Origin of the sequence: Kitasatospora sp. NPDC098663, from assembly GCF_044760075.1 — a bacterium.
GTDB lineage: Bacteria > Actinomycetota > Actinomycetes > Streptomycetales > Streptomycetaceae > Kitasatospora.
Genome location: NZ_JBIWAP010000014.1, coordinates 1 through 56,901, shown reverse-complemented (window position 1 = coordinate 56,901; position 56,901 = coordinate 1). Strand labels below are relative to the sequence as shown.

The 56,901-nt window shown below is 73.2% G+C and carries 50 protein-coding genes and 1 riboswitch; of the genes, 16 read left to right on the top strand and 34 right to left on the bottom strand.

All coding sequences use genetic code 11. From position 1 onward, the window contains the following. Positions 1-135: 135 nt before the first annotated feature. The 4 genes from ACIQVZ_RS17425 to ACIQVZ_RS17410 all read right to left on the bottom strand — a co-directional run bounded on the left by ACIQVZ_RS17425 (position 136) and on the right by ACIQVZ_RS17410 (position 2,883). A complete protein-coding gene (locus ACIQVZ_RS17425) occupies positions 136-597 on the bottom strand; it encodes a GNAT family N-acetyltransferase (RefSeq protein ID WP_402450794.1) in 462 nt (153 codons plus the stop codon). Between the two features lies 1 nt (position 598). Then, positions 599-1,537 carry an RluA family pseudouridine synthase gene (locus tag ACIQVZ_RS17420; protein WP_350884340.1) on the bottom strand — a complete coding sequence of 313 codons (939 nt, stop codon included), beginning with the start codon at positions 1,535-1,537 and terminating at the stop codon, positions 599-601. 60 nt (positions 1,538-1,597) lie between these two features. Continuing rightward, positions 1,598-2,176, bottom strand: coding sequence for a signal peptidase II (gene lspA / locus ACIQVZ_RS17415; RefSeq protein WP_350884342.1), 579 nt, complete (start codon positions 2,174-2,176; stop codon positions 1,598-1,600). Positions 2,177-2,415: 239 nt separating this feature from the next. Beyond that, a complete protein-coding gene (locus ACIQVZ_RS17410) occupies positions 2,416-2,883 on the bottom strand; it encodes a TraR/DksA family transcriptional regulator (protein WP_244293330.1) in 468 nt (155 codons plus the stop codon). A 641-nt stretch (positions 2,884-3,524) separates the two neighbouring features. Here ACIQVZ_RS17410 and ileS point away from each other — a divergent pair. Next, positions 3,525-6,653, top strand: a complete 3,129-nt coding sequence (ileS, locus tag ACIQVZ_RS17405) for an isoleucine--tRNA ligase (RefSeq protein ID WP_402450792.1) — start codon at positions 3,525-3,527, stop codon at positions 6,651-6,653. 168 nt (positions 6,654-6,821) lie between these two features. Here ileS and ACIQVZ_RS17400 read toward each other — a convergent pair whose 3' ends face one another. From ACIQVZ_RS17400 to rsmH, 16 genes are all read right to left on the bottom strand, one after another. Continuing rightward, positions 6,822-8,153 carry a DivIVA domain-containing protein gene (locus ACIQVZ_RS17400; protein WP_402450789.1) on the bottom strand — a complete coding sequence of 444 codons (1,332 nt, stop codon included), beginning with the start codon at positions 8,151-8,153 and terminating at the stop codon, positions 6,822-6,824. A 59-nt stretch (positions 8,154-8,212) separates the two neighbouring features. Then, the gene (locus ACIQVZ_RS17395) at positions 8,213-8,494 is read right to left on the bottom strand and encodes a YggT family protein (protein WP_350884349.1); all 282 of its coding nucleotides are present in this window, start codon (positions 8,492-8,494) and stop codon (positions 8,213-8,215) included. A gap of 99 nt (positions 8,495-8,593) precedes the next feature. After that, on the bottom strand, positions 8,594-9,196 hold the full coding sequence (locus tag ACIQVZ_RS17390) for a cell division protein SepF (RefSeq protein WP_031071810.1): 603 nt from the start codon (positions 9,194-9,196) through the stop codon (positions 8,594-8,596). Positions 9,197-9,499: 303 nt separating this feature from the next. Then, the gene (locus tag ACIQVZ_RS17385; RefSeq protein WP_402450786.1) at positions 9,500-10,306 is read right to left on the bottom strand and encodes a YggS family pyridoxal phosphate-dependent enzyme; all 807 of its coding nucleotides are present in this window, start codon (positions 10,304-10,306) and stop codon (positions 9,500-9,502) included. Continuing rightward, positions 10,306-11,037 (bottom strand): peptidoglycan editing factor PgeF, encoded by a 732-nt coding sequence (gene pgeF, locus ACIQVZ_RS17380; RefSeq protein ID WP_350884351.1) that lies wholly within the window; start codon positions 11,035-11,037, stop codon positions 10,306-10,308. Before pgeF ends, ACIQVZ_RS17385 begins: the two co-directional genes overlap by 1 nt. Then, positions 11,034-12,248: a cell division protein FtsZ gene (gene ftsZ / locus ACIQVZ_RS17375; RefSeq protein WP_350884353.1), complete on the bottom strand. Its 1,215-nt coding sequence runs from the start codon at positions 12,246-12,248 to the stop codon at positions 11,034-11,036. The genes pgeF and ftsZ overlap by 4 nt, the downstream gene beginning before the upstream one ends. A gap of 363 nt (positions 12,249-12,611) precedes the next feature. Then, complete coding sequence (locus ACIQVZ_RS17370; protein WP_350884355.1) at positions 12,612-13,388, bottom strand: FtsQ-type POTRA domain-containing protein; 777 nt, start codon at positions 13,386-13,388, stop codon at positions 12,612-12,614. Continuing rightward, positions 13,381-14,487, bottom strand: coding sequence for an undecaprenyldiphospho-muramoylpentapeptide beta-N-acetylglucosaminyltransferase (gene murG / locus ACIQVZ_RS17365; RefSeq protein WP_350884357.1), 1,107 nt, complete (start codon positions 14,485-14,487; stop codon positions 13,381-13,383). The genes ACIQVZ_RS17370 and murG overlap by 8 nt, the downstream gene beginning before the upstream one ends. A 6-nt stretch (positions 14,488-14,493) precedes the next feature. Further along, on the bottom strand, positions 14,494-15,801 hold the full coding sequence (gene ftsW / locus ACIQVZ_RS17360; protein ID WP_371516659.1) for a putative lipid II flippase FtsW: 1,308 nt from the start codon (positions 15,799-15,801) through the stop codon (positions 14,494-14,496). A 131-nt stretch (positions 15,802-15,932) separates the two neighbouring features. Further along, positions 15,933-17,372 (bottom strand): UDP-N-acetylmuramoyl-L-alanine--D-glutamate ligase, encoded by a 1,440-nt coding sequence (gene murD, locus ACIQVZ_RS17355; RefSeq protein WP_350884359.1) that lies wholly within the window; start codon positions 17,370-17,372, stop codon positions 15,933-15,935. Next, a complete protein-coding gene (gene mraY, locus ACIQVZ_RS17350) occupies positions 17,369-18,430 on the bottom strand; it encodes a phospho-N-acetylmuramoyl-pentapeptide-transferase (RefSeq protein ID WP_350884360.1) in 1,062 nt (353 codons plus the stop codon). The genes murD and mraY overlap by 4 nt, the downstream gene beginning before the upstream one ends. Further along, entirely contained in the window at positions 18,430-19,833 is a 1,404-nt protein-coding gene (gene murF / locus ACIQVZ_RS17345) for a UDP-N-acetylmuramoyl-tripeptide--D-alanyl-D-alanine ligase (RefSeq protein WP_402450780.1), read from the bottom strand. Before murF ends, mraY begins: the two co-directional genes overlap by 1 nt. Next, a complete protein-coding gene (locus ACIQVZ_RS17340; RefSeq protein WP_402450778.1) occupies positions 19,830-21,482 on the bottom strand; it encodes a UDP-N-acetylmuramoyl-L-alanyl-D-glutamate--2,6-diaminopimelate ligase in 1,653 nt (550 codons plus the stop codon). The genes murF and ACIQVZ_RS17340 overlap by 4 nt, the downstream gene beginning before the upstream one ends. Positions 21,483-21,488: 6 nt before the next feature. Further along, positions 21,489-23,696 (bottom strand): penicillin-binding transpeptidase domain-containing protein, encoded by a 2,208-nt coding sequence (locus tag ACIQVZ_RS17335; protein ID WP_402450776.1) that lies wholly within the window; start codon positions 23,694-23,696, stop codon positions 21,489-21,491. Next, complete coding sequence (locus tag ACIQVZ_RS17330; RefSeq protein ID WP_350884369.1) at positions 23,693-24,178, bottom strand: hypothetical protein; 486 nt, start codon at positions 24,176-24,178, stop codon at positions 23,693-23,695. The genes ACIQVZ_RS17335 and ACIQVZ_RS17330 overlap by 4 nt, the downstream gene beginning before the upstream one ends. A gap of 133 nt (positions 24,179-24,311) precedes the next feature. Beyond that, positions 24,312-25,286: a 16S rRNA (cytosine(1402)-N(4))-methyltransferase RsmH gene (gene rsmH / locus ACIQVZ_RS17325; RefSeq protein ID WP_363582932.1), complete on the bottom strand. Its 975-nt coding sequence runs from the start codon at positions 25,284-25,286 to the stop codon at positions 24,312-24,314. A 574-nt stretch (positions 25,287-25,860) separates the two neighbouring features. Between rsmH and ACIQVZ_RS17320 the strand changes: the two genes are divergently transcribed. The 4 genes from ACIQVZ_RS17320 to ACIQVZ_RS17305 all read left to right on the top strand — a co-directional run bounded on the left by ACIQVZ_RS17320 (position 25,861) and on the right by ACIQVZ_RS17305 (position 31,498). Next, positions 25,861-26,403, top strand: coding sequence for a carbonic anhydrase (locus ACIQVZ_RS17320; RefSeq protein ID WP_350884373.1), 543 nt, complete (start codon positions 25,861-25,863; stop codon positions 26,401-26,403). A gap of 271 nt (positions 26,404-26,674) precedes the next feature. Then, complete coding sequence (locus ACIQVZ_RS17315) at positions 26,675-27,721, top strand: AAA family ATPase (RefSeq protein WP_402450773.1); 1,047 nt, start codon at positions 26,675-26,677, stop codon at positions 27,719-27,721. 1 nt (position 27,722) lies between these two features. Beyond that, positions 27,723-29,045, top strand: coding sequence for a DUF58 domain-containing protein (locus tag ACIQVZ_RS17310; RefSeq protein ID WP_350884375.1), 1,323 nt, complete (start codon positions 27,723-27,725; stop codon positions 29,043-29,045). Next, positions 29,042-31,498 carry a transglutaminaseTgpA domain-containing protein gene (locus tag ACIQVZ_RS17305; protein WP_402450770.1) on the top strand — a complete coding sequence of 819 codons (2,457 nt, stop codon included), beginning with the start codon at positions 29,042-29,044 and terminating at the stop codon, positions 31,496-31,498. The genes ACIQVZ_RS17310 and ACIQVZ_RS17305 overlap by 4 nt, the downstream gene beginning before the upstream one ends. Before the next feature lie 99 nt (positions 31,499-31,597). On the opposite strand, the gene ACIQVZ_RS17300 is transcribed toward ACIQVZ_RS17305, so the two are convergent. The 3 genes from ACIQVZ_RS17300 to ACIQVZ_RS17290 all read right to left on the bottom strand — a co-directional run bounded on the left by ACIQVZ_RS17300 (position 31,598) and on the right by ACIQVZ_RS17290 (position 33,762). Next, positions 31,598-31,987: a DUF3040 domain-containing protein gene (locus tag ACIQVZ_RS17300; protein WP_350884379.1), complete on the bottom strand. Its 390-nt coding sequence runs from the start codon at positions 31,985-31,987 to the stop codon at positions 31,598-31,600. A 410-nt stretch (positions 31,988-32,397) separates the two neighbouring features. After that, the gene (locus tag ACIQVZ_RS17295; protein ID WP_350884381.1) at positions 32,398-33,150 is read right to left on the bottom strand and encodes a methyltransferase domain-containing protein; all 753 of its coding nucleotides are present in this window, start codon (positions 33,148-33,150) and stop codon (positions 32,398-32,400) included. 45 nt (positions 33,151-33,195) lie between these two features. Then, positions 33,196-33,762, bottom strand: a complete 567-nt coding sequence (locus ACIQVZ_RS17290) for an SAV_6107 family HEPN domain-containing protein (RefSeq protein WP_402451026.1) — start codon at positions 33,760-33,762, stop codon at positions 33,196-33,198. A 583-nt stretch (positions 33,763-34,345) separates the two neighbouring features. On the opposite strand from ACIQVZ_RS17290, the gene ACIQVZ_RS17285 reads away from it, so the two are divergent. Continuing rightward, on the top strand, positions 34,346-34,987 hold the full coding sequence (locus ACIQVZ_RS17285; RefSeq protein ID WP_350884385.1) for a DUF4126 domain-containing protein: 642 nt from the start codon (positions 34,346-34,348) through the stop codon (positions 34,985-34,987). Positions 34,988-35,049: 62 nt separating this feature from the next. Then, positions 35,050-36,546, top strand: coding sequence for a phytoene desaturase family protein (locus tag ACIQVZ_RS17280; RefSeq protein WP_402450766.1), 1,497 nt, complete (start codon positions 35,050-35,052; stop codon positions 36,544-36,546). A gap of 18 nt (positions 36,547-36,564) precedes the next feature. Here ACIQVZ_RS17280 and ACIQVZ_RS17275 read toward each other — a convergent pair whose 3' ends face one another. After that, positions 36,565-37,467 carry a hypothetical protein gene (locus ACIQVZ_RS17275; RefSeq protein ID WP_402450764.1) on the bottom strand — a complete coding sequence of 301 codons (903 nt, stop codon included), beginning with the start codon at positions 37,465-37,467 and terminating at the stop codon, positions 36,565-36,567. A 206-nt stretch (positions 37,468-37,673) separates the two neighbouring features. After that, a complete protein-coding gene (gene metF / locus ACIQVZ_RS17270; RefSeq protein ID WP_402450763.1) occupies positions 37,674-38,594 on the bottom strand; it encodes a methylenetetrahydrofolate reductase [NAD(P)H] in 921 nt (306 codons plus the stop codon). 232 nt (positions 38,595-38,826) lie between these two features. Here metF and ACIQVZ_RS17265 point away from each other — a divergent pair, with 232 nt between their 5' ends. Next, positions 38,827-39,933 (top strand): polyprenyl synthetase family protein, encoded by a 1,107-nt coding sequence (locus ACIQVZ_RS17265; protein WP_402450761.1) that lies wholly within the window; start codon positions 38,827-38,829, stop codon positions 39,931-39,933. A 56-nt stretch (positions 39,934-39,989) separates the two neighbouring features. Here the strand turns inward: ACIQVZ_RS17265 and thiE are convergent, their stop codons facing one another. From thiE to ACIQVZ_RS17250, 3 genes are read right to left on the bottom strand one after another with little or no spacing between them, the layout of a single operon-like run. Then, positions 39,990-40,640 (bottom strand): thiamine phosphate synthase, encoded by a 651-nt coding sequence (thiE, locus tag ACIQVZ_RS17260; RefSeq protein WP_402450758.1) that lies wholly within the window; start codon positions 40,638-40,640, stop codon positions 39,990-39,992. Further along, entirely contained in the window at positions 40,640-41,005 is a 366-nt protein-coding gene (locus ACIQVZ_RS17255; RefSeq protein WP_350884398.1) for an Rv2175c family DNA-binding protein, read from the bottom strand. The genes thiE and ACIQVZ_RS17255 overlap by 1 nt, the downstream gene beginning before the upstream one ends. Before the next feature lie 42 nt (positions 41,006-41,047). Then, positions 41,048-42,256, bottom strand: coding sequence for an NAD(P)/FAD-dependent oxidoreductase (locus ACIQVZ_RS17250; RefSeq protein WP_402450756.1), 1,209 nt, complete (start codon positions 42,254-42,256; stop codon positions 41,048-41,050). Positions 42,257-42,340: 84 nt separating this feature from the next. After that, a riboswitch (TPP riboswitch) is annotated at positions 42,341-42,453 on the top strand. A gap of 3 nt (positions 42,454-42,456) precedes the next feature. Between ACIQVZ_RS17250 and thiO the strand changes: the two genes are divergently transcribed. The 4 genes from thiO (at position 42,457) to pknB (ending at position 46,607) form a co-directional block, all read left to right on the top strand. Then, a complete protein-coding gene (thiO, locus tag ACIQVZ_RS17245; RefSeq protein WP_402450753.1) occupies positions 42,457-43,632 on the top strand; it encodes a glycine oxidase ThiO in 1,176 nt (391 codons plus the stop codon). After that, a complete protein-coding gene (thiS, locus tag ACIQVZ_RS17240) occupies positions 43,629-43,898 on the top strand; it encodes a sulfur carrier protein ThiS (protein ID WP_402450752.1) in 270 nt (89 codons plus the stop codon). The genes thiO and thiS overlap by 4 nt, the downstream gene beginning before the upstream one ends. Position 43,899: 1 nt before the next feature. Beyond that, entirely contained in the window at positions 43,900-44,697 is a 798-nt protein-coding gene (locus ACIQVZ_RS17235) for a thiazole synthase (RefSeq protein ID WP_350884406.1), read from the top strand. Positions 44,698-44,816: 119 nt separating this feature from the next. Beyond that, positions 44,817-46,607 (top strand): Stk1 family PASTA domain-containing Ser/Thr kinase, encoded by a 1,791-nt coding sequence (pknB, locus tag ACIQVZ_RS17230; RefSeq protein WP_402451024.1) that lies wholly within the window; start codon positions 44,817-44,819, stop codon positions 46,605-46,607. Positions 46,608-46,669: 62 nt separating this feature from the next. Here pknB and ACIQVZ_RS17225 read toward each other — a convergent pair whose 3' ends face one another. Further along, positions 46,670-47,299: a molybdopterin-dependent oxidoreductase gene (locus tag ACIQVZ_RS17225; RefSeq protein WP_402450749.1), complete on the bottom strand. Its 630-nt coding sequence runs from the start codon at positions 47,297-47,299 to the stop codon at positions 46,670-46,672. A 221-nt stretch (positions 47,300-47,520) separates the two neighbouring features. On the opposite strand from ACIQVZ_RS17225, the gene bfr reads away from it, so the two are divergent. Beyond that, positions 47,521-48,000: a bacterioferritin gene (gene bfr / locus ACIQVZ_RS17220; RefSeq protein ID WP_350884410.1), complete on the top strand. Its 480-nt coding sequence runs from the start codon at positions 47,521-47,523 to the stop codon at positions 47,998-48,000. A 4-nt stretch (positions 48,001-48,004) separates the two neighbouring features. Here bfr and ACIQVZ_RS17215 read toward each other — a convergent pair whose 3' ends face one another. Further along, the gene (locus ACIQVZ_RS17215; RefSeq protein WP_402450747.1) at positions 48,005-48,298 is read right to left on the bottom strand and encodes a bacterioferritin-associated ferredoxin; all 294 of its coding nucleotides are present in this window, start codon (positions 48,296-48,298) and stop codon (positions 48,005-48,007) included. A gap of 197 nt (positions 48,299-48,495) precedes the next feature. After that, positions 48,496-49,905, bottom strand: a complete 1,410-nt coding sequence (locus ACIQVZ_RS17210) for a class II 3-deoxy-7-phosphoheptulonate synthase (protein WP_402450745.1) — start codon at positions 49,903-49,905, stop codon at positions 48,496-48,498. Positions 49,906-50,146: 241 nt separating this feature from the next. On the opposite strand from ACIQVZ_RS17210, the gene ACIQVZ_RS17205 reads away from it, so the two are divergent. Next, on the top strand, positions 50,147-52,081 hold the full coding sequence (locus ACIQVZ_RS17205; RefSeq protein WP_402450743.1) for an anthranilate synthase family protein: 1,935 nt from the start codon (positions 50,147-50,149) through the stop codon (positions 52,079-52,081). Positions 52,082-52,161: 80 nt separating this feature from the next. On the opposite strand, the gene ACIQVZ_RS17200 is transcribed toward ACIQVZ_RS17205, so the two are convergent. From ACIQVZ_RS17200 to ACIQVZ_RS17190, 3 genes are read right to left on the bottom strand one after another with little or no spacing between them, the layout of a single operon-like run. Further along, entirely contained in the window at positions 52,162-52,842 is a 681-nt protein-coding gene (locus ACIQVZ_RS17200; RefSeq protein WP_063347264.1) for a response regulator transcription factor, read from the bottom strand. Then, the gene (macS, locus tag ACIQVZ_RS17195; RefSeq protein ID WP_350884418.1) at positions 52,820-54,079 is read right to left on the bottom strand and encodes a MacS family sensor histidine kinase; all 1,260 of its coding nucleotides are present in this window, start codon (positions 54,077-54,079) and stop codon (positions 52,820-52,822) included. Before macS ends, ACIQVZ_RS17200 begins: the two co-directional genes overlap by 23 nt. Before the next feature lie 35 nt (positions 54,080-54,114). After that, positions 54,115-54,963, bottom strand: coding sequence for a lysophospholipid acyltransferase family protein (locus tag ACIQVZ_RS17190; RefSeq protein WP_402451021.1), 849 nt, complete (start codon positions 54,961-54,963; stop codon positions 54,115-54,117). Positions 54,964-55,234: 271 nt separating this feature from the next. Between ACIQVZ_RS17190 and ACIQVZ_RS17185 the strand changes: the two genes are divergently transcribed. Beyond that, positions 55,235-56,029, top strand: coding sequence for an alpha/beta fold hydrolase (locus ACIQVZ_RS17185; protein ID WP_350884420.1), 795 nt, complete (start codon positions 55,235-55,237; stop codon positions 56,027-56,029). Next, the gene (locus tag ACIQVZ_RS17180) at positions 56,022-56,798 is read left to right on the top strand and encodes a hypothetical protein (protein ID WP_402450738.1); all 777 of its coding nucleotides are present in this window, start codon (positions 56,022-56,024) and stop codon (positions 56,796-56,798) included. The genes ACIQVZ_RS17185 and ACIQVZ_RS17180 overlap by 8 nt, the downstream gene beginning before the upstream one ends. Positions 56,799-56,901 lie beyond the last annotated feature (103 nt).

The following is a 56,901-nucleotide window of genomic DNA, read 5'->3' as shown; positions in this document are numbered from 1 at the left end:
CCCGGGTAGGCGTCCGATAAGGCCACCGCCGAAGCCCCCGCTTCCGCCCCGTTCACCCCGTTGCGCCCTGGTACGGCACGGGAGGACGAAGATCCCCGCACCCCACCAGGGGTACGGGGATCCACCGGAGGTGCCCTACAGCACCCGCGTCATCGTCCGATGCGGTATCCCCGCGTCCTCGTACACCGGGCCCTCGGCCGTGTACCCCAGCCGCTCGTAGAACCCCAGCGCCCCCACCTGCGCGTGCAGTTCCACCTCGACGGCCCCGCGGTCGAGCCCGGCCGCCTCGATCGCCCGCACCAGCCGGGCCCCGAGCCCGGTCCCCCGGGCCGCCGACACCACCGCGAGGCGTCCGAGCAGCACCCGGCCGCCGACACCGCCGGTGAGTTTCAGCGCCTGCTCTCCGAAGATCAGCCGTCCGGTCCCGAGCGCGGTCCCGTCCGCCGCCACGGCCAGCAGGTGCACCGAGGTCGCGTCGTACTCGTCGTACTCCAGCTCCTCCGGCACGTTCTGCTCGACGATGAACACCTCGCGCCGCACGTCCCGCACCAGCGCCAGGTCCGCGGCGCCCGCCGCGGTCCGGACGGCCGCCGTCATCTCAGCTCTCCGACGAGATGATGTCGAGCGCCTTGCGCAGGTCGGGCGAGTACTCGCTGGAGAACTCGACCCACTGCCCGTCCGCCGGGTGCTCGAAGCCGAGCGACACGGCGTGCAGCCACTGCCGGGTCAGCCCGAGCCGCTTGGCCAGCGTCGGGTCGGCGCCGTAGGTCAGGTCGCCCACGCAGGGGTGGCGCAGCGCGGACATGTGGACCCGGATCTGGTGGGTGCGCCCGGTCTCCAGCTTGATGTCGAGCAGCGAGGCCGAGCGGTAGGCCTCGATCAGGTCGTAGTGGGTGACGGACGGCTTGCCGTCCTTGGTCACGGCCCACTTCCAGTCCGAGCTGGGGTGCCGCCCGATCGGCGCGTCCACGGTGCCGCTCAGCGGGTCCGGGTGCCCCTGCACGAGGGCGTGGTAGCGCTTCTCGGTGATCCGGTCGTGGAACTGACGCTTGAGGTCGGTGTACGCGCGCTCGGACTTGGCGACGACCATCAGCCCGGAGGTGCCGACGTCCAGCCGGTGCACGACGCCCTGGCGCTCGGCGGCGCCGGAGGTGGAGATCCGGTAGCCGGCCGCGGCGAGCCCGCCGATGACGGTGGTGCCGGTCCAGCCGGGGCTGGGGTGGGCGGCGACGCCGACCGGCTTGTCGACGAGCACGATGTCCTCGTCGTCGTGGATGATCCGCATGCCCTCGACCGGCTCGGCGACGATCCGCACGGGGGCGGCGGGGGCCGGGATCTCGACCTCCAGCCAGGAACCGGCGGTCACCCGGTCCGACTTTCCGGCCACGGCGCCGTCGAGCGTCACCTTGCCGTCGGCGGCCAACTCGGCGGCCTTCGTCCGGGAGAAGCCGAACATCCGGGCGAGGGCGGCGTCGAGGCGCTCGCCCTCCAGGCCGTCGGGTACGGGGAGGCTGCGGATCTGCGCTGCGGTACTCACCCGTACGAGTATGCCGGAACCGCGGCCCTCCGCCGCCCGCCCGACCGCCCGGGGCCCCTGCTACTCGGTCTTGCCGCCCTGCTGGTGGACGGTGCCGTCCGGGTTGCTGCCCCGGAAGGAGAGCAGCACGACGAGGATTCCGCCGCAGACGATCGCCGAGTCGGCGAGGTTGAAGACCGCGAAGTGCTGGACGGAGATGAAGTCGACGACGTGCCCGCGGAAGACGCCCGGCGAGCGGAACAGCCGGTCGGTGAGGTTGCCCAGGGCACCGCCGAGCAGCAGCCCGAGCGCGATCGCCCAGGGCAGGCTGTACAGCCGGCGGGCGATCCGCCAGATCACCACGATGACGGCCGAGGCGATCATCGTGAAGACGACGGTCAGCGCCTGCCCCATGCCGAAGGCGGCGCCGGAGTTGCGGATGACCTGGAAGGTGACGACGTCCCCGATCACCTTGATCGCCGCGTGGTTCTCCAGCCGGGCCACGACCAGCAGCTTGCTGCCGAGGTCGATCAGGAAGGCGAGCAGCGCGACGACCATCAGCACGCCGATCCGCCGACGGCCCTTCGGCGCCTCCGCCGCGGCCGGGGCGGTCGCCTCGGCGGGCTCGGCAGGCTCCGCGGGCTCGGTGGACTCGGCCACGGCCACCTCCACGGCTTCGGCGGGGGTCGGGACGGCGTCGTCCCGCGTCTGGGGGGAACCTTGCGTACTGATGATCCGCTCCGCTGCCGGTGGAGCTCCCCCGGTTGGAGGTGGGGGAGGGTGGGCCCGTGGTCGCCGTACCGGACACCTCCGAACCGGACGTGTCCCAGGATTCAGGCGACGTTACGGGGTCGAGCGTACGGCAAGCCCGACCCCCTGCGCCGCCCCGGTCGGCCGCGTCAGCGGCGTTCCTGCTTGGCCTTGCACTGCACGCAGAGCGTGGCCCGGGGGAAGGCCTGCATCCGGGCCTTCCCGATGGCCTGCCCGCAGGACTCGCAGGTGCCGAAGCCGACGCCCTCCAGCCTGGTCAGGGCCCGCTCGGTCTGGGCGAGGCTGTCCCGGGCGTTGTTGGCGAGCGCGAGCTCGCTCTCCCGCGAGATGTTCTTCGTACCGGCGTCCACCTGGTCGTCACCGGCTCCGTCGTTGGAGTCACGCATCAGGCCGGAGATGGCCGCCTCGGCGGCGTCGATCTCGTTCTGCAGCCGCTCCAGCTCGCTGATCAGCTCGGTGTGCAGCTCGTGGACCTCGTCGGTGGTCCACGGGTCCTCGCCGGGCCGGACCGGCAGCGTGGCCGGGTCCACCGACTCGGCGCCGCGCGGCACGGTGACGGTGTCGGTGCTGCTCTTCTGCCGTGCGGTAGTGGTCACGGTCCCCTCCCCTGGATCGGCCGCCACGGCCTTGCGTGCCCGCTTGGTGGCGGTACCCGCGCCGGTTGCCTTCTCAGCCATGGCTTCGACCCCATCTACGAACGAATCGAGCCGCCGGTTCCCGGCGGCCTCCAGTGCCGGAACGATAATCCCGATCAAAACCGGTCACAACATGACATTCCGACGCCCCATGATGATCCCACCCAGGCAGCCGCCCCAGCCGCCACGCCCCGCGCGCTGACCAGACTTGTGCCCAGATCACCCCCGCCTAACCGCCGCCGCCGCCGGCCCCGGAGCGCCCCGGCCGTCCACCGCGGGGAAAAACGATTTGGACAAACCGACTCGCCCGGCCGATACACTGGCCCTGCAAGGCGCAGATGGGACGAGTACCGACGTACGCAGCCACCAGCGACCCGGGGACGGTGCGAGCCCGGGGGTGTGCACGGCGGGAAGATCACCCCGGAGCCGCCGGAAGAACGGCCGCCCGCCACCGCGCGGGCCGGCCCACTAGACCCGGCAGCAAGCCCAAACAAGAGGGCCGCAGCAGCACCGCGGCCAAGGAGGGTGGTACCGCGGGGCGGCTCGCCGTCTCGTCCCTCCGTCGGATCCCGTTCACATCCGCCGGAGGTATGACGCCCGCGATGAGCACCTACAACTCCGTCCCCGCACAGGTGGACCTGCCCGCCCTCGAACACCGGATCCTGTCGTTCTGGCAGGACAACAAGATCTTCCAGCGCAGCCTGGAGCAGTCCGAGGGCCGCCCCGAGTGGGTCTTCTACGAGGGCCCGCCGACCGCCAACGGCATGCCCGGCGCCCACCACATCGAGGCCCGCGTCTTCAAGGACGTCTTCCCCCGCTTCCGGACGATGAAGGGCTACCACGTCGCCCGCAAGGCCGGCTGGGACTGCCACGGCCTCCCGGTCGAGCTCGCCGTCGAGAAGGAGCTGGGCTTCTCCGGCAAGCAGGACATCGAGGCGTACGGCATCGCCGAGTTCAACGCCAAGTGCCGCGAGTCGGTGACCCGCCACACCGACGCCTTCACCGAGCTGACCACCCGCATGGGGTACTGGGTCGACCTCGACGAGGCCTACCGGACGATGGACCCGTCGTACGTCCAGTCCGTCTGGTGGTCGCTCAAGCAGATCTTCGACAAGGGCCTGCTGGCCCAGGACCACCGGGTCGCCCCCTGGTGCCCGCGCTGCGGCACCGGCCTGTCCGACCACGAGCTGGCCCAGGGCTACGAGACCGTCGTCGACCCCTCGGTCTTCGTCCGCTTCCCGCTGACCAGCGGCCCGCTGGCCGGCCAGGCCGCGCTGCTGGTCTGGACCACCACCCCGTGGACCCTGGTCTCCAACACCGCCGCCGCCGTCCACCCGGAGGTCACCTACGTGGTGGCCACCGACGGCGAGGAGAAGCTGGTCGTCGCCGAGCCGCTGCTCGCCAAGGCCCTCGGCGAGGGCTGGGAGGCCACCGGCGAGTCCTTCACCGGCGCCGAGATGGAGCGCTGGGCCTACCGCCGCCCGTTCGACCTGGTCGAGATCGAGAACGCGCACTACGTCCTCAACGCCGACTACGTCACCACCGAGGACGGCACCGGCATCGTCCACCAGTCGCCCGCCTTCGGCGCGGACGACCTCGCGACCTGCCGCAGGTACGGCCTGCCGGTGGTCAACCCGGTGCTCGCCGACGGCACCTTCGCCCCCGCGGTCCCGCTGGTCGGCGGCCAGTTCTTCAAGAAGGCCGACGAGGCCCTGGTCGCGGACCTCCAGGAGCGCGGCCTGCTCTTCCGCCACCTCCCGTACGAGCACAGCTACCCGCACTGCTGGCGCTGCCACACCGCGCTGCTCTACTACGCGCAGCCGTCCTGGTACATCCGCACCACCGCGGTCAAGGACGCCCTGATCCGGGAGAACGAGGCCACCAACTGGTACCCGGAGAACGTGAAGCACGGCCGCTTCGGCGACTGGCTGAACAACAACGTCGACTGGGCGCTCAGCCGTAACCGCTACTGGGGCACCCCGCTGCCGATCTGGCGCTGCGAGGAGGGCCACCTCACCTGCGTCGGCTCGCTGGCCGAGCTCTCCGAGCTCACCGGCACCGACCAGAGCGAGCTCGACCCGCACCGCCCGTACATCGACGACGTGACCTTCGCCTGCCGCGAGTGCGGCGGCGCCTCGACCAGGGTCCCCGAGGTCATCGACGCCTGGTACGACTCGGGCTCGATGCCCTTCGCCCAGTACGGCTACCCGTACCAGAACAAGGAGCTGTTCGAGAAGCGCTACCCGGCGCAGTTCATCTCCGAGGCGATCGACCAGACCCGTGGCTGGTTCTACACGCTGATGGCGGTCGGCACCCTGGTGTTCGACAAGAACAGCTACGAGAACGTCGTCTGCCTGGGCCACATCCTGGCCGAGGACGGCCGCAAGATGTCCAAGCACCTGGGCAACATCCTGCAGCCGATCCCGCTGATGGACCAGCACGGCGCCGACGCCGTCCGCTGGTTCATGGCCGCCGGCGGCTCCCCCTGGTCGGCCCGCCGGGTCGGCCACGGCACCATCCAGGAGGTCGTCCGCAAGACCCTCCTCACCTACTGGAACACCGTCGCCTTCCAGGCCCTGTACGCCCGCACCGCCGACTGGTCCCCCTCGGCGGCCGATCCGGCCCCGGCCGACCGCCCGCAGCTGGACCGCTGGGTGCTCTCCGAGCTGAACACCCTGGTCCGCGAGGTCGACGCCGCCTTCGAGGCGTACGACACCCAGCGCGCCGGCAAGCTGCTGTCCGGCTTCGTCGACGACCTGTCCAACTGGTACGTCCGCCGCGGCCGCCGCCGCTTCTGGCAGGGCGACGCGGCCGCGCTCGCCACCCTGCACGAGGCGCTGGAGACGGTCACCCGCCTGATGGCCCCGATGACCCCGTTCATCACCGAGCAGGTCTGGCAGGACCTGGTCGTCCCGGTCGCCGCGGACGCCCCGGCCTCGGTCCACCTGGCCACCTGGCCGCAGGCGGACGAGTCGCTGATCGACACCGACCTCTCCCGGCACATGGCGCTGGTCCGCCGCCTGGTGGAGCTCGGCCGGGCCACCCGCGCCGAGTCCGGCGTGAAGACCCGTCAGCCGCTGTCCCGCGCGCTGATCGCCGCCCAGGGCTGGGACGAGCTGCCCGCCGACCTGCGCGCGCAGATCGCCGAGGAGCTCAACGTCTCCACCCTGGAGTCGCTCGCCGAGGTCGGCGGCTCGCTCGTCGACACCAGCGCCAAGGCCAACTTCCGCGCCCTGGGCAAGCGGTTCGGCAAGGGCGTGCAGGACGTCGCCAAGGCGGTCGCCGCCACCGACGCCGCCCGCCTGGCCGCCGAACTGCGCGCCGACGGCGAGACCTCGGTCGAGCTGAACGGCGAGCCGGTCACCCTCTCCCCGGACGAGGTGATCATCACCGAGACCCCGCGCGAGGGCTGGGCCGTCGCCAACGAGTCCGGCGCCACCGTCGCCCTCGACCTGGCCATCACCCCGGAGCTCAAGCGGCTCGGCGTCGCCCGCGACGCCATCCGCCAGATCCAGGAGGCCCGCAAGAACTCCGGCCTCGACGTCGCCGACCGGATCGTCCTGCGCTGGCGGGCCACCACCGAGGAGACCGCCGAGGCCATCGCCGAGCACGGCCCCCTCGTCGCCGAGGAGGTCCTGGCCACCGACTTCGCCGCCGGCACGGCCGACTGGGACTCCGAGACCTTCGCCGACGAAGCCCTCGGCCTCGCCTTCCAGCTCCGCAAGGCCTGACCGACTCCGAAGCCGCCGTCACCCCGCCCGGGGCGACGGCGGCTTCGCCGTAGCCGCGCGCCCCTGAAGCGACGTCACCACCCCGCGCGCGCCCGCACCACAGCAGAGCGCCCCCTGTTCGACCCGCGGGTCGAACAGGGGGCGCTCTCAAAAGGCCGTGCTACAACCTCAGTTGTCGCCGTCCTCGTCGATCAGGAAGCCCCGCATCGGCGCCGGCGCCTGCTGCATCGGCTGCGGAGGCTGCGGGCGGACGGCCGCCATCGGCTGCGTCATCCCGGCCGGCTGCATCTGCGGCGCGCCGGTGTTGCCACCGGACGCCTGGCCGCCGAAGCTCGGCGCCGGCGGGTTGCCGCCGAAGGAGCTCTGCCCGCCGAACGACGGTGCGTTGCCACCGAAGGCCGGCTGGTTGCCACCGAAGGCCGGGGCACCGCTCATCGCACCGGCACCGGCCGGAGCCATCGACGAGGCCGCCGGCGGCAGCGACGCGGTGGCGGGGATCCGCGGCGGGGCGAGCGAGTCGTCGGCCTGCGACTCCAGCTGGCGCAGCTGGGTCTCCAGGTACGACTTCAGGCGCGTCCGGTACTCGCGCTCGAACGCCCGCAGGTCCTCGACCTTGCGCTCCAGCGTGGCGCGCGCGGACTCCAGCGAGCCCATCGCGACGCGGTGCTTCTCCTGCGCGTCCCGCTCCAGGGCGTCGGCCTTGGCACGGGCGTCGCGCTCCAGGCCCTCGGCGCGGCTGCGGGCCTCGCCGACGATCTTGTTGGCCTCGGAACGGGCCTCCGAGATCGCCTGGTCGGCGGTCTGCTGAGCGAGCGCCAGGACGCGGGCGGCACTGTCGCCACCGGGGCCCTGCTGCTGCATCGGGGCGCCGAGCGGGCCGCCCATCTGCTGCTGCTGCGGGCCGCCCATGGGGCCGCCCATCGGCTGCATCTGCTGCTGCTGGCCCATGCCCTGGCCCATCGGGTTGCCCATCTGCTGCGGGCCACCGGGGCCGCCCATGGGCTGGAGCATCTGACCGCCCATCGGCTGGACCAGCTGCTGCTGGCCGCCCATGGTCTGGTTCATCTGCTGCTGCGGGCCGCCCATCTGCTGGGGGCCGGCGGGGAGCTGCGGGGCGCCGGAGGGCAGGCCGAGCGGCTGGTTGCCCATCTGCTGCTGCGGGCCGCCCATCTGCTGCTGCTGCGGGCCGCCGGGGCCCATCTGCTGCTGCGGACCGGGGCCCTGCTGGCCGGGAACCGGCGGGCCGGATATGGCGGCCGGAACGGGAGCGCCGGAACGGGCGTCCTGCGGCGGCTCCTTCCGCATGTTCGCCTGGTTCTGCGCGGCGGCGCGAGTCGCGGCGGCCAGCTTGGCGCGCAGGTCCTCGTTCTCGCGAAGCAGGCGGGTCAGCTCTCCTTCGACCTCGTCGAGGAAGGCATCGACCTCGTCCTCGTCATAGCCTTCGCGCAGGCGGACGGTCGTGAACTGCTTGTTCCGAACGTCCTCGGGGGTCAATGGCATCTCTTCACCTCAACGTGATCGTCGGCACACCGGCATCCTGTCGCATCGCTCACCTACGACTAGGGCCGCACAAGCGAGATCAGGACATACACAATGATCATCAGTACGAAGAAGGACAGGTCGAGCGCCACGCCCCCGAAACGCAACGGCGGAATGAACCGCCGAAGAAGCTTGAGCGGCGGATCCGTGACAGTGTACGTGGCCTCCAGGACCAGGACCATGACCTTGCCGGGCCGCCACGAACGCGCGAACTGGAAGACCCAGTCCATGACCAGTCGCACGAGCAGGAACACCAGGAAGACGGTCAGGGCGTAGTAGATCACCGCCCACACGATGTCCATCGCGTTTCCCTCTCCCCGGTCCCGGGCCCTTGGGCCCGCCGCTCGTCACCTGTCGCTAATCCACTGTTGATCAGATCCACACGTAAAGTCGTGGCCGGGTCAGCTCTGGTTGAAGAACCCACCCTCGGCGATCCGTGCCTTGTCCTCCGCCGTGACATCGACGTTAGCAGGCGACAGCAGGAACACCTTCTGTGTCACGCGCTCGATACTGCCGTGCAGACCGAAGACGAGTCCAGCGGCGAAGTCTACGAGTCGCTTCGCGTCGGTGTCGTCCATCTCGGTCAGATTCATGATCACGGGGGTCCCGCCACGGAACTGTTCCCCGATGGTACGGGCCTCGTTGTAGGTCCGCGGGTGCAGCGTGGTGATGCGGTAGGGCTCTCGTTCGTTCACTACCTTGGGCATGATCACCGGGGCGCTCTTCTCCAGGTTGTGGCGGCGTTCGGGTGTGATGGACGACACTGGGGCCATCCTCGGGGTCTCCTGCCGGATCGGCACCGCGGCCGGGACCGGCTGCGGAGTGATCGAGGAGACCGGGGCGGGCGCGGCGGCCGGCCGGGGGATGTCCTCGGTCCGCTGTCCCGTTCGAATCGGCTCGGGGTCCGCGTCGTAGTCGTCGTCAGGGTCGTACCCCTGACCGTCGTACGTCTCGTCCTCCACGAGGCCGAGGTAGACCGCCATCTTGCGCATTGCGCCGGCCATGCTCCTGTCTCCTCCGCTCATAGCCACCTCGCTGGCGCTCGGTGGCGGCTTCGCGAAACGCGCACCTTCCGATGGTCGCTCGCTCTGCTCGCTCCGTGCGGACCGGCTCCGTCCCGGCGGCCAGGCCGTGCGGCCCTGCCTGCGGATTCCGCGGTCCACCCACGACGGCCCGTCAGGCCGACGGCCGGTCAGAGTTCTTGGGGTGGGGGCCGCGGAGCTGCGATCCACGGTTCGCTAGCGCTCCGAGGAGCTGCTAGATTCTGTCCTATTTTGTCCTGCAGTCTGATCTACTACCCGGTGACGTTACCTGAGGGGTGACCTCACTCCGAGTACCGCCGTTCCGACGCGCACATGTGTCGCCCCGGCGGCAATCGCCTGCTCAAGGTCACCGCTCATCCCTGCGGAGACCATGGTGGCAGCAGGATGGGTCGTGCGTACTGCGGTTGCGATTTCCGTCAGCCGCTCGAAGGCACGGAGCGGGTCCCCGGCGAGCGGACCGGCCAGCGGAGCGACGGTCATCACACCGTCCAGCCGCAGGCCGGGCGTGTCGGCGATCGCGTCCGTGAGTTCCGCGACATCCTCCGGGGCGACTCCGGCCCGGTGGGCCCCCTCGCCGTGCTCCTTGTCCAGGGCCACCTGCACCAGGCAACCCAGCTCCGGGCGCTCGGACTTGAGCACCGCTGCGGAGAGCGACCCGACCAGCCGCAGCCGGTCCACCGAGTGCACGTGGTTCGCGTACCGGACCACCGAGCGGGCCTTGTTGGTCTGCAGCTGTCCGACGAAGTGCCAGTCAAGAGGAAGGTTTCTGCACTGCTCTGCCTTGGGTGCGGCGTCCTGGTCGCGGTTCTCCGCGACATCCGTCACACCCAGTCCGGCCAGCAGCGCGGTGTCCTCGGCGGGGTAGGTCTTGGTGACGACGACCAGGGTGACCTCGTCGCGCGGCCGTCCGGCGGCCGCACAGGCGTCGGCGATCCGCCGCTCGACCACGTCGAGGTTGGTTCCCAGCTCCTCGTACCGGGCCCGCTGCCCCTCCGTCAGGGTCTCCAGCCAGCTCTGGTCGGGAAGGCCGCCGCGACTCCCCGGGAACGGTCCGTAGATGTCGTTCGTCATCAATGATCAGAGCCCAACCAGACGTAGCTCGCGAGCCGGCCGGTGCGCTGCTCGCGGCGATAGGAGTAGTGATCCGCGGATTCGAGGGTGCAGACCGGTGACCGCACCACCTCGGTGACCCCGACGGCGGCCAGCTGGGCCGCGACCCCCTCGGCCACGTCCAGCGCCGGTGTTCCCCAGGAGGTCTCGGCGAACGCGGCGGGCACCACTGCGGCGACCTCCGCCCGCAGAGCGGCCGGCACCTCGTAGCACCGGCCGCAGACCGCCGGGCCGGTGGCCGCGGCGATCCGGCCGGGCTCGGCCCCCAGTTCGACCATCGCCCGCACGACCGCGGGCACCACCCCGGCCGCCAGCCCGGGCCGGCCCGCGTGGGCCGCGCCCACCACGCCCGCCACCGGGTCGGCCAGCAGCACCGGAGTGCAGTCGGCGGTCAGGACGGCGAGCGCGAGCGGCCGGTCGGTGACCACCGCGTCCACCGTGGGGGCGTCCCCCGGCGACTGGCGCTGCGTCACCACGGCGACCTGCGCGCCGTGCACCTGGTTCATCCAGACCACGTCGGCCGGGTCGAGCCCGAGCTCCCCGGCGGCGATCGCCCGGTTCTCCCGGACGGTCTCCGGGTCGTCCCCCACCGCCCCGCCGAGGTTGAGCTCCCCGTACGGCGAAGTGCTCACCCCGCCCCACCTGTCGGTGAAGGCGAAGTGAGCACCCGCGCGTACGGCGTGATCGATCACTTAAGGAAATCCGGGACGTCGAGCTCCTCCGCCGGGCTCTCGACGAACGGCTGCCGGACCGGCTGCACCTGCGGCGGCACCGGGGCGGCGGTCACGGTCTCGGTGGCGCGCGGAGAGGCGTGGGTCTCCCCCTCCGAACGGGACGTCACCGAGCCGATGCTCCCGTAGGACGGCCGGGTGGCCGGGCGCTCCGGGGCGGCCGGCGGCGTGGCCGCGGCGGCGGGGGTGGCCTTGACCACCGGGTCGCGGACGATCGCCGGCGGCTGCCCGCCGTCGAAGCCGGCCGCGATGACGGTGACCCGGACCTCGTCGCCGAGCGCGTCGTCGATGACCGCGCCGAAGATGATGTTGGCCTCGGGGTGCGCGGCCTCGCTGACCAGCTGGGCCGACTCGTTGATCTCGAACAGGCCGAGGTCGGAGCCGCCCGAGATGGAGAGCAGCACGCCGCGGGCACCGTCGATCGAGGCCTCCAGCAGCGGCGAGGAGATCGCCATCACGGCGGCCGCCTTGGCGCGGTCCTCGCCGCGGGCCGAACCGATGCCCATGAGCGCCGAACCGGCCTCCGACATGACGGACTTGACGTCGGCGAAGTCGAGGTTGATCAGGCCGGGGGTGGTGATCAGGTCGGTGATGCCCTGGACACCGGAGAGCAGGACCTGGTCGGCCGAGCGGAACGCGTCGAGCACGCTGACCTGGCGGTCCGAGATGGACAGCAGCCGGTCGTTGGGGATCACGATGAGGGTGTCGACCTCTTCGCGCAGGCTCGCGATGCCGTCCTCGGCCTGGTTGGCGCGGCGGCGGCCCTCGAAGGTGAAGGGGCGGGTGACCACGCCGATGGTCAGGGCGCCGAGCGAACGGGCGATGTTGGCGACCACGGGCGCGCCACCGGTGCCCGTGCCACCTCCCTCACCCGCGGTGACGAAGACCATGTCGGCCCCCTTGAGGACCTCCTCGATCTCCTCGCGGTGGTCCTCGGCGGCCTTGCGGCCGACCTCGGGGTTGGCGCCGGCGCCGAGGCCCCGGGTGAGTTCACGGCCCACATCGAGCTTGACGTCGGCGTCGCTCATCAGGAGGGCCTGCGCATCGGTGTTGATCGCGATGAACTCGACGCCCTTGAGACCGACCTCGATCATCCGGTTGATGGCGTTGACACCACCGCCGCCGATTCCGACGACCTTGATGACTGCGAGGTAGTTCTGCGGTGCTGCCACGTCGAAGGCCTCTCGCCTCGAATTTCCGGGTCGGCCCGACCCGACGGGGGATCGTACCGACGGATGTCGATGGGTAGGGAGCCTGGTTTCTGACTGAATGTCCGAAATGCCGACCGCCGACCCCAACCCTAAACTTGACCTTTAGGGTTAGTCCTGTGCCTCCGTCACATCACCAGGGGGCACAGTCTGGTGACACAGGACACTAGGTGGCTCCAGGCACGTGTTTCAACGAACACGCCGAGCTTCCCCTTTTCTTTTGAGCCTATGTGATCATCGGCCGGCACATGAAACCGGGGTGACCACCAAGGGTCGGGCCGACACTTCACAGCGTCAACCCCTCCCTCAGGCACAGAACCTACCGGATCATCCCGACACCGCCGGCGCCTCCGGCGCACTCACGTCGAAGTTCGAGCCCTTCTGAGCCATCAACGCGACCAGTGCCCGGGCCTTGCGATCGGTCTGCTCCGGGCTCCCCCAGCGCACCGTCGCACCCCCGCTGAGCTGCAGCTGAATATCGTCGTACGAGTGCACCAGCACCGCTCCGGCCCGCTTCGCCACCTCCGGCGGCAGTCCGGCGGCCACCGACACCGCGCCCTGAACCAGCTGCGAACGGGAGATCACCCCGTCCGCGTCCTTCGCCTGCTGACTGAGCCGCAGCTCCACCACCGGCACCCCCTCCGGCGGGGCCGCCTCGGTGGCGAAGCTCACGCCGGAGGCGTCCACCTGGGTGAACTGGCCGTCCTCCCCCTTGACGGCGGCCACCGCCGTGCGCTGGACGACCTTCACCCGCAGGGTGTGCGGCCAGCCCCGCCACACCTCGGCCTTCGCCACCCGGGGGATCGCCTCCACCCGACGCTGGACGGCGTCCAGGTCCACTCTGGCCAGCGGGCCGTCACCGATCCCGCCGATCGCCTCGCGGACCTGGTCCGCCGTCAGCTTCTCGTCCTTCGGCCCCTGGACCGCGACCTCGCGCACGTCCAGCACCGAGGAGAAGAACACCACCCAGGCCAGCACGCCCAGCACCGCGGCGCCGAGCACGCTCAGCACCACGATGCCCCGCCGGGAGAGCCGGAGCCGAGGAGCGGACTCCTCGGCCTCCAGCTCTTCCTCCAACGGGTCGGCGAGCCGGCCGTCAGCCACGGCGGCGACCGCCGCGGGAGGCCTGGATCGCCTCGTAGACCATGCCGACCAGCAGGTCGTCGGCGTCCCGGCGGCCGAACTCGGCGGCGGCCCGGCTCATGTCCCACAGCCGCTGCGGATCGGTGAGCACCGGCAGCACGTTCTGCAGCACCCACTCCGGGGTCAGCTCGGCGTCGTCCACCAGCAGGCCGCCACCGGCCTTGACCATCGGCTGGGCGTTCAGCCGCTGCTCGCCGTTGCCGATCGGCAGCGGGACGAACGCGGCGGGCAGCCCGACGGCGGCCAGCTCGGCGACGGTCATGGCGCCGGCCCGGCAGAGCATCAGGTCCGCCGCCGCGTAGGCGAAGTCCATCCGGTCGACGTACGGCACCGCGCGGTACGGCGGCATCCCGGGGATGTCCTCGACCTGCGGCAGCTCGTTCTTCGGGCCGACGGCGTGCAGGATCTGCACGCCGTACTGCTGGAGCCGCGGGGCGATCGCGGTGACCACCTCGTTGAGCCGGCGCGCGCCCTGGGAGCCGCCGGAGACCAACAGCGTGGGCAGCCGCTGGTCGAGGCCGAAGTAGTGCCGGGCCTCCGGCCTGGCGGCGCCCCGGTCCAGGGTGGCGATGGTCCGGCGCAGCGGGATGCCGATGTACCGGGAGTCGCGCAGCTTGCTGTCCGGCGTGGAGACCGCGACGAAGTCCGTGTAGCGGGCGCCGATCTTGTTGGCCAGGCCCGGACGGGCGTTCGCCTCGTGCACCACGATCGGCACCCCGGCCCGCTTGGCGGCCAGGTAGGCGGGCATCGCGACGTAGCCGCCGAAGCCGACCACGGCGTCCGCGTTGACCCGCTCGATGATCTCCTGGGCGGCCCGGACGGTGCCGCGCAGCCGGCCGGGGACGGTGATCAGCTCGGGGGTGGGCTTGCGGGGCAGCGGGACGGCCGGAATCAGCTCCAGCTGGTAGCCGCGTTCCGGCACCAGCCGGGTCTCCAGTCCGCGCTCGGTTCCCAGGGCGGTGATCCCGATGGACGGGTCGTGCCTGCGGAGGGCGTCCGCGAGGGCCAGCGCCGGCTCGATGTGACCGGCGGTCCCCCCGCCGGCGAGTACGACATGCACCGAAATTCACCGCTCCCTGCGTGCCGGCCCCGGGGCCGGGCGCGCTGTGGTTCGTCGTCGTGGCAGCACCCGGGCCAGTCGTCTCCTGATCCGGGAGTTCTTGCTCCGGGCGGCCAGCGCCGCCTTCGCGCCCGAGGTGCTGCGCGCCAGGCACAGCAGCACTCCGATCGCGGACATGGCCGACAGCATGGCGGAACCGCCGTAGGAGAACAGCGGGAGCGGGACGCCCGCGATGGGCAGCAGTCCCAGCGCCGACCCCAGGTTGATCATGGCCTGCGCCATGATCCAGGTGGTGGCGGCTCCCGCGGCGTACCTGACGAAGGGGTCCTTCGTACCGATGGCCACACGGATACCCGCGTAGCCTAGTGCCGCGAAGAGACCGATCACCGACAGCGTCCCCACCAGGCCCAGTTCCTCGCCGGTCGCGGCGAAGATGAAGTCGGTGTGCGCCTCGGGCAGCTGGCCCCATTTCTCCACGCCGGCACCGAGGCCGGTGCCGAAGCCTCCGCCGAGCGCGAACGAGTACACGCCGTGCAGCGCCTGGAAGCAGGCCCCGTCCGGGTCGGGCTTGGTGACGCCGATGCAGCCCAGGCGCTCCGCCCGGTGCGGGACGGTGATCACCAGCGCGGTGCAGACGACCACGGCCACGCCGACGGTGGCCACGAACAGCCGCAGCGGCGCGCCGACCATCCAGAGCAGCGCGAACAGCATCGCCACCAGGATCATCGAGGTGCCCATGTCGCCGCCGAGCATGATCAGCGCGAGCAGCAGCAGGGCGCCCGGCACCAGCGGGACGAGCAGGTGCTTCCAGGTGGTGAGGGTGCCGGCCTTCTGCTTGCGGGCGAGCAGGTCGGCGCCCCAGAGCACCAGCGCGAGCTTGGCGAACTCCGAGGGCTGGAACTGGAAGAAGCCGAAGTCCAGCCAGTTCTGGTTGCCGTTGATCCGCACCCCGATGCCGGGCACGGCGACCAGCGCGAGCGCGCCGATCACCCCGAACATCACCGGGTAGACGATCACCCGCAGCACCGCCAGCGGTACGGAGGCGAAGCCGATCAGCAGGACCAGGCCGAGGATGGCCGCGATCAGCTGCTTGAGGAAGTAGTACTGCGCCGAGTGGTGCTGGCCCAGAGCGAGGATCTGCGAGGCCGAGAAGACCATCATCAGGCCGAGCACCACCAGCAGCAGCGTCGTGCCGATGACGAGCAGGTAGGGCGTGAGCGGCCGGTCCAGCCAGTACCGCACCCGGTACCGGAAGGCCCGGACCCGGGCCAGCGGTCCGGCCGACTTGTACTTGGTCGTGGTGGCCGAGATCACGCGCCACGGCTCGGCGGCATCCCGCTCCGGTGCCCCGGAACCCGCCCTGCCCTGCCCAGCCACTCCCCGCTCACTCTCTCTTCACGGCTCACCCGCCGCCGGGCCGCTCCGGCCCGGCACGGCCCTTCGACTCACTCCCCGCGGTCCGCCAGCTGCCGGACCGCGGCGGCGAAGAGGTCTCCGCGCTCGCCGTAGTTGGTGAACATGTCCATCGAGGCGCAGGCCGGTGCCAGCAGCACCGTGTCACCCGGCCGGGCGAGCGAGGCGGCCGTCCGGACGACCTCCGCCATCGCCACCGCGCCAGTCTGGCCCTCGGCCGCCTCGATCACCGGGACATCCGGAGCGTGTCGCTCCAGCGCCTCCCGGATCAGCGCGCGGTCCTCGCCGATCAGCACGGCGGCGCGCAGCCGCCCGGCCGCGCCCCGGACGAGGTCGTCGAAGGTCGCGCCCTTGGCCAGGCCGCCGGCGATCCAGACGACCGGCCGGTAGGCGGCCAGCGACGCGGCGGCGGCGTGGGTGTTGGTGGCCTTGGAGTCGTCGATGTAGGTGACCTCGCCGACCACGCCGACCTCGGCGATCCGGTGGGCGTCCGGGCGGAAGGCCCGCAGGCCCTCCCGGACGGCCTTCGGCTCGACGCCGTACGCCCGGGCCAGCGCCGCCGCGGCGAGCGCGTTGGCGATGTTGTGCGGGGCCGGCGGGTGGACGTCCTCGACGGCGCCCAGCTCGGCCGCGTTCTTGGCCCGGTCGGCCACGAACGCGCGGTCCACCAGCAGCCCGTCCACCACGCCGAGGTTCGACAGGGCGGGCGCGCCGAGGCCGAAGCCGATCGCCCGGCAGCCCTCCTCGACGTCGGCCTCGCGGACCAGCGCCTCGGTGGCCGGGTCGGCCAGGTTGTACACGCAGGCGACGGTGTTGCCCTGGTAGATCCGGCCCTTGTCGGCGGCGTACGCCTCCATCGAGCCGTGCCAGTCGAGGTGGTCGGGGGCCAGGTTGAGCACGACCGCCGAGTGCGGGCGCAGCGAGGGCGCCCAGTGCAGCTGGTAGCTGGAGAGCTCGACGGCGAGCACGTCGTACGGCTCCTCGGCGAGGACCGCGTCCAGCACCGACACCCCGACGTTGCCGACGGCGGCGGTGCGCCGGCCGGCGGCGGTGAGGATCGAGGCGAGCATCTGGACGGTGGTGGTCTTGCCGTTGGTGCCGGTGACGGCCAGCCAGGGGGCGGGCTCGCCGGTGGCGGGCAGCGGCCGGCGCAGGCGCCAGGCGAGTTCGACGTCGCCCCAGACCTCGATGCCGGCCGCCGCGGCGGCGGCGAACAGCGGGCGGTCGGGCGCCCAGCCGGGCGAGGTGACGACCAGCCGGGTGCCCTCGGGCAGGCTGTCGCCGTCGCCGAGGCGGACGGTGACGCCGAGCGCCTCCAGCTCGGCGGCCCGGGCGGTCAGGCCCGCGCCGCTGCCGCCGTCCACCACGGTGACGTGGGCGCCGAGGCCGTGCAGGACGCGCGCGGCGCTGATGCCGGAGACGCCGAGCCCGGCGACGACGACGGGCAGGTTCGCGAAGTCAGGGTTCGTCATCCGGTCCGGTATCCCGCGTAGAAGAGGCCGAGGCCGACGGCCACGCAGAGTCCCTGGATGATCCAGAACCGGACCACGACCAGGACTTCGCTCCAGCCCTTGAGTTCGAAGTGGTGCTGCAGTGGCGCCATCTTGAAGACGCGCTTGCCGGTCATCCGGAACGAGCCGACCTGGATGATCACCGACAGGGTGATGATCATGAAGAGGCCGCCGAGCAGGATCAGCAGCAGCTCGGTGCGCGAGCAGATCGCCAGACCGGCCAGGGCGCCACCGAGGGCGAGCGAGCCGGTGTCGCCCATGAAGATCTTGGCGGGCGAGGTGTTCCACCAGAGGAAGCCGAAGCAGGAGCCCATCAGGGCGGCGGCGACCACCGCGAGGTCCAGCGGGTCGCGGACGTCGTAGCAGCTGACGGTCGCGGTGACGGAGTAGGCGCAGCTCTGCCCGTACTCCCAGACGCCGATGAAGGTGTAGGCGCCGAAGGCCATCACCGAGGCACCGGTGGCGAGGCCGTCCAGACCGTCCGTCAGGTTCACGCCGTTGGAGGTCGCGGCGATCATGAAGTAGGCGAAGATGACGAACAGCACGGGGCCGATCGACCAGCCGTAGTCCCGCACGAAGGACAGGTGCTGGGACGCCGGGGTGAGCCCGCGGTCGTCCTGGAACTGCAGCGCCAGCACGGCGAAGGCCAGGCCGACGATGGACTGGCCGGCCAGCTTCGCCTTGGCCCGCAGACCGAGCGAGCGGCGCTTGACCACCTTGATGTAGTCGTCCAGGAAGCCGACCAGGCCCAGACCGGTCGTCAGGAAGAGCACCAGCAGGCCGGAGGCGGTCGGGCTCTCGCCCGTTATCGCCTTGGTCCCGAAGTAGGCGATCAGGGTCGCCAGGATGAAGGCGATGCCGCCCATGGTGGGCGTGCCCTTCTTGCTGTGGTGCGCCTTCGGCCCGTCGTCGCGGATGTACTGGCCGTAGCCCTGCCGGGCGAGCAGCTTGATCAGGGCGGGGGTACCGACCAGCGACAGGATCAGGCCGATCATGCCGGAGAAGAGGATCTGCTTCATTACTCGGCCACACCGTCCGAGAGGAGGGCCTCGGCCACCTTCTCCAGCCCCACCGAACGGGACGCCTTCACCAGGACCACATCCCCTGGCCGAAGTTGACTGCGCAGCAGCTCGACCGCCGCGTCCGCGTCGGACACCAGCACCGACTCCTCACCCCACGAACCTTCGTTCCTCGCGCCGAGTTCCATGCAGGCCGCCTCGCGTCCACCGACCGCCACCAGCTTGGTGACGTCCAGTCGGACGGCGAGCCGCCCGATGGCGTCGTGCTCGGCCAGGCTCTCCTCACCGAGCTCCCGCATCTCGCCGAGCACCGCCCAGGTGCGGCGGCGCTCCGGGCCGCGTCCCCCCATCGAGACCAGCGCCCGCAGCGCGGCCCGCATCGAGTCGGGGTTCGCGTTGTAGGCGTCGTTGACGACGGTGACACCATCGGCCCGGTCGACGACCTCCATGCGCCAGCGGGACAGCGCACCCGCTTCGCCCAGGGCGGTCGCGGTGTCGTCGACGGACATCCCGAGCTCCACCGCCACCGCAGCGGCGGCGAGGGCGTTCGAGACGTGGTGCTCACCGTACAGGCGCAGCTGCACGGGCGCGGAACCGGCCGGGGTGGTGAGCGTGAAGGACGGCCGTCCGGCGGCGTCCAGCCGAACGTCCGTCGCCCGGACGTGGGCAGCCGGGGATTCCCCGAACAGGACCACCTTCGCCTTGGTACGGCTGGCCATCGCGCGCACCAGCCGGTCGTCCGCGTTGAGGATCGCGGCGCCGTCGGCGGGCAGCGCCTCGACGAGTTCGCCCTTGGCCTCGGCGATCGCCTCCTGCGAGCCGAACTCGCCGACGTGCGCGGTGCCGACGTTCAGCACCAGGCCGATCCGGGGCGGGGTGATCGAGGTGAGGTACTCGATGTCGCCCTTGTGCCGGGCGCCCATCTCCATGACCAGGTGCCGGGTGCCGGCCTCGACCCGCAGCGCGGTCATCGGGTGGCCGATCTCGTTGTTGAGCGAGCCGGGCGGGTAGACCGTGTCGCCGAGGCGCTGCAGCAGCTGGGCGATCAGGTCCTTGGTGCTGGTCTTGCCGGCCGAGCCGGTCAGCGCGACGACGGCGGTGCCCTCGGCGCGGGCGACCACGGCCCGGGCCAGCTTGCCGAGCGCGTCCACCACACTGTCGACCAGGACGGCGGGCACGCCGACCGGGCGGTCGGCCAGCACCGCGACGGCGCCGGCCCCGACCGCGACGGCCGCGTAGTCGTGGCCGTCCACGTTCTCGCCGACGAAGGCCGCGAACAGGCCGCCGGGGCGCACCTTCCGCGAGTCGACCTCGACCGGGCCGGTCACCAGGGCGCCGGGGTCGGCGCCGTCCAGGGTGCCCCCGACTGCGGCGGCCACCTCGGCGAGGGTCAGTGCGATCACTGCTGCTCTACTCCTCGGTCGCCCCGGGCGGCCGTGGCCTGCGTGATGGATTCGCGCAGCACCTCCCGGTCGTCGAAGGGGCGGATCTCGTCTCGTACGTACTGGCCAAGTTCGTGGCCCTTGCCGGCCACCAGCACGGTGTCCCCGGCGTGGGCGCGGGCGACGGCGATCCGGATCGCCTCGGCCCGGTCGGGGACGACCAGGACGGTCCCGCGCTCGGCCTCGGGCACCGCGGCGGCGCCGGTCAGCATGCTGGCGAGGATCGCCAGCGGGTCTTCGCTGCGCGGGTTGTCGCTGGTCAGCAGGGCGGTGTCGGCGAGCCGGGCGGCGATGGCGCCCATCGGGCCGCGCTTGTGCGGGTCGCGGTCCCCGCCGCAGCCGACGACGACGTGCAGCCGGCCCTTGGTGACCTCGCGCAGCGAGCCGAGGACGGCCTGGAGGGCGTCCGGCTTGTGCGCGTAGTCGACCACGGCGACGAACGCCTGTCCGGCGTCCACCCGCTCCAGCCGGCCCGGCACGCCGGGCACCGCGGCGACGCCGGCCACGGCCCGCTCCAGCGGCAGGCCGGCGGCGACCAGCAGGGTGATCGCGGCGAGCGCGTTGGCCACGTTGAACGGGCCGGGCAGCGGCACGGCCGCGTCGGCCTCGGCGTCGTCCGGGCCGAGCACCCGGAAGGTGGAGCCGACCGGGCCGAGCTGGACGTCCACGGCCCGCCAGTCGGCCTCGACGGCGCCGGTGGCGGAGAAGGTGGTCACCGGGATCTTGGCCTCGGCGGCCAGCCGGCGGCCGTACTCGTCGTCCACGTTGACCACGCCGTGGCGGGACTTGCCGGGCTGGAAGAGCCGGGCCTTCGCCTGGAAGTAGTCCTCCATGTCCGGGTGGAAGTCGAGGTGCTCGGGGGTGAGGTTGTTGAACAGGGAGACGTCGTACGTCACCCCGTCGGTGCGGCCGTAGACCAGCGCGTGGCTGGAGACCTCCATGGTCACCGCGTCCGCGCCGCGCTCGGCCATCACGCCGAGGATCGCGTGCAGGTCGGTGGCCTCGGGGGTGGTGCGCTCGCTCTTGATCCGCTCGTCGCCGACCCGCATCTCGACGGTGCCGATCACCCCGGGGGCGCGCCCGGCGCCGAGCAGGCCGCCCTCGACCAGGTAGGAGGTGGTGGTCTTGCCGTTGGTGCCGGTCAGCCCGATCATCAGCAGCCGCTCGGAGGGGCGGCCGTAGACGGCGGCCGCGAGCTCGCCCATCCGGGCCCGCGGCCGGTCGACGACCAGCACCGGCAGGCCGGTGCCGGCCGCCAGCTCGGCGCCGGCCGGGTCGGTGAGCAGCGCCGCCGCGCCCGCCGCCGCGGCCTGGGCCGCGAAGGCCGCGCCGTGGTGGTTGGCACCGGGGAAGGCCACGTACACGTCGCCGGGGCGCACCGCCCGGGAGTCGTGGGTGACGCCGCTGACGAGGCCCCCCTCGACGGGGTCGAGGCCCAGCTGGCGGGCCAGTTCGGCGAGCGGCAGGGCGGCGGTCCCGGCCGGGCGGGGCGGACTCACGGTGATTTGATCGGGTTTCGGCACGGCGGGAAGGCTATCCGCCGAAGGGTGTCCAGGGCCAAACCGGCCCTTCGCCGCGCCGCCGTCCGGCCCGACCCGCTCGTTGCTCATACTCGCTCACGGCTTCCACTCGACGGGCAGGTTGGGCGCCTGGCTGCCGCTGGGCGGGACCTGCATGGTCTTCAGGGTGAACTCCATCACCTGCTTGAACACCGGTCCGCACAGCTGGCCGCCGAAGTGGCCGTTGACCGGCCCCTGGAGGGTGCAGGAGACGGTGTACCGGGGGGCGTCGGCGGGGGCGAAGCCGATGAAGGAGGCGGTGTAGCCGTCGTAGCCCTTGCCGTCGGCGGCCCCCCGGTTGGCGGTGCCGGTCTTGCCGGCGACCCGGTAGCCGGGGATGGCGGCCTTGCCGCCGGTGCCCTGCTCGTCGTCGACGACCGACTCCAGCATCGAGGTGAGGGTCTTGGCGGTCTCTTCGCTGACCACCCTGGTCTGCTCGCCCGGCGGGGTCGCGGTGTACTTGCCGTCCGGACTGGTGGTGCCCTGGACGATGCTGGGCGCGACCCGGACGCCGCCGTTGGCGATGGTCGAGTACACCGAGGTGGCCTGCAGCGCGTTCATCTGCAACGGGCCCTGGCCGAAGGAGGTGTTGTACTTCTCCGAGGCGACCATGTCCTCCGGCTTCTTGAGCTTCCCGGCGGTCTCCCCGGGGAAGTTCAGACCGGTCGGCTGGGCGACGCCGAACTTGCGCATGTAGCTGTCCAGGACCTGGTTGGCCTTCAGCTGGTCGCCGTCGCCGAGAGTCTCCATGGCCTCGATGGTGCCGATGTTGGAGGACTTGGCCAGCACCCCGGCCAGGGTCAGGTACCAGGTGTTGTGCTCGATGTCGTCCTTGAACTGCTGGCCGGCCCGGACCAACGGGTAGGGCACCGTGACCTTGGTGTCCCAGGTGGCCTTGCCGGTGTCCAGGACGGCGCCCAGGGTCATCAGCTTGGCGGTGCTGCCCGGCTCGTACGCGTCGACCAGCGCGGCGTTGCCCATCTGGGACTGCTTGGCGGTGCTCAGGTCGTTCGGGTTGAAGCCGGGCGCGGTGGCCATCGCGAGGACCTGACCGGTCTTCACGTCCTGGACGACGACGTAGCCCTTCTCCGCCCCGGAGTTGGCGACCTGGTCGGTGAGCGCCCGCTGGGCGGCCCACTGGATGTCCCGGTTGATGGTCAGCTTCACGTCGGTGCCGGGCACGGCCGGGTCCATCGAGCCCCCGGCGGTGGGCACCAGCCGGCCGCCCGCCTGGGCGTAGCTGCTGTGCCCGTCCTTGCCGGCCAGCTGCTTCTGGTACTGGAGCTCCAGGCCGCCGGCGCCCTCGCCCTCGCCGTTGACGAAGCCGACGAGGTTGGCGGCCAGGCCGTCGGCGGGGTAGATCCGCTTCTGGGTCTCCCGGTTGAACACCCCGGCCAGCGGGTTGGCGCACTCGTTGTCGACCCGGGTGCGTCCGCCCTGGTCGGCGGCCTTGGTCAGCTGCCGCTTCTGGGCCTGGCAGGTCCGCGAGCCGGCCTGCTTCTCCAGGCCCGCCTTGAGGTCGCTGATCTGGCTCTTGACGGCCGGGGTCTGCTGGGCGGCGAGCCGCTTGTAGCGGGTCTTGGGGGTGTGCAGGTCGGCGGCGATCTTGTCCTTGGACACGCCGAGGATCGGCGCCAGCAGGGCGGCCGCCTGCTCCGGGGCGTCCGGGATGCCGGTCGCCGCCGGGGTGAACATCGCCGGGTCGGCGGTGATGTCGTACGCGTCGACGGTGGCGGCCAGCGCCACCCCGTCGGCGGACGTTATCGAGCCGCGCTCGGCGGTGATCGGGATGTTCAGGTAGCGGTTGGTGTTGGCGTCGGCGGCCAGCGCGTCGGAGTCCAGCAACTGCAGCTGCACCAGACGGCCGGCGAACACCGAGAACACGAGCGACATCACCACGGTGATCACCCGCAGGCGGCGCTTGGGCTCGGCCAGCCGGAGCGCCTTGGGGCGCAGCGGGCGGCGCGGCCGGACTGCGGCCTGGCTCCGGGCCGGCGGGCGGCCCTCGGGGCGGCGCTGCTGCGGTGCCCGGGGCGTACGGGCGGCGGCGGCCTTGGCGGGCTGGCCCTTGGCCGGCTGCCCCTTCGCGGACTGCCCCTTCATGGGCTGGCCCTTGACGGGCTGTCCCTTGACCGGCTGTCCCTTCGCTGGCTGGGCCTTGCCGGCGGACTGGCCGCGCGGCGCGGCCGAGCGGGGCGCGGCGCTCTTGGGCGGCTGGCGGCGGCCGCTGTCGGAGCCTCCGGACGGCTGACGTGGCGTGCTCATCGGCCCGCACCTCCGGTCGACGGCACGGGCGCGGCCGGGGAGGCCGGGTTGATCTGGACCACGGAGTCGCCGGCCGTCGCCGCCGGGCTCGGTGCGCTCGGGGGCGCAGCCGCCGGGGCGCTCGGCACCGGCTGCTTCATCGGCCACGGGTCGACCGTGGAGCGCTTGACCGGCGGGCTGTCCTGCGCCGGTCCGGGCGTGCCGATCACCTTGCCGCCGTTCGGGATGTCCAGGAAGGCCATCCCGCCGGCCGGGATCATGCCCAGCTCGGCGGCCCGCCGCGCCAGCGCGTCCGGCGCCGAGCTCTGGTCGATCTGGTGCTGGAGGCCCTGCTGCTCGTCGGTCGCCACGGTGGTCTGCTTCTGCAGTCGGGACAGTTCGAAGGAGCCTTCGTTGAGCGCCGTGTTCAGCGTCAGCAGCCCGAGCAGCCCCGCCGCGAGCAGCACCACCACGAGCACCGCGAACGGCGTGCGGCCGCGCACCGGACGCCGCCCCGGCCGAACCGTGATCCGCGCCCTGCCCTGTCCGGGGAACGATCCCCGCCCCGCCCGGACCTCACCGGCCACCGGCCCCACTGCTCTCCTCCGCCCTTCGGACCCCGCCGGGGCCAACGTTTCAGCCCCGCTTGCTACGGTCCCTGATCCTCTCCGCCACCCGCAGCCGTACGGGCGCGGCGCGCCGGTTCTCCTCGATCTCCTCCTCCGTGGCCAGCTCGGCACCACGGGTGATCAGCTTGAGCCAGGGCTGGTGCTCCTCCGGGATGAACGGCAGCCCCGGCGGCGCGGTGTTGGTCGACCCGGCGGCGAAGTACTGCTTCACCAGCCGGTCTTCCAGCGACTGGTAGGACATCACGACCATCCGACCGCCGATCGCCAGGGCCTCCAGCGCACCGGGAATCGCCCGGTCCAGGACCTCCAGCTCGCCGTTGACCTCGATCCGCAGCGCCTGGAACGTCCGCTTGGCCGGGTTCCCGCCGGTCCGGCGGGTCGCCGCCGGAATGGCGTTCCGCACCAACTCGACCAGACGCGCGCTGTTGGTGAACGGTTCCTTCTCCCGCTCCCGGAGGATCACCGAGGCGATCTTCCCGGCGAACCGCTCCTCGCCGTAGACCTTGAGGATCCGGGCCAGGGCACCGTGGCTGTAGGTGTTCAGCACCTCCGCCGCGCTGATCCCCCGGGTCTGGTCCATCCGCATGTCCAGCGGCGCGTCCTGCGCGTACGCGAAACCGCGATCGGCCTCGTCCAGCTGCATCGAGGAGACGCCGAGGTCGAACAGGACGCCGTCCACCCGGTCGATGTCCAGGCGCTCCAGCACCTCGGGGATCTCGTCGTAGACGGCGTGCACCAGGGTGGCCCGGTCGCCGAAGGGCGCCAGCCGCTCGCCGGAGAGCTTCAGCGCCTGCGGGTCGCGGTCCACCGCGACCAGCCGCACCTCGGGGAACTGGGTCAGCAGCGCCTCGCTGTGCCCGCCGAGGCCGAGGGTGGCGTCCACCACCACCGCCCCGGGGCGCGAGATCGCCGGAGCCAGGGCGTCCATGCACCGCTGCAGCATGACCGGAACGTGCTTGGGGCCCGGATCGTTGGTGGTCATGCGCGGTGGCGCCCTTCCTCAGGTGCGGAGCAGCCCGACGACCGGGAGCTGCGACCATTCTCGCCCACCACTGCACGACGCGACGACGCGGCCCGTGGTCCCCGCCCGCTCCAGGGGGAAGATCGTGACCGCCCGGCGCCGGGGAAGGTGCGCCAGGTGGGCACGGAGCGGGTGGAGGCCACGGGCCGCATCAACCGGGCCACCCGGGCCGGAAAAGCCCGGTTGACGGGATCCGGCGGGTGTGCTCCACTGCGCCGCAAACTCTATCGCGCGGGCCCCGCCAGTCAATGGTCCGCTCCGGCGCACCACCCGGGCGGCGGTACGGATCACCGCAGGTCGCAGCCATGGGAGTGGCCCCGCGGAGGTGCCGGCCGGGGGCCCGCGGGAGCGGCCGCGCGCCCCACCCGCGCACCCCACCCGCGGGCGCTCCGGGATCAGCCCGGACAAACCCTCCCGAACGTGTGGAACGGTCCTCCCACGGTCCTCCCGTTGTGGTTATGCGCTCGATCACAGCGGCCCGATCTGTAGCTCTCCTCCCCACCGCGGACGCCCGAATCGCACTAACGTCGCCACCATGACAGTGACCCCCGACCGGCCGACGCCGACCGACGCTGCCGACTCCCCGCGACCCGCCATCATCGACCGCTTCGTCACGGACAACCGCGAGTACGCCGTGACCTTCCGGGACGGCGGCATGGACGCCCGCCCGGTCCAGAAGATCGCCGTGGTGGCGTGCATGGACGCCCGCCTCGACCTGTTCGCGGCGCTCGGCCTCGAACTGGGCGACGCCCACGTCATCCGCAACGCGGGCGGCGTCGTCACCGACGACACCATCCGCTCCCTCACCATCAGTCAGCGCGCCCTCGGCACCCGCTCGGTCGCGCTGATCCACCACACCGGCTGCGGCCTGCTCGGGCTGACCGAGGACTTCCGCCGCGAGCTGGAGCTGGAGGTCGGCCAGCGCCCGCAGTGGGCGGTGGAGGCCTTCGTCGACCTCGACGGCGACGTCCGCCAGTCCATGCAGCGGGTCCGCACCTCGCCCTTCCTGCTGCACACCGACGACGTCCGCGGCTTCGTCTTCGACGTCCACACCGGGCTCCTGCGCGAAATCGACTGAACCCCGTACCGCACCGCCGCCCCCGCAGCGCGCACCGCCCGGCCAACGGCGTCCGGGCATCCGGGGCCGTCCCGAGGGTGACTTCTGGTCACCGGTCAGGGGAGAATGCGCCTGCCGGTCAGACCCCGAACCACCTGGGGCGGCCAGGCCGCAGGCCGCTGTCCCGGCGCCGGATCCCCGACGGAACCGCCCCCGGGAAGGCCGCGTCAAGCATGGGGTGGGGTCCGGCCTCGGGGTGAGGCGGGCACAGGGTGCCAGGGAGCGTATACGGGTGACGAGCTACAGCGATCAGGGCGGTCTCGGCGGTCCTGCGGGGGGCGGCCAGGGGACGGACGGGTACCACCGGGCCGGACTTCCCGAGCTCGCCGCGGTCGTGGACCGGATCCGCGCCAACATCGAGAGCGTGATCGAGGGCAAGCCGGAGGCCGTCCGGATCGCCCTGACCGTCCTGCTCGCCGAGGGCCACCTGCTGCTGGAGGACGTGCCCGGCGTCGGCAAGACCATGCTGGCCAAGGCGCTCGCCCGCTCGGTCGACTGCACCGTCCGCCGCATCCAGTTCACGCCCGACCTGCTGCCCTCGGACGTCACCGGCACCAACATCTACGACCAGCACCAGCGCGACTTCGAGTTCCGCCCGGGCGCGATCTTCGCGCAGATCGTGGTCGGCGACGAGATCAACCGCGCCTCGCCCAAGACCCAGTCCGCGCTGCTGGAGTCGATGGAGGAGCGCCAGGTCACCATCGACGGCACCAGTTACGAGCTGCCCTCGCCGTTCATGGTCGTGGCCACCCAGAACCCGGTCGAGATGGAGGGCACCTACCCCCTGCCGGAGGCCCAGCGGGACCGCTTCATGGCCCGGATCTCGATCGGCTACCCCAGCCCCGAGGCCGAGTTCGCGATGCTCGACGTGCACTCCGGCGCCAGCCCGCTGGAGGACCTCCAGCCGGTCGCGCACGCCGCCGACATCCTCAAGCTGGTCGACCTGGTGCGCAGCGTGCACATCGCCGACCCGGTCCGCCGCTACGCCGTCGACCTGGTCGGCGCCACCCGCACCAGCCACGAGCTGCGGCTGGGCGCCTCGCCGCGCGCCACCCTGCACCTGGTCCGGGCCGCCCGCGCCGCCGCCGCGCTCGACGGGCGCGACTACGTCACCCCGGACGACATCCAGCGCCTGGCCGTGCCCGTCCTCGCGCACCGCCTGATGCCGACCGCCGAGACCCAGCTCAGCCGCCGCACCGCCGAGCAGATCGTGACCGACCTGGTCGCCCGGCTGCCGCTGCCGCGCCCGCAGGGCGGCCCGGCCGGCCGGAGGGGCTGAGGTGGCCCCGTCCGACCCGACGTCAGGACTGCGGGCCGGGCTGCGCGGCCTCACCACCCGGGGGCGCTCCTTCCTCGCCGCCGGTGTCACCGCGGTCGGCTGCGCCTACCTGCTCGACCAGGACGCGCTGCTGCGCGTCGGCGTGCTGCTCGCCGCGCTGCCGCTGGCCGCCGCGCTGGTGGTCGCCAACACCCGCTACCGGGTGGCCAGCGGCCGCCGGCTGAGTCCGCGTCGCGCGGTGGCCGGCCAGGAGGCCCGGGTCCACCTGCGGGTCGACAACGTCTCCCGGGTGCCCACCGGGCTGCTGCTCCTGGAGGACAAGGTCCCGTACGTGCTCGGGCCGCGCCCGCGCTTCGTGCTGGACCGGGTCGAGCCGCGCGGCCACCGCGAGGTCTCCTACCGGGTCCGCTCCGACCTGCGCGGCCGCTACCCGCTCGGGCCGCTCCAGCTGCGGCTGTCCGACCCGTTCGGGATGTGCGAGGTGAACCGTTCCTTCTCCGCCTCCGACGTCCTCACCGTCGTCCCCCAGGTCCAGGCCCTGCCGCACGTGCGGCTGAGCGGTGAGTGGGGCGGCCAGGGCGAGAGCCGTGCCCGCACCCTGGCGCTGGCCGGCGACGACGACGTGATCCTGCGCGAGTACCGGCCCGGCGACGACCTGCGCCGGGTGCACTGGAAGTCCACCGCCCGGTACGGCGAACTGATGGTGCGCCGCGAGGAGCAGCCGCAGCGGGCCCGCGCGACCGTCCTGCTGGACACCCGGGAGATCGGCCACCGGGGCAGCGGCCCCGCCTCCTCCTTCGAGTGGGCCGTGAGCTGCGCCGCCTCGGTCGCCGTGCACCTGCTGGAGCGCGGCTACCAGACCCAACTGCTCACCGACACCGGCCAGTGGGTGCCCGGCCCCGGCGCCGGCGGCGGCAACACCGCGGCCGACGCCTCCGGGCTGATCCTGGACGCGCTCGCGGTGGCCGACCTGTCCGACGGCGCAGGCCTGTCCCGCGCCGAGGAGCCGCTGCGCGCCGGCGGCGAGGGGCTGCTGGTCGCCGTGCTCGGCGAACTCGACGAGGCGCAGACCGCCCGGCTGGCCCGGCTGCGGGGCCGCACCGGCGGGGCCGTCGCGTTCCTCCTCGACACCGGCACCTGGGCGGGCCTGCGGATGCTCGCCCCCAACACCGGCGGCGACGAGTTCCGCAACCGGGTCCGGCAGCTGCGCGAGGCCGGCTGGACCGTCCTGCCGGTCAGCTCCGGGGACTCCGTCCCGGACCTCTGGCAGGCCGCCGACGGCGCCAAGACGACCTCCCCCTACCGAGAAGAGACCGGCGCGTGACCACCCGGGCCAAACTGACCGTCTACTCGGCGCTGGCCACCGCCCTCGCGTCGCTCTGCCTGACCCCGCTGCTCACCACCAGGAGCTGGGTCACCCACGCCTTCCTGGTGATCGCGGTGATCGCGGCGGTCGGCGCGGGCCTGCGGCGGGCCCCGCTGTACCGCTGGACGGTGCCGGTCGGCCAGCTGCTGGTGCTGTTCCTGCTGATCCTGATCGGCTTCGCCGGCTCCGGCTCGCTGCTGGGCGGCGTGCTGCCCGGGCCGTCCTCGCTGCGCGCCCTCGACCACGTCATCAGCTCCGGCCTGGACGACGTCCAGGTGTACGCCATCCCGGCGCCGCCCAACCCCGGCCTGCGGCTGATCCTGGTCGCCTCGGTCGGCCTGGTCGCCGTCGTGGTGGACACCGTCGCGGTGACGTACCGGCGCTCGGCGCTGGCCGGGCTGCCGCTGCTGGCGCTGTACTCGGTCGGCAACGGGCTCTCCGGGGACCACGGCAGCTGGCTCTGGTTCGCCCTGGCGTCGGCCGGCTACCTGGTGCTGCTGTTCGCCGAGGGGCAGGACCGGGTCTCCCGCTGGGGCCGGGTCTTCCACGGCGGCTCGCGCGACGGGACGAGCTCCGGCCGGGTCAGCCCGGGCGGCCGGCAGGTCGGCGTCCTCGCGCTGGTCGCGGCGCTGCTGCTGCCGGTCGTCCTGCCGCAGTGGGAATCCGGCCTGCTGAGCCCCAACTCGGGCGGGTCCTCGGGCAAGAGCTCCATCGGGTCGGCCACCAGCCTCGACCCGCTGGTCAGCCTGGAGTCGGCGGTCACCAAGCCCACCAACAACGAGCTGCTCAGCTACACCCTGGACAGCGAGATCGCCGACCAGGTCTACCTGCGCACCGGGGCGCTGGACCAGTTCGACGGCACCAACTGGCGGCTCGGCAGCACCGCGGTCAACGACCTCCCGTCCTCCTTCCCCGCCCCCGAGGGCCTGCGGGACGCCAACCTCCCCCGGATCGAGGGCGACTTCCAGATCAGCGACCGGCTGGAGAAGAGCTGGCTGCCGATGCCCTACCCGGCCGCCTCCGTCCAGGTCCCCAACCGGTCCGACTGGAAGCTCGACCCGCTCACCCGCACCGTCCTGCCGACCAACGACCGGGCGATCCGCGGCCTGCGCTACCACGTCAGCGCCCTGGACCTGCGGCCCACCGCGAACGAGCTGCGCACCGCGTCGACCGCGCCGCAGGACATCCGGGACCACTACACCAGCCTCCCCCAGGACCTCCCGCCGGTCGTCGCGCAGCAGGCCCGCGAGGTCACCGCCAAGGCGACGAACGACTACGACCGGGCGATGGCGCTGGTGAACTGGTTCACCGGCCCGCAGTTCCAGTACGACACCGCGGTCAACGGCGGCACCGGCAGCAACGCGATCGCGGTCTTCCTGCGCGACCGCAAGGGCTTCTGCGTCCACTTCGCCTCCACCATGGCGGCGATGGCCCGCACCCTGAAGATCCCGTCCCGGGTGGCCGTCGGCTTCACCCCCGGCGACGCCAAGGGCGGCAACGTCTACTCGGTGACCGGCCGGATGTACCACGCCTGGCCCGAGCTGTACTTCTCGGGCTACGGCTGGCTGCGCTTCGAGCCCACCCCGAGCCGCGGCAACCAGCCCCGCTACACCGAGCAGTCCACCACCCCGACCACCGCGCCGACCCAGCAGCCGACCGCCTCCGTGCAGAGTTCGGCGCCGGTCGCGGCGCCGACCGACAGCAAGGACTGCGACGCGAAGCAGCGCCAGCTGGGTGAGTGCGGCGGCAGGAACAAGGCCGTCAGCAGTGCCGCCGAGGACTCCTGGCTGCTGTCCGGGCAGGTCCTGGGCAGCGCCGCCGTGGTGGTGCTGGTGATCGCGCTGCTGCTGGTGCCGATGCTCTGGCGGTCGGCGCTGCGCCGGCGCCGGCTCGGCTCCGGCGGTCGGCGCGGGCCGGGCGGCGGCCCGACGGCCGGGCTCACCGACGCCCAGGTGCTGGCCGCCTGGGACGAGCTGATCGACTCCGCCTGGGACCTCGGAATTCCCCCGGACGAGTCACGCACCCCGCGCTCGGCCGCCCGGCGGATCACCGAGAAGGCCGAGCTGGACGCGGACTCGGCGGCCGCCGCCGGGCGGCTGGCACTGGCCACCGAACGGGTGCTCTACGCCCCGGCCGGCCAGGTCACCACCGCCCCGCTGTCGGCCGACGTCCGGACCGCCCGGCAGGGCCTGCGGGCCACCGCCAGCCGGGCCGGGCGGACCAGGGCGGTGCTGCTGCCGCCGTCCTCGGCCCAGCTGTGGTGGCGGATCTCCGACGCCCTGCGGGCGGCCCGGGAGGCCGTCGGCACCAGGGCCGGCCGGGTGTCCGCCGCGGTCACCGGCCCGGTGCGGCGGGTGGTCTCCCGGCGCAAGCGCGAGCCGGAGTCCGAGCAGGCCTCCAGGGAGTCCTGAGCGGGGCCCGGGCGAACGGGCCGTCGAGCGGATACGAGAACGCCGGGGCGGGCAGTCGATCGACTGCCCGCCCCGGCGTTCGTCCAGCGTGTACGCGGCTCAGAAACCGCCGGCCTGCTCGTCCCGACGACGCTGCCAGCGCTGTTCCACCCGGTCCATCATCCCGGCCTTGCGGCGGGGCGCGGCGGCCGGCCGGGGGCCGGAGCCCTGGCCGGCGGGGCCGCGGCGCCAACCGGTCACGGCGAACACCGCGCACCCGAGCATCACCAGGAAGCCCACGACGCTGACCCAGATCTGGTCGGGGACGACCATGCCGCCCATCAGCAGGCCGATGCCCACCACGAAGCCGGCAACGGCCAGGTACACCCGCCGACGGGTGTAGGTGCGCAGCCCGGTTCCCTCAAGCGCCGTCGCGAATTTGGGATCTTCGGCATACAGCGCTCGCTCCATCTGGTCGAGCAGTCGCTGCTCGTGCTCCGAGAGCGGCACGGAGTCCTCCTACTCGTCGGTCGCGGGTGCGACCGGTCCGCCACCCCGGTCGGGGAGGCAAAGTCCAATCAGCCTTCGGGGCACACGGTCGGACGCCTGTGCGGGGGGACCCGGCCCGTGTCGTCCATATGCCCCACGCATCCGGCTGTCATGCTTTCCGGCTTTACCCAGATCATACGGTCCGTGGCCCCGTTACGGAGTGGTCTGCGCCGCGTGGGACGGGCCACTTCGACCGGGCACGGCCGCACCCGGCTCAACGCCACGAGACGCGGACAAGTGCCCGAACGGGTGGAATCGGTCCGGACCTGGGCAGGTTCGGGACCACCCGGACGAGGCCGGGGGGCGTCCGGAAGGCGAACCGCCGCCGCACGGTGGGCGAACCCTACGGCGGCGGACGGTCCCTCGCTCGCTCAGGCCAGGGTGGCCAGCAGGTGCAGCTGGGTCGCCACGGCGTGGAACGCGGGCTGCTCGGCGGCGGCCTCCTCCAGCTTCAGCAGCGCCTCCATCGCGCCCGGCTCGGCGTCCACCAGCACCCCGGGGACGAGGTCGGCGAAGACCCGGACGCCGTGCACCGACTCCACCCGCAGACCCGCGCCCTCGGCCAGCCGGCCCAGCTCCTCGCCGGTGAAGCGGCGCGGCATCGGGTCCTGCTCGCCCCAGCGGCCGTCGGTCGCGGACAGCACCGTACGGGCCTCGGTGAAGTGGCCGGCCAGCGCCCGGGCCAGCACGGCACCGTTGCGGTTGGCGGCCAGCAGGCTGACCAGGCCGCCCCGGCGCAGGGTGCCGGCCAGACTGCCGAGCGCCTCCGCCGGGTCGTCCACGACCTCCAGCACGCCGTGGCAGAGCACCGCGTCCACCGTGCCGGGGGCGACCAGCTCGGGCAGCGTCTGGGTGTCGCCCTGGACGGCCCGGACCAGGTCCGTCACCCCGGCCTCGGCGGCCCGGCGCTCCAGCGCGAACAGCGCGTCCGGGCTGGGGTCGACCACGGTGACCCGGTGGCCGAGCTTGGCCACCGGTACGGCGAAGTTGCCGGTGCCGCCGCCGGTGTCGACCACGTCGAGGACCGGCTGGTCCAGCTCGGCCGCCCGCTTCTCCAGGGCGGCCCGCACCACCTCCCACACCACGGCGGTACGCAGGGCACTGCGGGGACGCGTCGGGTACAAGGCGGGGCTCCTCGGCACATGCAGATCGATCAGGATGCCTCCACCTTAGACCGGGCGGGTGGCGGGGCCCGTCACCCCCGGCGGGTCGTCGCCGTCCAGCGGCAGCCGCGGGGCCGGCGGGGTCGGGCGCAGGCCGAGCAGGCGCTCGACCAGGCGCAGGAACAGGGCGGAGTTGCGGACCAGGTCGTCGGCGTCACGGGCCGAGGCGGCGCCCCTGATCCCGGCCTCGGCGGCCGCCCGGCGGCGGGCGCCGGCGGCGTAGTAGAGCGCCCACTCGGCCAGCTCGGGGGCCATCTCGGGCAGCACCTCCCAGGCGCTGCGGATGGCCTTGCGCCGGCGCGGGCTCTTCTCCGGCCGCCCGCGCACCGCGAGCACGGCCGCCACCGTGCGCAGCGCGGCCAGGTGGGCGGTGGCGTACCGCTCCAGCGGGTCCTCCAGGACGCGGGCCCGGGCGAGCGTGCGGTGGGCGTCGGCGAGCAGGTCGAGGGCGGCCGGCGGCGCGGCCGTCCGGCGCAGCACGGGGTGGACGTCCCCGCCACCCGGGCGCCCGCCCGGGGAGGACGGCGGGGCGGCGCAGTGGAGGCGGGCGGTGACGGGCTCAGGACGGCTGATGGTCATGGTCTCCCCCGTTCCGAGGCAGCGCGCGGACCGGGCGGTCCGTGCCCCTCCATCGTGAACGGGACCACTGACAACGCGGCCCGGAACGGGTGAGCGGCGGCGGGCACCGGCCTGTCCCCCCAGGTCCTGTGCCGCCGCCGTACGCCGCCGCTCCGCCGTTCCCCACAGGCGGCGGTGGCCAGCTCTCCCTTCCGGTGGCCGGTCTCCCCCCGGCCCGCTCCGCCGCCCCGTGTCGGCGGTGCGAGGCCCGTTGACCGGCTCCCGCGGCGGACCTCCGCCGCCGCCCCGCCGACCCCTCATCTGCCGGCTGGGCGGACGGATCCGCCACCCGGGGCGGGGCGCCCGACGCGCCGCCGTCCCGGTGCCACCACTCTCCCGTCCCGGCAGGTCGGCGGGCCATCCGCTGACGTACTCAACCCCGGATCTGAGTACGCGTACTCAGATCCGTCGGCCCCGGACCCGGGCGTGGCCGGAACCGGCGGGCCGACCCGGCACGTCCGGGTACGGTACGGCCGTGGCCGGGCGGACCGGCCACGGCCACGAGAAGGAGGGGGAAAGCGATGAGGAGGGGGAAGCCATGACGATCGTGCCGCTGATCTTCACCAGCGGACTCGCCAGCGGCATCAACGCCTACGCGGTGGTGCTGCTGCTCGGACTGCTGGGCCGCTTCGGCGGCGCGGACTCGGTGCCGCCCGCCCTGGAGCGCACCGACGTGCTGGTCGCGGCCGCCGTACTGTTCCTGCTGGAGGCGGTGGCCGACAAGATCCCGTTCGTCGACAGCCTCTGGGACTCCGTGCACACCGTGATCCGGCCGATCGCCGGCGCCACCGTCGGCGCGCTGATCGCGAGCACCGACCCGGGCTCGCTCGGCGAGGTCGCGGCGGGCGCGATGGGCGGCACCACGGCGCTGGTCAGCCACCTGGTCAAGGCCTCGCTGCGGATGGCGGTCAACACCTCGCCCGAACCGGTCAGCAACATCGCGGTCAGCATGGCGGAGGACCTGTCGGTGGCCGGGCTGGTCTCCCTGGCGATCTTCCACCCCTGGCTGGCCGCCTCGATCGCCGCCGTCCTGCTCGCCGTCGGCCTGCTGCTGGTCTGGTTCGCGGTCAACCGGATCCGCGCCTTCCGGGCCCGCCGCCGCGAACGCCGCGCCGCCCGCGACGCCCGGTCCGCCGCCCGCGAGCAGGAGGCGGACCGGCCGTACGTCCCGAGGCCCTGAGGAGGACGCCCGCCGGGCCCGGCCCAGGTCACGGCCCAGGTCACGGCCTAGGATCAGGTGCCATGGCACGGATCGTCATCATCGGCGCAGGAATGAGCGGGCTCGCGGCGGCCTCCAGGCTGGCCACCCTCGGACACCGGGTGACGGTCTGCGAGGCCGGCGGCACGTACGGGGGCATGGTCGGCCGGTACGAGCGCGAGGGCTTCGCCTTCGACACCGGCCCCGGCCTGCTGACCCTCCCGGCCGTCTACCGCGACCTCGCGCTGAAGACCGGCAAGGAGCCGCTGGAACAGCTCGTCGACCTCGCCCCGGTGGACCCGGAGAGCCGGCACCTGTTCCCGGACGGCACCGCCGTCAGCCTGCCCAACGCCTCCCGCGGCGGCGTCAGCCAGTCCCTGGACGCCGCCTTCGGCGCCGGCTCGGGCGCCCGCTGGAGCGCCGTCATGAACCACGGCCGGACGGTCTGGGAGGCCACCCGCCGCCCGCTCCTGGAGGAGCCGCTCCCGGCCGACCGGTCGCCGCTGCACACCGACCCCTACCCCGTCCCGCCCCGGCGCGGCCTGCTCGCCCGGCTCGGCCGGCCCCGCCCGTGGACCCTCGCCGACGTCGCCGCCCGCGAACTCGGCGGCCACCCCGGCCTCACCGCCCTGCTGGCGGAGCACGCCCTGCGCTTCGGCCTGCCCCCCGGGTCCGCCCCCGCCGGGGCCACCGTGCTGCCGTACATGGAGCAGTCCTTCGGCGTCTGGTACGTCCGGGGCGGCCTGCGGGCCTTGGCGGACGCGGTGCACCGGCGCTGCGAGCTGCGCAAGGTGGAGTTCCGCTTCGACACCCCGGTCACCGAGGTGCTGGTCGAGGACGGCCGGGCCCGCGGCGTCGTCACCCCGGACGGCCGGATCGAGGCGGACCTGGTGGTCTCCTCGATGGACACCAGGACGCTGTTCCGTGACGGCCTCGCCCGGTGGCCGGGGCTCGGACCCGGCCACGGGGAGCCGTCCGGGGTGCCCGGCCGGTTCAGCGTGCTGCTCGCGCTGCGCGGCGCCCGGCCGGCCGGCACCCCGCACCGGACGGTGGTGCACGCCGCCGACCCGGCGGCCGAGCAGAACGCCCTGACCCGCTCGGCCCCGCCCTGCGAGCGCCCCACCCTCCAGGTGCTGCGCCCGGACGATCCCTCGCTGCGCCCCGACGACGCGCACGAGAGCGTGGTGCTGACCGCGACCGTCCCCGCCCAGGGCGACGTCGACTGGACGGCGCCCGGGATCGCCGAGCGCTACGCGGACCAGCTGCTGGCGCACGCCGACGCCGCCGGCCTGGGCCTGCGCGAACGGGTGCTGTGGCGGGTCGTGCGGACCCCGGACGACACCCGCCGGGAGACCGGCGCCCTCGGCGGGTCGATCCCCCGCCCCGCGCTCGCCGGAGACGGCGGCGGATGGCTCCAGCCCGCCAACGAGTCGCCCGTCCCCGGCCTCTACCTGATCGGCGGGGCGGCCCACCCCGGCGGCGGGCTGGCCCGGGCCGGCATGTCCGCCTGCGTCGCCGCCAACCTGATCGGCCCGGCGTAGCGGCCCTGGCGCCGGAACTCAGCCCTGGGGCCAGGTGTTCTGCTGCTGGTAGCCGTAGGTGTGGTCGTAGGACTGCTGCTGCGGGATGCCCTGGGGGTGCTGGCCCGGCTGCTGGCCGGGGTGCTGCTCCAGGTGCTGCTCGGGGTGCTGCTGCGGCGTCTGCCACTGCTGCTGGGGGTGCTGCTCCCAGCCGGGCTGCTGCTGCGGGTAGGACTGGTACTGGTCCTGCTGCGGGTAGCCGTTGTACGGGTCGGTCTGCTGGGGGTAGGCCCCGTAGCCCTGGTCGTAGGCGAAGGCGGGCTGCTGCTGGCTCTGCCACTGCTGCTGCTCGTAGGCCGGCTGCGGCTGGGCGGCGTTGTCGTAGCCGGACTGGTAGGCCTCGGCGTAGGGGTCGTGCGGCGCCTGCGCCTGCTGCTGCTCGTAGTAGGCGGGCGCGTAGACGCCGTCCTGGGCGAGTTCCTGCATCTCGAAGGCGGCCGTCTGCTCGACCTCGGGAACGTCCTCGGCCACCGGGGCGGGGGCCGCGACCGGGGCCTCCTCGACGGCGCTGACCTCGCCGATCCGCTTCTCGGTGGCCTCGACCGCGGCCACGGCGGCCGCGCCGCCGGTGAGGGCGCCGAGCAGGGGCACCTTGGCGAGCGGGCCGGGCAGCGAGCCGTCGGCCTTGCGCAGCGACCAGCCGGCCCGGTAGCCGCGCTTGACGGAGAGGGTGACGAAGGTCTGGCCGGCCGCGAAGAGGGCGGCGCCGGCGCCGATCACCGGGACGGAGCCGAGCACCATGCCGGCGGCCACTGCGAGGAAGCCGACCAGCGCGAGGGCCCGCCAGTGCAGCGGGGCCCGGTTCTGCAGCAGGACCTCGGCGACCAGCCAGAGCGCCACCACCGCCAACGCGACGTACAGCAGCAGGTATCCGATGCCCATCCGCCCGCTACCTCCAGTCGCGTGCCCGCGCTCGCCGCGCGTGTGCGGCGACTGTACCGGTTCAACGGCCGGGGTACCGCATCGCGTTCCCGCCGGTCGCGGCCGGGGCGCACACGACCGAGCCCGTCACCGTCGGGGCGGTGACGGGCTGGTGAACGGCCGGGCCCGCGGGCCCCGATCGGCCCGGAGCGGGGCCCCGACGGGGCCTACGCGTGGCGCTGGTGCAGGCCGAGGTTCTGGTAGATCTCCAGCGTCGCCGTGGAGTGGTTGAGCGTGATGAAGTGCAGGCCGGGCGCGCCCTCGGCGAGGAGGCGTTCGGCCATCGAGGTGGCGTGTTCCATGCCGATCGCGCGCAGCGCCGCCGGGTCGTCGACGGCGGCCCGCAGCCGGGCCTCCAGGTCGGCGGGGAAGGCGGAGCCGCTCAGCTGGGGGAAGCGCTCCAGCTGCTTGGCGTTGGTGACCGGCATGATCTCCGGGATGATCGGCGTCTCGCAGCCGGCGGCGGTGACCCGGTCGCGCAGCCGCAGGTAGTCGTCGACCTCGAAGAACATCTGGGTGATCGCGTAGTCGGCGCCCGCCCGGACCTTGCCGACGAAGTGCCGGATGTCCTCGTCCCAACCGGTGGAGCGCGGGTGCATGTTCGGCGAGGCGGCGACGCCGACGCAGAAGTCGCCGATGCCCTTGATCAGCTCGACCAGCTCGTACGCGTACGTGACGCCGTCGGGGTGCTTGACCCATTCGCCCATCGGGTCGCCGGGCGGGTCCCCCCGGACCGCGAGGACGTTGCGCACGCCCTGGTCGGCGTACTGGCCGATGATGTTGCGCAGTTCGGCGATCGAGTGGTCGACGGCGGTCAGGTGGGCGACCGGGGTCAGCGTGGTCTCGGTGGCGATCCGGCCGACCATGTTGACGGTGCGCTCGCGCGAGGAGCCGCCGGCGCCGTACGTCATGCAGACGAAGTTGGGGTCCAGCGGTTCGAGCCGGCGGATGGCGTCCCAGAGTCGCTGCTCGCCGACCTCGGTGCGCGGGGGCATGAACTCGAAGGAGAAGGACCGCTTTCCGGCTGCCAGGAGTTCGCGGACCGTCAGTGCGCGGTCCGGTCTGGTGGAAGCGATGCCGAGTGCCATGCTGGCAGGTTATCGGGCGTTCGAAGGGGCCGGACAACTCGGTACCACGGATTGAGACAAGCGGTGGACGATACTCCGTCCGGAGGTCCGCCGAATTCCGACCGGCGTTCGGGGTCCGCGCCCGGTGTGCCCGCACGCCCGCGCACACGCCCGCGCACACGCCCGCTCGCACATCCGTTCCCGGCCACCCCGCTACGCTTGCTGCACCCCAGCGAACCAGCGGAGCCTCATCGTGACCTCGTCCAGCAACCGGCCGGCCAACCCCATAGACGTGGAGGACGTCCGCGCGCGCGTCAACGCCGCCCTCGCCGCGTTCATGGACGGCCAGTCCGCCCTGTTGGACAAGATCTCCCCGCAGCTCGTGCCCGCCGCCGACGCCCTGCGCGACTTCCTGCTGGACGGCGGCAAGCGGCTGCGCCCGGCCTTCTGCTACTGGGGCTGGCGCGGCGCCGGCGGCCCGGCCGGCGGCGAGGGCATCGCGAACGCGGCGGCCGCGCTGGAACTGCTCCAGGCGAGCGCCCTGGTGCACGACGACCTGATGGACCGCAGCGACACCCGCCGCGGCCTGCCCTCGATCCACCGCCGCTTCGAGGCGCTGCACCGGGCGAACGGCTGGCGCGGCGACCGCGAGCAGTACGGCGCCTCGGCGGCGGTGCTGCTCGGCGACCTGCTGCTGATCTGGTGCGACGAGCTGTTCCTGCGCTCGGGCCTGGAGCCCGCCGCCGTGCTGGCCGCCAAGCCGGTGTTCGACCTGATGCGCACCGAGGTCATGGTCGGCCAGTACCTGGACGTCCTGGAGCCGGTGGCCGGCGACTCCGCCGACGAGGGCGCGCTCGACCGGGCGCAGACGGTGCTGCACTACAAGTCGGCGAAGTACACGATCGAGCGGCCCCTCCAGGTCGGCGCGCTGCTGGCCGGGGCCGGCCCGGAGCAGGTGGCGGCGCTGGGGGCGTTCGGGCTGCCGCTGGGCGAGGCCTTCCAGCTGCGGGACGACCTGCTCGGTGTCTTCGGCGACCCCGCGGTCACCGGCAAGCCGGCCGGGGACGACCTGCGCGAGGGCAAGCGCACCCTGTTGGTGGCGCACGCGATGCGGGGCCTGCCGGCCGCCGACGCCCGGCACCTGGACGAGCGGCTCGGCGCGCCGGACCTGGCGCCCGAGGAGGTCACCGGGCTGCGCGACCTGGTGGCCCGCAGCGGCGCGCCCGAGCGGGTGGAGCGCCGGATCGACGAGCTGATGCGGCAGTGCCTGGCCGCGCTGGAGGCGGCGCCGCTGGCCGACGAGCAGGCCCGCACGGTGCTGCTGGCCCTGGCCGAGGCCGCCACCGTCCGCAAGTACTGAGATCCGCCCCCAGGGGGATCCGCAGGTACGGCGGACGGTGACGGCCCCCGGGGCCGTCAGGCCGAGCGCACCCGCCGGGCGAGCTCGGCGGCGGCGGCCTGCGGGTCGTCGGCGGCCGTGATCGCACGGACCACGACGATCCGGCGGGCGCCCGCGGCCAGCACCTCGTCGAGGTTGCCGAGGTCGATGCCGCCGATGGCGAACCACGGCCGGTCGGTGCTCTGCTCCGCCGCGTACGAGACCAGGCCGAGGCCCGGCGCCGGGCGGCCCGGCTTGGTCGGGGTCGGCCAGACCGGGCCGGTGCAGAAGTAGTCCACGCCGGGCTCGGCGAGCGCCGCGTCCACCTCGGACTCGGCGTGGCAGGACCGGCCGATCAGCACCTCGTCGCCGAGGATCGCCCGGGCGGCCGGCACCGGCAGGTCGTCCTGCCCGAGGTGCAGCACGTCCGGCCGGACCGCGTGCGCGACGTCGGCGCGGTCGTTGACGGCCAGCAGCTTGCCGTGGCGGCGGCAGGCGTCCGCGAAGACCTCCAGGGCCTCCAGTTCCTGCTTGGCCTCCAGGCCCTTGTCGCGGAGCTGGACGATGTCCACCCCGCCCGCCAGCGCCGCGTCCAGGAACTGGGCGAGGTCGCCCTGCTCCCGGCGGGCGTCGGTGCACAGGTACAGCCGGGCGTCGGCCAGCCGCCGGCGCGGTGCGTCCGCCGCCATCAGATCAGCATCGCCTGGGCGCGCCGCTTGACCTCGGTGCCGCGGTTCTCCTGCAGCGCCTGGATCGGGCTGCCGGGCAGCGACGGGTCCTCGGTGAAGAGCCACTCCAGGATCTCCACGTCGTTGTACCCGCAGTCGCGCAGCACGGTCAGGGTGCCGGACAGGTGCTTGACCAGCCCCTGGCCGTCGATGAACGCCGCAGGGACCTGCAGCGACTTGTTGGGGCCCCGCCGGACGGCGATCAGCCCGCCGCTGCGGACCAGGTCGCGCACCTCGGTGACACGCACCCCCCACTGCTCCGAGATGTCGGGCAGGTACATCCACTCGGAAACCAGGGCTTCGATCTTGCTTTCAATCTCACTCACGCCACCAGACTGCCACCTCCACAGCCCCCCGCGCACCAGCCGCTACCCCGCGACCGCCGACTTCAGCGGCACCGAGGGGTCCGCCGCACGGGCCCGGTCCAGCGCGGTACCGCGCTCGATCAGCCGGCGGCCCTGGGTCAGGTCGCGCGGCCGGTCGACGGCCAGCAGCGCGCTCGGCACCCCGTCGCGCAGCCAGAGCACCGTCCAGGAGGCGTCCTGCGGGCCGCCGCGCCACAGCAGTTCGTCGCCCTCGGCGTGCCGCCCCGCGTACTGGACCATCCGCCCGAACTGCTCCGACCAGAAGTACGGCACCGGGTCGTACGGCGGCGCGTCCGCGCCGAGGACGGCGGCCGCCACGGCCTCGCCGGACTGCAACGCGTGGTCCCAGTGCTGGACGGCCAGCCGGGCGCCGGAGCGGGCGGACGGGTAGCTGACGCAGTCCCCGGCCGCGAAGACGCCGGGCAGGCCGGTGCGCAGCCGTTCGTCGACCAGGACGGCGCCGGTGCCGTCCAGCTCGACGCCGGAACCGGCCAGCCAGCCCGTCGCGGGCCGGGCGCCGACGCCGACCACGACCTCGTCGGCGGGCAGGTGCGAGCCGTCCGCCAGCAGCACCGCGCCCTCCTCGACGGCGGCCACGCCGACCCCGCAGCGCAGGTCGACGCCGGCCTCGGCGTACCAGGCGGCCATCGCCGAACCGACCTCGGCCGGCAGCGCGCCGGGGACGGGCGCCGGGCCCGCCTCGACCACCGTCACCTCGCAGCCGGCCGCGCGGGCGGCGGTGGACACCTCGGCGCCGATCCAGCCCGCGCCGACCAGCACCAGCCGCAGGCCGGGCCGCAGCAGGGCGCGCAGCGCCAGCGCGTCGTCCAGGGTGTGCAACAGGTGCGCGCGCTCGGCGCCGGGCAGGGCGCGCGGGGTGGCGCCGGTGGCGATCACCAGGGCGTCGTACCGGAGGTCACCGGCGTCGGTGTGCAGCACGCCGGGGGTGAGGCCGGTGGCGCGGCGGCCGGTGAGCAGTTCGACGCCCAGGTGCGGGAAGTCGATGTCCAGGGTGGTGGCGTCGGCCTTGCCGAGCAGCACGTCCTTGGAGAGCGGCGGCCGGTCGTACGGCGCGTGCGGCTCCTCCCCGACCAGCGTGATCCGCCCCCGCCAGCCGCCCTGCCGCAGCTTCAGGGCGCACTGCGCCCCGGCCAGCCCGGCCCCGACGACGACCACCCGATCCGTTCCGTTCAGCTCTGCCACGCCCGTCACTGTACTCAGCGCCCTGCCGGGGCCACCGGCCCGTCCACCCCGCGTACGGGCCTTCGGCCGGGCCCGCCCCCGGCGTTATGGTGGGGGCACCATCACGGGAGCCCGGCGTACCGGGCTGAGAGGCGGGCTGGCACGGCCCGCGACCGTCCGAACCTGATCCGGGTCATTCCGGCGAAGGGAGAAGAGCAGCCTTGTCACGCTTGCCCGAGGAAACCCACGCCGACGTGCTGGTGATCGGCGGGGGCGTCATCGGCCTCGCCGTCGCCTGGCGCGCCGCGCAGCGCGGGCTGAGGAACATCGTCGTGGTCGACCCCTCCCCCGGCGGCGGGGCGGCCGGGGTCGCGGCCGGGATGCTCGCCCCGGTCACCGAGCTGCAGTACGGGGAGGAGCCGCTGCTGCGCCTCGGCATGGCCTCCAACCAGCGGTACGGGGACTTCGCCGCCGAGCTCACCGAGGCGAGCGGCGGCCTGGACACCGGGTACCGCCGGTGCGGCACGATCGCCGTCGCGCTGGACTCCGACGACCGCGAGGAACTGCGCGAGCTGCACGCCTTCCACCAGCGGCTCGGCCTGGACTCGTCCTGGCTGACCGGCCGGGAGGCCCGCAGGTTGGAGCCGATGCTCGCCCCCGGCGTGCGCGGCGGCCTGCACGTCGCGGACGACCACCAGGTGGATCCGCGCCGGCTGCTGACCGCCCTGGTGGCCGCCTGCGAGCTCGCCGGGGTCGTGCTCCACCGGGCCGAGGCCGTCGGGCTGCTGGTCGAGGGCGGCCGCGCGGTCGGCGCCCGGCTCGGCACCGGCGAGACCCCGAGGGCCGACCAGGTGGTGCTCGCGGCCGGCCCGCACAGCCACCGGCTGCCCGGGCTGCCGGAGGGCGTACTGCCGGCCGTCCGCCCGGTGAAGGGGCAGATCCTGCGGCTGCGGATCCCCGAGGCGTACCGGCCGTTCCTGTCCCGCAACGTGCGCGCGGTGGTGCGCGGACAGCACCTGTACCTGGTGCCCCGGGAGAACGGCGAGCTGGTGATCGGCGCGACCACCGAGGAGCAGGGCTACGACACCACCGTCACCGCCGGCGGGGTGTACGAACTGCTGCGCGACGCCCACGAGTTGGTGCCGGGCATCACCGAACTCCCGCTGCTGGAGACCTCGGCCGGGCTGCGGCCCGGCTCGCCGGACAACGCCCCGCTGCTGGGCCCGACCGCGCTGCCCGGGCTGGTCGCCGCCACCGGCCACTACCGCAACGGCGTGCTGCTCACCCCGGTGACCGCCGACCTGCTCGCCGAGTACCTGGCGACCGGCGAACTCCCCGAGCTCGCACAGCCGTTCACACCCACCCGGTTCTCCCCCGACCGCTCCACCGCGAAGGCCTCCGCATGACCGAGATCGCACCACCCCAGACCGCACCGGCCCAGGCCGCACCGACCCGGCCCGCACCGGCCGAGATCGGGCTGACCGTCAACGGCGAGCCCCGCCGGGTGTCCGCCACGACCACCCTCGCGGAGGTGGTGGCCACCCTCAGCGCCGCCCACAGCGGCGTCGCCGCCGCCCTCAACGAGGCCGTCGTGCCGCGCAGTTCGTGGCCTGCCACGGAACTGTCGGCGGGCGACCGGATCGAGATCCTCACCGCCGTCCAGGGAGGCTGACATGGCTGACGACCTGTTGACCATCGCCGGGGAGTCCTTCGGCTCCCGGCTGATCATGGGCACCGGCGGCGCACCCAGCCTGGAGATCCTGGAACGGGCGCTGCTGGCCTCCGGCACCGAACTGACCACCGTGGCGATGCGCCGGGTCGACGCCGGCACCCAGGGCTCCGTCCTGGACGTGCTGACCCGCAACGGCATCCGGGTGCTGCCCAACACGGCGGGCTGCTTCACCGCCGGGGAGGCCGTGCTGACCGCCCGGCTGGCCCGCGAGGCGCTCGGCACCGACTGGGTGAAGCTGGAGGTGATCGCCGACGAGCGGACCCTCCTGCCGGACCCGATCGAGCTGCTGGACGCCGCCGAGACCCTGGTCGACGACGGCTTCACGGTGCTGCCGTACACCAACGACGACCCGGTGCTGGCGCGCAAGCTGGAGGACGTCGGCTGCGCGGCGATCATGCCGCTGGGCTCTCCGATCGGCTCCGGCCTGGGCATCCGCAACCCGCACAACTTCCAGCTGATCGTGGAGGGCGCGGGCGTCCCGGTGATCCTGGACGCGGGCGCCGGCACCGCCTCGGACGTCGCGCTGGCGATGGAACTGGGCTGCGCGGCGGTGATGCTCGCCTCCGCGGTGACCAGGGCGCAGGACCCGGTGCTGATGGCCGAGGCGATGCGGCACGCCGCCGAGGCGGGCCGGTTCGCCCACCGGGCCGGCCGCATCCCGCGCCGGTTCCACGCCGAGGCCTCCTCCGCGATGGCCGGCCGGGCGGAGCTGGACACCCGCGAGCACCCGGCGTTCTGACGCCGGGACGCCCGGCGCCCGCTCGCGTGTGCCGTGTCACAAACCGGGCACAGCCGGGCCCGGAGGCGATGTCCTCCGGGCCCGGCTGACACCCGGAGCTCTAGACTCTCCGGGTGGACATGGCATTGCACGACCCCTTGATCGGTACCCTGCTCGACGGCCGGTACCGGGTCGAGCAGCGCATCGCGACCGGCGGGATGTCCACCGTCTACAGGGGCACCGACACCCGGCTGGACCGGGTCGTCGCCCTCAAGGTGATGCACCCCGCGCTGGCCGGGGACGACGGCTTCACCGCCCGGTTCATCCGCGAGGCCAAGGCCGTCGCCCGGCTCTCCCACCCGAACGTGGTGAACGTCTTCGACCAGGGCGCGGACGGCGCGAACGTCTTCCTCGCCATGGAGTACGTGCCCGGCCGCACCCTGCGGGACCTGCTGCGCGACCGCGGCGCGCTGTCCGTGCGGGCCGCGCTGGACGTGCTGGAGCCGGTGCTGGCCGCCCTCGGCGCCGCCCACCGGGCCGGCCTGGTGCACCGGGACGTCAAGCCGGAGAACGTGCTGATCACCGAGGACGGGCTGGTCAAGGTCGCCGACTTCGGTCTGGTCCGGGTCCTCGGCACCGCCGACGGCGCACCCACCTCGACCAGCACCTCGACCAGCACCGCGACCGGCGGCACGGTCCTCGGCACCGTCTCCTACCTGGCCCCCGAACAGATCCTCCCGGACGCCCCCACCGACCAGCGGGTCGACGTCTACGCGGCCGGCATCCTGCTCTACGAGATGCTCACCGGCCGCCGCCCGCACACCGGCGACAACCCCGTCCAGGTGATGTACAAGCACCTGCACGAGGACGTCCCCGCCCCCTCGCTGATCGCCCCGGCCGTCGGCCCCGGGCTGGACGCCATAGTGGCCGGCGCCTGCGCCCGGACGGCCGAGGACCGCCCGTACGACGCGGTCGAACTGCTCGCCGCCCTCCAGCGGATCCGCCGCACGCTCACCCCGGCCGAGCTGGACGCCGAGCCGCCGGCCTCCACCCGGCCCAGCCCGCGCTACCCGACCAGCGAGCCGACGTCGGTGATCCAGCAGCCGGCGGGGCCCGTCGACGCCGCGGCGCCGGAGCCCACCAGCGTGCTGGACGTGCCGGCGGAGCTGCTGGACCAGCTGCTGGTCGAGCCCCGCCCGTACGACGAGCCGACCCCGGTGCGCGGGCGCCGGCCCAGCCTGCTGCGCCGCCTCCCCCGCAAGCCGCTGATCTGGGCGGCCGCGCTGACCGCCCTGGTGCTGGCGGTCGGCGGCGCGACGTACGGTCTGTCCGAGGCGCTGTACGGGCCGGTGCCCGGCGTGCTCGGCAAGGACCGGGCCGAGGCGCAGCAGATCCTGGACAAGGACGGCATGCACGGCCGCTTCGTCGAGGTGTTCAGCGAGAGCGTCCCGGCCGGGCAGGTGATCGCCACCGATCCCGGGGTGGGCGCGCGGACCCGCAAGAGCGACACCGTGACGGTGACCGTCTCCAGGGGCCCCAAGCGGATCGCGGTGCCGGACCTGGCAGGGAAGACCGCCGACCAGGCCGCCGACGCGCTGACCACGGCCCAGCTGACCAGGGGCGGCGTGACCGGGACGTACGACGACACCGTGCCGGAGGGCGTGGTGATCAGCAGTTCACCGGCGGCCGGGCAGCTGCTCCAGGAGAACACCGCGGTCTCGCTGGTGGTCAGCAAGGGCATGGTGCCCGTCCCGGACGTCACCGGGATGAGCAAGGACGACGCGGCGAAGGCGCTCCAGGCGGCCGGCTTCACGATGCAGACCAGCGGGGTCAACCTGTTCGGCACCGGCAAGGTGTCCAGCCAGTCCCCGGCGGCCGGCGAGCGGCGCCCGCAGCACACCGCGGTGACGGTCAACTTCCCCTTCTTCTAAGGGGATTCCTCATAAGGGGATTCCTCGCTCCCGAGGGGACTCCTCCGGACGTCGGCTCACCCTCAGCGCAGCGGGCCGTCGCCCGGCCCCTCCTGGTGGGAGTAGCGCTGCTCGCGCCACGGGTCGGCGAGGTTGTGGTAGCCGCGCTCCTCCCAGAAGCCCCGGCGGTCGGCCCGCATGTACTCCACCGCGCGCACCCACTTGGGGCCCTTCCAGGCGTACAGCCCGGGGACGATCAGCCGGACGGGGAAACCGTGCTCGGCGGTCAGCGGCTCGCCGTTGCGGTGGGTGGCGAAGATCGTCCGCGGGTCGGCGAAGTCGGCCAGCCGCAGGTTGGCGCTGTAGCCGTACTCGGCCCAGACCATCACGTGGGTGACGCCGGGTGCGGGGGGCTCCAGGTCGAGGAGGGCGGCGGCCGGCACGCCCGACCACTCGTTGCCGAGCAGCGTGAACTTGGTGACGCAGTGCAGGTCGGCGACGACGGTGGTGCGCGGCAGGGTATGGAAGGCCTCGAAGTCCCAGCTGTGCTTCTCCGCCGAGGCGGTGGCGCCGAACACCTGGAGGTCCCAGGTCAGCGGCTTGAAGCGGGGTACGGGCCCGTAGTGCAGGGCGGGCCAGCCGCGCTGCACGCGCTGCCCCGGGGGGAGCCTCGGGTCAGACGGCGGAAACGGTTCTTGTTCGGACTGACCCATGACTCCATGGTGACAGACGGCGGCCGACGCGCCGTGCGCGCCCCTTGACGCGGCCACGCGCCCCATCCCCAATAACCGGTGGTCGAGCCCGTATCGGCCGAAATCGGATATTCCGAAACATGTCCTAGTGAGTGTGAACTTACTGGAACTTTCTCCCATTTCGATGCCAGGATGCGCAGCGCAGGAGTCACAACAGGCCGTAGCGCAGGGAGGCACCAGCCATGCAGGGCGACCCAGAGGTCATCGAGTTCCTCAACGAGCAGCTCACCGCGGAGCTCACCGCGATCAACCAGTACTTCCTGCACGCCAAGATGCAGGAGAACTTCGGCTGGACGAAGCTCGCCAAGTACACCCGGCACGAGTCCTTCGACGAGATGAAGCACGCCGAGACCCTCACCGACCGGATCCTCTTCCTGGACGGGCTGCCGAACTACCAGCGGCTGTTCCACGTCCGGATCGGCCAGACGGTCAAGGAGATGTTCGAGGCTGACCGCCAGATCGAGGTCGAGGCGATCGACCGGCTGAAGCGCGGGATCGTGGTGATGCGCGCCAAGAACGACGTCACCTCGGCGAACATCTTCGAGGACATCCTGGCCGACGAGGAGCAGCACATCGACTACCTCGACACCCAGCTGGAGCTCCTGGAGAAGCTCGGCGAGGCGCTCTACCTCGCCCAGGTGATCGAGCAGCCGGACTCCTGAGCCCTCAGGCCGCGCGCAGCGGGGCGACCGGGGCCAAGGTGGCGGGAGCCGCGGCGGCCACCGGTGCGGGCGCGGCCTCGGCCTCGGGGTCGGCCAGGCCGAGCTTCGCGGCGAGGCGGGCGGTCGGGCAGGGCCTGGCGCCGTGCTCGCCGAGCAGGGCCTGGATCCGGCGGACGCAGGATCCGCAGTCGGTGCCGGCCTTGCAGCCCCGGGCGATCTGGCGCGGGGTGCCGGCCCCGGCGTCGATCGCCTTCTTCACCTGGTCCTCGGTGACCGCATGGCACATGCACACGTACATCGCGGACTCTCCCGGGTGGTGCGCCGCCGACTGGCGGAACGATCTTGACTAAGGCTTGCCTTACTTCACTAAGCCTCACCTTACCCGGCGATCCGGGTACGAAAAAGCCCCTCCGGGCTCGGGGACCCCGAATCCGGAGGGGCTTTCGTCACACTCGCTCAGCGGCGACCCGCCGGTGGCGGCTCACCAGTGGCAGCTCACTGGCCGCGGTACATCTCCGCCACCAGGAACGCCAGGTCCAGCGACTGGCTGCGGTTGAGGCGCGGGTCGCAGGCCGTCTCGTAGCGCTGGTGCAGGTCGTCGACCAGCACCTCGTCGCCACCGCCGACGCACTCGGTCACGTCGTCGCCGGTCAGCTCCACGTGGATGCCGCCCGGGTGGGTGCCCAGCGCGCGGTGCACCTCGAAGAAGCCCTTGACCTCGTCGAGCACGTCGTCGAAGCTGCGGGTCTTGTGGCCGCTGGAGGCCTCGAAGGTGTTGCCGTGCATCGGGTCGCAGATCCACACCGGCTGGGCGCCGGACGCGGTGACCTTCTCCACCAGGGTGGGCAGGTGGTCGCGGACCTTGCCCGCGCCCATCCGGGTGATGAAGGTGAGGCGGCCGGGCTCGCGCTCCGGGTCCAGCTTCTCGATCAGGGTCAGGGCCTCGTCGACCGAGGTGGTCGGGCCGAGCTTGACGCCGATCGGGTTGCGGACCTTCGAGGCGAACTCGATGTGCGCGTGGTCCAGCTGGCGGGTGCGCTCACCGATCCACACCATGTGGCCGGAGACGTCGTACAGCTCGCCGGTGCGCGAGTCCACGCGGGTCAGCGCGGTCTCGTAGTCGAGGATCAGTGCCTCGTGCGAGGAGAAGAACTCGACGGTCTTGAACTCCTCCGGCGCCACACCGCAGGCGTTCATGAACGCCAGGGCGTTGTCGATCTCCCGGGCGAGCTGCTCGTAGCGCTGGCCGGCCGGCGAGTTGCGCACGAAGTCCTGGTTCCAGGCGTGCACCTGGCGCAGGTCCGCGTAACCACCGGTGGTGAACGCGCGCACCAGGTTGAGCGTCGCGGCGGACGCGTTGTACATCCGCTTGAGGCGCTCCGGGTCCGGGATACGGGACTCGGGGGTGAACTCGAAGCCGTTCACCGAGTCGCCGCGGTAGACCGGCAGCGTCACGCCGTCGCGGGTCTCGGTCGACTTGGAGCGCGGCTTGGAGTACTGGCCGGCGATCCGGCCCACCTTCACGACCGGCACCGAGGCCGCGTACGTCAGCACGGCGGCCATCTGCAACAGGGTCTTCAGCTTGTTGCGGATGTGCTCCGCCGAGACGCCGTCGAAGGCCTCGGCACAGTCACCGCCCTGCAGCAGGAAGGCCTCACCGCGCGCCACGGCGCCGAGCCGGGCACGCAGCTGGTCGCACTCGCCGGCGAACACGAGCGGCGGATAGGAGGCGAGCTCGGCAAGGGTCTTGCGCAGAGCCTCTTGGTCCGGCCATTCAGGCTGCTGCGCCGCGGGCAGGGACTGCCAGGAGTGGCCAGTCCTCGATGTCTCAGTCGTCACGGTCACACCACCAAGGCTACGGGGTGACTCGAGCGATTCGTGACCATTGCCCGAGGGGTGAGACATAACTCGGACAAACACGTGACCGGGCTCACCCTCCCGGCACGATCCGCTACGCTCGAACCATGCACGCGCCCCACACCCACTCCTGGTGGTGGGCCTCCCCCAAGGGTGGCCCACCGATCGCGCGTTCCTAGACGAACACGACGGCCGCCCCTCGGGGCGGCCGTCGGCGTATGCGCAGACGGCCCTCCGGGAGCGGATCCCAGCACCGCACCTCACCAGTCCCCCGGAAGGAAGCCGCTCCGTGACCGCCACCGCCGACCTGCTCGCCCGCCTCACCGCTCCCGACGCGCCCGCGTTCGCCCTGCTGCACCGCCGCACCCCCCGGCTCGCCCCGGACACCGTCGAGGTGCTGGTCGGCACCGTCGACAGCTACCGCGACCTCGCCGACCTGCCGGTCCGCACCGGCGTCCCGGCCGACGGCCCCGTGCACGACCTGCTCGCGCTCGTCCCGTACCGGCAGATCCGCGAGCGCGGCTTCGAGGCGCACGACGACGGGACCCCGCTGCAGGCCCTCTCGGTGGCCGAACAGCACACCCTGCCGCTGGCCGAACTCACCGCCGCCCTGCCGCAGTCGCCGGTCTCGCTCACCGGCGGCTCGTTCGACATCGACGACGAGGCGTACGCCGCGATCGTCCGCCGGGTGATCGAGGAGGAGATCGGCAACGGCGAGGGCGCCAACTTCGTGATCCGGCGCGACTTCGGCGCCACCCTGGAGAACTTCTCGCCCGCACTCGCGCTCACCCTGTTCCGGCGGCTGCTGGAGCAGGAGCGCGGCGCCTACTGGACCTACCTGGTGCACACCGGAGAACGCGTCCTGGTCGGCGCCTCCCCCGAGGTGCACGTCCGACAGAGCGGCGGCACCGTCGTGATGAACCCGATCTCCGGCACCTACCGCTACCCGACCGGCGGCTCCGACATCGACTCGCTGCTCCGGTTCCTCCACGACCCCAAGGAGCTGGAGGAACTGACGATGGTCGTCGACGAGGAGCTCAAGATGATGTGCACGGTCGGCGACCTCGGCGGCCAGGTGCTCGGGCCCCGGCTCAAGGAGATGTCCCACCTCGCCCACACCGAGTACGAGCTGCGCGGACGCACCTCGCTGGACGTCCGCGAGGTGCTCCGCGAGACGATGTTCGCCGCCACCGTCACCGGCAGCCCGGTGCAGAACGCCACCCGGGTCATCAAGCGGTACGAGCCCGGCGGGCGCGGCTACTACTCCGGCGCGCTCGCCCTGATCGGCCGCTCCGCCAGCGGCGGGCAGCTGCTGGACTCGCCGATCTGCATCCGCACCGCCGACATCGACCCGGCCACCGGCCGCCTGGTCGTCCGGGTCGGCGCCACGCTCGTGCGCCACTCCGTCCCCGAGTCCGAGGTCGCCGAGACCCACGCCAAGGCCGCCGGGGTGCTCACCGCGATCGGCGCCCGGCCCGCGCCCGCCCGGCTGCCCGGCCCCACCGGCCCCCGGCTGGCCGACGACCACCGCGTCCAGGCCGCCCTGGACGCCCGGCGGGCCGACCTCGCCCCGTTCTGGCTGCGGATGCAGACGCCGACCGTGGTCACCGAGCCCGTGCCGACCCTGGTGGTCGACGGCGAGGACACCTTCACCTCGATGCTCGCCCACCTGCTCACCTCGATCGGCCACCAGGTCAGCGTCGTCCGCTACGACGCGCCCGGGCTGCCCGCCCTGCTGGCGGCGCACCGCGGGCCGCTGGTGCTGGGCCCCGGGCCCGGCGACCCGGCGCTCGCCGACGACCCCAAGATGGCCCTGCTGCGACCGGTCGTCGCGGACGCCCTGGCGGCGGTCCGGTCCGGCGCCCGCACCGCACCGCTGCTCGCGGTCTGCCTCAGCCACCAGCTGCTCTGCGCCGAGCTCGGGCTGGCGCTGGGCCGCAAGGACGTCCCGTACCAGGGGGCGCAGGAGAGCGTCGACCTGTTCGGCACCAAGCACACCGTCGGCTTCTACAACACGTTCACCGCGCGCTGCTCGGACGCCGACGCGGCCCGGCTCGCCGCGCAGGGCGTCGAGGTCGCCCGGGACACCGTCACCGGGGACGTCCACGCGCTGCGCGGGCCCGGCTTCGCCGGCCTCCAGTTCCACCCGGAGTCGGTGCTGACCCGCGACGGCGTCGGCGTCGTGGCGGGCCTGCTGCGCGAGGCGGCCGCCGTCCGCGGCTGAGGAGCGAGTGGGGGGCCGGTCCCGGACCGGCCCCCCATCGCACGCGGGATCGCCGAGGCGGCCGGATCCCGCCCGAACGGTCAGATGTCGTCGTCCAGCCCCTGCTCGATCGCGTACCGCACCAGTTCCACCCGGTTGTGCAGTTGCAGCTTGCCGAGCGTGTTCTGGACGTGGTTCTGCACCGTCCGGTGCGACAGCACCAGCCGGTCGGCGATCTGCCGGTACGACAGGCCCTTGGCCACCAGGCGCAGGACCTCGGTCTCCCGCGCGGTCAGCTGCGGGACGGCCGGCGCGGAGGCCGGGGCCGGTTCGGCGGCCAGCCGGCGGAACTCGCCCAGCACCAGGCCGGCCAGGCCCGGGGTGAACACGGCGTCGCCCACGGCCGTGCGCCGCACCGCGTCCAGCAGTTCCTCCCGCCCGGCCGACTTGACCAGGTACCCGGTCGCGCCGGACTTCACCGCCTCCAGCACGTCCTGGTGCTCGCCGCTGGCCGAGAGCACCAGCACCCGCACCGCCGGGTCCTGCGCGACCACCTGGCGGCACACCTCCGCGCCGGGCAGACCGGGCAGGTTGAGATCCAGCACGACGACCTGCGGCGAGCAGGCGCGGGCCCGGCGCACGGCCTCCTCGCCGTCGCCCGCGGTGGCCACCACGTCCAGCCCGGCCTCGGCGAGGTCCCGCGAGACGGCGTCGCGCCACATCGGGTGGTCGTCCACGACCATCACCCGTATCGGCCGGTCAGTCGTCGGCTGATCGGTCATCAGAGCCCTTCCTCGGAACACGGAGTTCGACCTCGACACCCTCCCCGGGCGCCGAGTACAGCTCGGCCGTGCCGCCGAGGTCCAGCACCCGGCCGCGGATGGACTGGGAGACGCCCAGCCGCCCGGCCCGCTCCGCCTCGCCGAGGCGGCCGGGGGCGAAGCCGGGGCCGTCGTCGCGGATGCTGACCGTGACGGCCTGCGGCTCGTCCTCCACCAGGATCCAGGCCCGGGCCCGCTCCCCGGCGTGCCGGCGGACGTTGTCGACGGCGGCGCCGACCGCCGCGGCCAGTTCGCCGGCCGCCCCGGCGGACAGCAGCACCGGCCCACCGGGGGCGGACAGCGTGATCCGCTCGTCGGCGTACGGGCGCAGCAGCGCGGTGAGGTCCTGCGGCTCCCCGGCCCCGCACTCCTGCGGGCGCTGCCCCGGGATCGGGCCGCCGGTCATCAGCGCCCGCAGGGCGCGCTCCTGCTCGCCGGCCAGCCGGCCGAGTTCGGCGAAGTCGGCGTCACCGCCCGGGCGTCCACCGGCCGCGGCCGAAGCGCCCTCGGCCGGCCGCGCGGTGAGTTCGGCGCCGTGGCGCTGGACGAGGGCGAGCACCTGGAGCACGCCGTCGTGGATGTCCCGGGAGAGCCGCTCGCGCTCCCGGCCGGCCGCCTCGACCTGGAGCGCCCGGGTGAGCGTCGCCTCGCTGGCGCGGGCCAGTTCGATGACGTAGCCGATGGCACAGCCGGCCACCATCAGCAGCATGATGTTGTGGATGTTGTCGCCGGTCGGGCCGCCGTGGCCGAGGATGTTGGCGACGCCGATCACCGTGCCCGCGGCGGCCGCCCAGCGCCAGCCGCCCTTGCCGGCGAAGCCGAGCACCGTACCGGCGGCCCAGATGGTCGGCAGGGTGGGCGCGCCGTGGCTGATCCGCACCGGGTCGTCGGTCAGGCCGCTCATCACGATGCCGGTGACGGCGAGGGTGAGGTCGGTGCCGAGCACGTACCAGGTGCAGCGCTGCGGGCCGGCGAAGGCCCGGGTGCTGGCGAGCGTCCAGAGGGTGAGCGTGCCGAGGAAGATCCAGCCGGCGACGGGGTGCAGGAAGTCCAGGTAGGAGTTGAGGTACCGCAGCAGGGCGTAGCAGAGGGCCAGCACCCGGAAGTAGGAGATGGCCTTCCACAACGGCAGTTCGACGGACATGCCCCCGGCCGCGACCGCGCCGCCGACCGCCCCGGTTCTCTCGCCGTCCGTCATCCTTCCGCCCCTCCCCTGGGCCGTGCCCGCGGTCGTCAGGCCGACCCGGTCTCCTTCGGCTCCTGCCCGGACTGCTCGGCCTTCTCCGTCGCGGCGGCCTTGTCGGCGGCGACCTTGTCGGCGGCGGCCTTGTCGGCGGCGGCCTTCTCGGCCTCCGCCTCCGCCTTCTCCGCCTTGGCGGCGGCCTTGCGCTCGGCGTCGGCCTTCTTCTTGTCGTCGGCGATCTGCCGCTTGGCGGCGGTCGCGTAGATGTCCACGTACTCCTGGCCGGAGAGCCGCATGATCTCGTACATCACCTCGTCCGTCACCGAACGGAGGATGAAACGGTCGTTCTCCATGCCGTGGTAGCGGGAGAAGTCCAGCGGGCGGCCGATCCGGATGCCGGGGCGGGTGCCGAAGTTGGGGATCACCTGACCGGGCGGCTGGACCTTCTCGGTGTCGATCATGGCGACCGGGATGACCGGCGCGCCGGTGGCCAGCGCGACGCGCGCCAGGCCGCCGACCTTGCCGCGGTACAGCTTGCCGTCGGGCGAACGGGTGCCCTCGGGGTAGACGCCGAACAGCTCGCCGCCGTCCAGCACCGCGATGGCACTGCGGATCGCGGCCTCGCCCGCGCCGCGCACGCCCGAGCGGTCCACCGGCAGCTGGCCGACGCCCTTGAAGAACGCGGCGGTCAGCCGGCCCTTGATGCCCGGGGTGTTGAAGTACTCGGCCTTCGCGATGAAGGTCACCCGGCGTTTGATCAGCGCGGGGAAGAAGAAGGAGTCCGAGAAGGACAGGTGGTTGCTCGCGATGATGGCCGCGCCCTCGGTGGGGATGTTCTCCTCACCCTCGATCCACGGCCGGAAGAAGATCCGAAGCAGTGGCGCGACGATCATCTTCATCAGTCGGTAGAACAACCCGGGCCTCCTGTTATGCGGACCGGTCGATCCTAATGCCCCGTGGGCTCGGCCCGCGCCCCGCCCCGCCCCGGCGGGCCGCCGCCGGACTCCCACGGGCACTCGCGCGGCGGCCTCCGCGAGGGGTGCGCGTCCCGTGCGGGGGCCGCCATGAGGGGTGTACGTCCCGGGCGGGGCCGTGGGACGATGCGGATTCCCGCAGCCTCCCCCTCCAGCGTCCCTCCCCCAGCGCCACCCGCCCGCGAAGGAGTCCGCCATGCCGTTGCTGCCCGGTGCCGAACCGTACCGCCACCGCGGCGGACCGGTGGGGGTGCTGCTGTGCCACGGCTTCACCGGGTCGCCGCAGTCGCTGCGGCCCTGGGCGGAGGAACTGGCGGCGGCCGGGTTCAGCGTGTCGCTGCCGCTGCTGCCCGGGCACGGCACCCGGTGGCGGGACATGCAGATCACCCGCTGGGAGGACTGGTACGCCGAGGTCGAGCACGAACTGCTGACGCTGTCCGCCGAGTGCGAGCAGGTCTTCGTCTGCGCGCTGTCGATGGGCGGCGCGCTGGCGCTGCGGCTGGCCGCGCTGCACGGTCCGGCGGTGTCCGGGCTGGTGCTGGTCAACCCGTCGGTGCGCTCGGACAACCCCGCGAGTGTGCTGCTGCCGGTGCTGCGCCACCTCGTGCCGAGCGTGCCCGGGATCGCCGACGACATCGCCAAGCCCGGCACGGTCGAGCTGGGCTACGACCGGACGCCGCTGAACGCCGCCTGGTCGCTGGGCCGGCTGTGGCGGGACGTCCAACGGCGGCTGCCGCAGGTGACCCAGCCGGTGCTGCTCTTCCGCAGTCCGCAGGACCACGTCGTCTCGCCGGCCAACTCGGAACTGGTGCTGGCCCGGATATCCTCGACCGACGTGACGGAGCGGCTGTGCCAGCGCAGCTTCCACGTCGCGACGCTGGACCACGACGCGGCGGAAATATTCGCGGCCAGCCAGGACTTCATCCGACGGCTGGCCCCCGCGCACGCGGTGGGCGTCACCGGGGTCGAATCCGACGATCACCATGGCTGAAGGGCCGGAAGTGCACGAGAGCAGCACGGCGGGCGGCGGGGACGAGGCACCCCGCGAGGACGGCGCGACGAAGGACGGCACGGCGAAGGACGGCACCGCGCAGAGCGGCGCCCCGGCTGACCGTTCGGGGGCGGACGGCGTCACCGCCCCGGCCGCGGAGGCCGCCGAAGCGACGGCCGCCGACCGGCGCCCGGCCGAACCGGACGCCACCGCGCCCGCGGAGCCCCGCACCCGGCGCGCCCCCGAGCGCAGCCAGGCCGAGCAGGACGAGATCTTCGCCGCCCTGGTCGCCCAGTTCGACGACCCCGTGGACCTCACCAACCCCAACTGGCCGGAGGTCGAGAACCTCCGGGCCCAGAGCGAGCTGAAGGGCGGCTTCAAGGACGCCCCCGGCTCCCGGACCGACCCGGACGACCTCGCCGACCTGGCCCCGCAGCCCCGCCCCCGCTCCGGTCGGCCGGTGATGCCGGCGGCGGGCTCGGGCCCGCGCGACTTCGAGCTGGCCGAGGAGACCGACGAGGACCACTACGTCCCGCCGGAGCCCCCGCCGCTGCCGACCGCCGACGTCACCGCGAAGTTCGCCTGGCTCGCGGTGCTCGGCGGCCCCGCCCTGCTGCTGTTCGACGCGGTGGTGTGGCGGGAGATCGCCGGCTGGCCGGCCTGGGTCGGGATCACCGCCTTCCTCGGCGGCTTCGTCACCCTGGTCACCCGGATGAAGGACCGCGACGAGGACGAGCCCGAGGACCCGGACAACGGCGCGGTCGTCTAGACCAACGTCTAGGAGATCGCTGAAGATCTTTCAGGTTCTGGCCCCACGTGCTTTCGCGTGGGGCCAGACTGTTGCGGGTGCAGGGAGACTGGGCTGGCGAGCT

Bases quoted from the DNA above. Each gene is read 5' to 3' on its own strand.
- ACIQVZ_RS17425 (WP_402450794.1), bottom strand. From the start codon at position 597: ATGACGGCGGCCGTCCGGACCGCGGCGGGCGCCGCGGACCTGGCGCTG.
- ileS (WP_402450792.1), top strand. From the start codon at position 3,525: ATGAGCACCTACAACTCCGTCCCCGCACAGGTGGACCTGCCCGCCCTC.
- ACIQVZ_RS17400 (WP_402450789.1), bottom strand. From the start codon at position 8,153: ATGCCATTGACCCCCGAGGACGTTCGGAACAAGCAGTTCACGACCGTC.
- ACIQVZ_RS17395 (WP_350884349.1), bottom strand. From the start codon at position 8,494: ATGGACATCGTGTGGGCGGTGATCTACTACGCCCTGACCGTCTTCCTG.
- ACIQVZ_RS17390 (WP_031071810.1), bottom strand. From the start codon at position 9,196: ATGGCCGGCGCAATGCGCAAGATGGCGGTCTACCTCGGCCTCGTGGAG.
- ACIQVZ_RS17385 (WP_402450786.1), bottom strand. From the start codon at position 10,306: ATGACGAACGACATCTACGGACCGTTCCCGGGGAGTCGCGGCGGCCTT.
- murD (WP_350884359.1), bottom strand. From the start codon at position 17,372: ATGACGAACCCTGACTTCGCGAACCTGCCCGTCGTCGTCGCCGGGCTC.
- mraY (WP_350884360.1), bottom strand. From the start codon at position 18,430: ATGAAGCAGATCCTCTTCTCCGGCATGATCGGCCTGATCCTGTCGCTG.
- ACIQVZ_RS17340 (WP_402450778.1), bottom strand. From the start codon at position 21,482: ATGAGCAACGAGCGGGTCGGGCCGGACGGCGGCGCGGCGAAGGGCCGG.
- ACIQVZ_RS17335 (WP_402450776.1), bottom strand. From the start codon at position 23,696: ATGAGCACGCCACGTCAGCCGTCCGGAGGCTCCGACAGCGGCCGCCGC.
- rsmH (WP_363582932.1), bottom strand. From the start codon at position 25,286: ATGACCACCAACGATCCGGGCCCCAAGCACGTTCCGGTCATGCTGCAG.
- ACIQVZ_RS17320 (WP_350884373.1), top strand. From the start codon at position 25,861: ATGACAGTGACCCCCGACCGGCCGACGCCGACCGACGCTGCCGACTCC.
- ACIQVZ_RS17285 (WP_350884385.1), top strand. From the start codon at position 34,346: ATGACGATCGTGCCGCTGATCTTCACCAGCGGACTCGCCAGCGGCATC.
- ACIQVZ_RS17280 (WP_402450766.1), top strand. From the start codon at position 35,050: ATGGCACGGATCGTCATCATCGGCGCAGGAATGAGCGGGCTCGCGGCG.
- ACIQVZ_RS17275 (WP_402450764.1), bottom strand. From the start codon at position 37,467: ATGGGCATCGGATACCTGCTGCTGTACGTCGCGTTGGCGGTGGTGGCG.
- metF (WP_402450763.1), bottom strand. From the start codon at position 38,594: ATGGCACTCGGCATCGCTTCCACCAGACCGGACCGCGCACTGACGGTC.
- thiE (WP_402450758.1), bottom strand. From the start codon at position 40,640: ATGGCGGCGGACGCACCGCGCCGGCGGCTGGCCGACGCCCGGCTGTAC.
- thiS (WP_402450752.1), top strand. From the start codon at position 43,629: ATGACCGAGATCGCACCACCCCAGACCGCACCGGCCCAGGCCGCACCG.
- ACIQVZ_RS17235 (WP_350884406.1), top strand. From the start codon at position 43,900: ATGGCTGACGACCTGTTGACCATCGCCGGGGAGTCCTTCGGCTCCCGG.
- pknB (WP_402451024.1), top strand. From the start codon at position 44,817: ATGGCATTGCACGACCCCTTGATCGGTACCCTGCTCGACGGCCGGTAC.
- ACIQVZ_RS17225 (WP_402450749.1), bottom strand. From the start codon at position 47,299: ATGGGTCAGTCCGAACAAGAACCGTTTCCGCCGTCTGACCCGAGGCTC.
- bfr (WP_350884410.1), top strand. From the start codon at position 47,521: ATGCAGGGCGACCCAGAGGTCATCGAGTTCCTCAACGAGCAGCTCACC.
- ACIQVZ_RS17215 (WP_402450747.1), bottom strand. From the start codon at position 48,298: ATGTACGTGTGCATGTGCCATGCGGTCACCGAGGACCAGGTGAAGAAG.
- ACIQVZ_RS17210 (WP_402450745.1), bottom strand. From the start codon at position 49,905: ATGTCTCACCCCTCGGGCAATGGTCACGAATCGCTCGAGTCACCCCGT.
- ACIQVZ_RS17200 (WP_063347264.1), bottom strand. From the start codon at position 52,842: ATGACCGATCAGCCGACGACTGACCGGCCGATACGGGTGATGGTCGTG.
- macS (WP_350884418.1), bottom strand. From the start codon at position 54,079: ATGACGGACGGCGAGAGAACCGGGGCGGTCGGCGGCGCGGTCGCGGCC.
- ACIQVZ_RS17190 (WP_402451021.1), bottom strand. From the start codon at position 54,963: ATGAAGATGATCGTCGCGCCACTGCTTCGGATCTTCTTCCGGCCGTGG.
- ACIQVZ_RS17185 (WP_350884420.1), top strand. From the start codon at position 55,235: ATGCCGTTGCTGCCCGGTGCCGAACCGTACCGCCACCGCGGCGGACCG.
- ACIQVZ_RS17180 (WP_402450738.1), top strand. From the start codon at position 56,022: ATGGCTGAAGGGCCGGAAGTGCACGAGAGCAGCACGGCGGGCGGCGGG.